Genomic DNA, 48378 nt, shown 5'->3' with positions numbered 1-48378 from the left:
CTGCCAAAGGGCTTCAGCTGTCTCCACTCCATATTGTTTAGCAATTGGGCAAGCAGCTAAAATGATACCGCTACGCCTCTCAGGATCGCCGGCTACCACAACTGGTTGGTGTTGCAACTTAGGATCAGCTGACTTTTCGATTGATGCATAAAATGACTGCATATCCACTAAAAAATGATTTTTTCCATAGTATCCCTCTTTTTTAAATAAACAGAACTTTTGTTCGTGTTTATATTATATGCGAACGCATGTTCTTTTATCAATAGAAATTCATGACAAAAGACTCATAAACGACATAAAAAAGCCCTAAAGTCTATTGCCTGAGGACTTTAGAGCTAAACGTTTCTAACTAACATTATTGACGATGCTGCTTATAAACATTGGCTTTAGTGATTTGTTTTAACTTTTTAATCAGATCTTCTGAAAGCTGTGCTGCCTCATAAGCACGAACATTATCTAATACTTGCTCAGGCCTACTTGCACCGAGTGCTAAGCTGCTAACAGCTGGGTGATTAAGAACATAACCAATGGCTAAAGATTGAGGTGATAGATGCGCCTCATTGGCAAGATCTTGTAATGATGTCACAACAGATTTTAACTGATCTGCATCATAATCAAGGAATCCATCTTGACCTTTTTTCTGCCACTGACTCTGTCCTTTATTGGTGAGCATTCCTTTACCAAGTGCACCGCGAACTACAACACCAATATTATGGTCATTGAGATGGTCTAGTAATTCTTCTTCGGGGCGGCGGTCTAATAAGCTATATTGCATCATCACACTTACCATATCAGACCGTTCAACAAATCGGTTAATAACATTTGGACGGATGGAGGAGATACCATAATAACGAATTAACCCTTCTTGCTTGAGTTCTTCAAATGCTTCAATCACTTCATCAGTTGGATCTTCAATTGTTCCTCCGTGAAGCTGATAAAGGTCAAGATCATCTAAACCAAGACGAAGTAGGCTGTTTTTAATAGCTTCTTTTAAATAAGCTTTCGAAGGGTCCCAGTACCAACCATCCTTACCTGGTTCAAAATGATTACCACCTTTAGTCGCGATAATCAATTGGTCACGTTTACCTTTGATCGCTTGTCCAACAATTTTTCGTTTTGTCCGAAGTCATATAAATCAGCCGTATCTAAATAATTAATTCCTTGATCGAGAGCTGTGTGGATGACGTGGGAAGCTTGGGTAACATTCGTACCTAAATTCATACATCCTAAAGCAATCTCAGAGACATATAAATCTGTGTTTCCTAACTGACGCTTTTTAACCATTTTGAATCACTCCTTCTTTTTCTATTTTAAAAACAAGATCCTATTAAAAACAACTTATAAAATGGTTTATGCTAAAATAAATGGCAGAAAGGGGATTGTTATGGTAAAGAAATTTGAAGAAAAGACATTATCGAGTGAATCCATTTATAAGGGGAAAATTATTGATGTAAAAATAGATGAAGTTAAGCTGCCTGATGGTAAACGTCGAAGAGGGAATTAATTGATCATCCAGGAGCAGTTGCAATTATTGCCTTAACTGATGAAGGTAAACTGGTGATGGTTGAACAATATCGAAAGCGTTAGAGAAAAGTATTATTGAAATTCCTGCAGGAAAACTAGAAGCTGGTGAAAAGCCTGACATGACTGCTAAAAGAGAGCTTGAGGAAGAAACGGGTTACCGAGCAGAACAATTAGATTTTATTGTTTCTTATTATACGTCACCAGGTTTTGCGAATGAGATTATTTATGTTTACAAAGCAAGTGGACTTAAAGTGGTTGAAGATCAATTGCAGGGCGATGATGATGAGTTTGTTGAATTAATTGAAGTAACTTTAGATGAAGCGGTAAAACTAATTGAAGAACAACGAATTCATGATGCAAAAACAATTCATGCCGTTCACTATCTTATGCTACAAAATAAAGGATGAAATAAATGAGTTTAAATAGTTATTACGCCGACCTGCATGTACATGTTGGAAGAACGATTCATAATAATCCTGTTAAAATATCTGCATCTAATAATTTAACCATTTCAAATATATTTGAGTATGTTCGGGAGAAGAAAGGGTTAGATCTTGTTGGTGTTATTGATGCTCATGTACCTGAAGTAATTGAAGAAGTTGAAGATTTACTAAAAAATGATTGTTATGAGCTGGACGGTGGTGGTATTTCAAACGGAGCTGTCACAATGTTATTAGGGTCAGAAATTGAACTGTATGACGAGAATTGTGCAGGCCCTATTCATGTATTATGTTTTTACCAACGCTCGAAAAAATGAAGCGCTTCTCAAACTGGTATCAACAATTTGTTAAAAACCCTACATTAAGTTCACAGCGTATGTATATACAAGCTCAAGAACTTCAAAAACAAGTGAAAGCATTTGAGGGACTATTTATTCCAGCACATGTTTTTACTCCATTTAAAAGTTTATACGGCAAAGGGGTTAAGACGAGTCTTTTGGAAGTATTTAATCCTGATTTAATTGATGGAGTGGAACTTGGGTTAAGCTCTGATACGTCGATGGCAGATACAATCCATGAATTACAACCCTATACATTTCTAACTAACTCAGATGCTCATTCATTAGAAAAAATCGGTCGTGAATATCAAAAATTGCGTTTAGAAGCACCAACCTTTCATGAATTAAAACTCGCATTAAATGAATTTAAAGGAAGAGAGGTTATCGCAAACTATGGTATGAACCCGCTCCTAGGTAAGTACTATACAACGATTTGCCGAGGGTGTCATCAACGAATTGAGTATACTAAGATCTGTCCGAATTGCGGATCGAAAAAGGTCATTAAGGGGGTAAGTGAACGAATCAAAGAAATCAGTGCAACTCAAGGTGCTAGTAACCGAAAAAGACCTCCTTATGTTCACCAAGTTCCTTTAGAATATATTCCAGGACTTGGACCTAAAACACTAGAGAAATTAAGGGATGTTTTACACCATGATATGTATATCATTCACAAAGCAACATATGAAGAAATCAAGTCGCATAGCCAAAAGCAATTAGCAGAACGAATCCTGCAGTTAAGACGAGGAGAGCTTCATATTAATCCAGGTGGTGGCGGGACTTATGGCAGCGTTATCGTGCAGAAGAACAAAAAATAAATTCAAATAATCTACTTGGTTCTATATTTGTTTCTACTTTCATAGGATTTTACTAGAGCTAGAAACGAATGGAGGAACCATAATGAAACGTTGGTTAAAGGGGTCGTCCTATACATTAGAACCTTATATGAGTTTATACATCTTTCTATTTGTCCTATTTGTAATCGGAGTGATCTTTGGAGCTAGCATGGTCGGTAGTTTTAAGCTTTTTGCAAAACAAGATTTATTGTTTTTGTTGAGCAATATTTTCAGTCCATTACAGAGTCATCTAGATTATTAACGATTGGAGAACTATTTAGTGCATTTTGGACGCACGGAAAGTATGTGACGTTTTTATTCTTGTTCGGGTTATCATTTATTGGGTTACCTATTGTTTGGTTTTATTATTCTTAAAAGGGATTGTTATTGGGTTTACAGTAGGATTCCTAGTCAATCAATTATCTTGGAAAGGGTTTCTATTATCTATAACATCAGTTGCGCCTCAAAATTTATTAATTGTTCCAGCATATCTATTAATTGTAGCTAGTAGTATGATTTTTGTATTCATGTGATGAAGATGCTGTTTTCAAAAGGAAAAAGTCATTATACAATCGGCCAGGCTACGATGCTTTATTTTAAAAGTTATTTAATTGCATTATTAATTATTCTTGGCGGTTCCATTTTAGAGGCATTTGTCTCCACACAATTATGCACATCATTTTAAAATAATTATAAACAAATAACTGTTATCAAATTATAAATTAAAATTATTATAATTTGACACTATCCTTCCTCTTCCATATAATTAATTATGTAAAGTAAGAGGGGGGGATTCTTCATGGAAAACCGCATTGAAAAAATAAAGAAACAATTACATTCTCAAAGTTATAAATTAACCCCACAAAGAGAAGCAACTGTTAGGGTATTACTAGAACATGAGGAAGATCATTTAAGTGCGGAAGATGTCTACCTCCTCGTGAAAGAAAAGTCACCTGAAATTGGTTTAGCAACTGTTTATAGAACACTAGAATTATTGTCTGAACTAAAAGTAGTCGATAAAATTAACTTCGGTGACGGAGTGTCGAGGTACGACTTAAGAAAAGAAGGTGCTGAACACTTTCATCATCATTTGGTTTGCGTAGAATGCGGTTCTGTTAAAGAAATTGAAGAAGATTTATTAGGTGATGTTGAAAAATTAATAGAATCACAGTGGGAATTTAAGGTTAAAGATCACCGGTTAACCTTTCATGGTATTTGTAAAGACTGTCAATCAAAACAACAAGATGATAAATAGGTTACATAGACTACCTTTTTTCAAATAGAGAAAAAGGTTTTTTGTTTTAAACAGAGAAGCCAGATTATTAAATTGTTAGTATATTTGTAAATTAAAGAATATTAATCTTGAGAGCCGCTTGTTTTGAAATGGCTTTATGTAAGTCTTAAAATAGAGGAGGCATCGGGATGGAAGATGCAATAAAGATTACATTCACTTTCTGCAAATTGAAAAAGGACTTGCTGATAATTCTATTGCTTCATATAGAAGGGACCTTAACCAGTACATTAAATTTCTAGAAAAGGTTGAAGGGCTAAAAGAAGTTGGTCAAATTGAAAGGCATCATATAAGAGAGTTTTTAAAGCACTTAAATGAAGCTGGTAAGTCAAGCTCAAGCATAGCAAGAATGATTTCAACGATTCGTTCTTTTCATAAATTTATTATACAGGAGTTTGGCGTTAAACATGATGCATCACTACATATACAAAACGCCAAAAAAGGAACGTACCTTACCAAAAGTATTATCTAATCAAGAAGTGGAAGCGTTATTAGACTTTGATGGTACGGATTCTCTTGATTTAAGAAATAAAGCCATGCTTGAGACGCTTTACGCTACAGGATTACGTATAACAGAATTGTTATCATTAAAAGTGAATGATTTGCATTTATTAATGGGCTTTGTACGTATTATTGGTAAGGGTGGTAAGGAGCGAATTGTTCCTTTAGGTCAGCATGCAAAAAATTCAATCGAAGAATACGTTGAACATGCAAGACCTGAGCTCATTAAGCAGAACAACACCGATGCACTCTTTCTTAACCACCGAGGAAAACCGATGACGAGACAAGGATTTTGGAAGATCCTTAAAATCATTGCTAGAGAAAGAGGAATTAAGGCAGAACTAACACCGCATACCTTACGTCATTCATTTGCGTCCCACTTACTTGAGAATGGGGCGGATTTAAGAGCTGTACAAGAAATGTTGGGACATGCTGATATTTCAACAACACAAATCTATACCCACGTTTCTAAAACTAGGATGAAGGATATTTACCAAAATTACCATCCTAGAGCATGACCTATGTTATAGTTTTTAGTTGTGGGTAAAATGTTAGAGACATCAAAATTGGAGGTAATCAACCATGGAACAACCGTTTAATCGTGTATTTTTAATTGTAATGGATTCTGTTGGAATAGGAGAGGCGCCAGATGCTAAAGAATTTAACGATGAAGGTGCCGACACTCTAGGACATATTGCTGAACATATGAATGGGCTTACAATGCCAAACATTGGTAAGCTTGGCTTAAGTAATATAAGAGAAATCAAAGGAATTGATCCTGCCAGTAAACCGATGGCGCATTACACTAAAATGGAAGAAGCATCAGTTGGTAAAGATACGATGACTGGCCATTGGGAGATTATGGGGCTTAGAATGGATCAGCCATTCCGTACGTTCCCTGAGGGATTCCCGGATGATCTAGTACAGAAAATTGAGGAGAAAACAGGACGTAAAGTAATTGGTAATAAACCAGCTTCAGGAACTAAAATTATAGAAGAACTTGGTAAAGAACATATGGATACTGGAGCACTCATTGTTTATACTTCAGCAGACCCTGTATTACAAATCGCTGCTCATGAAGAAATTGTACCATTAGAAGAATTATATGAGATTTGTGAAACAGTTCGTGAAATGACTAAAGAGGATCCATACATGATTGGAAGGATCATCGCGCGTCCATTTGTCGGAGAGCCTGGTAACTTTGAGCGTACATCCAATCGTCATGACTATGCCCTCAAACCATTCGGACGTACAGTCATGAATGAACTGCAAGATGCTAATTATGATGTCATTGCTTTAGGTAAAATCAGTGATATTTATGATGGCGAAGGTGTAACTGAAGCATTACGCACCGATGATAATAATGATGGAATGGATAAATTGTTACAAAGCATAGAACAATCCTTTAATGGTTTAAGCTTCTTGAACTTGGTAGATTTTGATGCTAAGTTTGGGCATCGCCGTGACCCTCAAGGATACGGTGAAGCGCTAGAAGAGTTTGATCGCCGTTTACCAGAAGTTTTAGAGAAATTAAATGAAGATGATCTCCTAATTATTACAGCTGACCATGGTAACGACCCTATTCATCATGGTACAGACCACACTCGTGAATATGTACCTTTATTGGCATACCACAAAGAAATTAAAGAAGCTAAACAATTACCGCTTCGCGAAACGTTTGCTGATGTCGGTGCAACTATTGCTGATAATTTCAACGTTAAAGCACCTGAATATGGCAAAAGTTTTCTAAATGATCTTAAGTAAAGGAGTCGCAATAATGATTGAACAAATTAATGAGTCTAAAGCATTTATTGATCAACATCTAGAAGGGAAACAACCTCATATTGGATTAATTCTTGGTTCTGGGTTAGGAATACTAGCGGATGAAATTGAGAATCCAATCATTATACCTTATAAAGAAATTCCAAACTTCCCGACTTCAACTGTAGCAGGGCATAAAGGGCAATTAGTCATAGGTGAGTTACAAGGTAAAAATGTCATTGCCATGCAAGGTCGATTCCACTATTACGAAGGATATTCGATGCAGCAGGTGACTTTCCCGGTACGTGTCATGAAAGCATTAGGTGTTGAGAAACTAGTGGTAACAAATGCTGCTGGAGGGATTAATGAATCATTCGATCCAGGGAATTTAATGTTAATTAAAGATCATATTAATATGATGGGCGATAATCCATTAATTGGTCCGAATGAAGATGAATTAGGCGCAAGATTTCCTGATATGTCCCAAGCGTACGACCGCGAATTAATGGAAGTAGCTAAAAAATTGCGCTTCAGATTTAAACTTGACTCTTCAAGAAGGCGTATATGTTGGAAATACTGGACCAGTATATGAAACAGGTGCGGAAGTTAAGATGTTACGTACATTAGGTGGAGATGCTGTTGGAATGTCGACTGTTCCAGAAGTTATTGTTGCGAGTCATGCAGGTATCGATGTGCTTGGCATCTCGTGCATCTCAAATATGGCAGCAGGGATATTAGATCAGCCTCTATCACATGATGAAGTCATTGAAACAACTGAAAAAGTACGTGAAGATTTTATTCAACTAGTGAAAAAAGTCATCGGAAAGATGTAATTTATAGCAGGAGTGTATAAAAATGAGAATGTACGATGTAATCGCTAAAAAGCGAGACGGTAAACATTTAACAGAGGAAGAAATTCAGTTTTTTATAGAAGGTTATACTGATGGTTCAGTACCTGATTATCAAGCCAGTGCTTTAGCTATGGCAATTTATTTTCAGGATATGAATGATGACGAACGTGCGGCATTGACTATGGCAATGGTTCATTCAGGAGATACGATTGATTTATCGGACATTGATGGAATTAAAGTTGATAAGCATTCAACAGGAGGAGTTGGCGATACAACGACACTTTGCTTAGCGCCATTAGTAGCGTCAGTTGATGTCCCAGTAGCCAAAATGAGCGGACGCGGATTAGGTCACACGGGTGGCACGATTGACAAACTTGAATCAGTACCAGGATTTCATGTTGAGATTAGTAGTGATGAGTTTGTTAATTTAGTTAATAAAAACAAGTTAGCCGTTATTGGTCAAACAGGAAACCTAACTCCAGCTGATAAAAAGCTATACGGTCTAAGAGACGTAACAGCAACCGTTAATTCGATTCCTTTAATTGCAAGCTCAATAATGAGTAAAAAAATAGCTTCAGGCGCAGATGCCATCGTATTAGATGTGAAAACAGGTGCTGGAGCATTCATGAAATCAAAAGAAGAAGCTGAAGAATTAGCTAAAGCTATGGTTTCAATTGGAAATAATGTCGGACGTCAAACAATGGCGGTCATTAGTGATATGAGCCAACCTTTAGGGCGCGCGATTGGTAATGCGTTAGAAGTTAGGGAAGCTATTGATACCTTAAATGGTCGTGGCCCTGAGGACTTAACAGAGTTAACCTTAACTCTTGGCAGTCAAATGGTCGTTTAGGTGGTAAAGCTGAAACGCTTGATGAAGCTAGAAACATGTTAGAAGAAAATATACAAAATGGTAACGCCATTAAAAAGTTAAAAGAATTTTTATCTGCACAAGGCGGTGATGCATCAGTAGTTGATCAACCTGATGCTCTACCACAAGCGGCACATAAGTTCGAACTTGAAGCAAAAGAATCAGGTTATGTAGAGAACATGGTAGCGGATGAAATTGGCCATGCCGCTATGATGCTTGGAGCAGGCAGACAAACAAAAGAGTCAGAAATTGACTTAGCAGTAGGAATTGTACTAAATAAAAAAGTAGGCGATTACGTGGAAAAAGGTGAATCTATTTTAACCATCCATGCTAATCAAACGGATGTAGATGAAATAAAAGAAAAGTTATACAATAATATTTCCATTAATTCGTCAGAAGTACAAGCGCCGCAGCTCGTTCACCAGTTAATCAGTCAATAATTTTATTGTAGTTGCTAAGACAAATCGAAAAAGATGATCTCGAAACTGATTCGGGATCATCTTTTTTTGTTTTTATAGAAACAAATTGAAGGTAATTTTTTCTCGAATTATAACTCCCTCTTTTACAGCACACGAACCCTCAATATTTTTGAAAAACTTGTAATAAAAAATAAGACCATGGAAAAAATATGAAACATGAAATGGAGGGAGTATCATGCGAAAAATAATAACATGTCTTATTGTATTATCGTTATTTGTACCAAGCTCAAGTATGTTTGCTCAGGAAGCAGCTGAAGTAAACAATTTAATTGAATCATCGAAGTCTGCAATCTTAATGGAAGCGGACACAGGTGAGATTATGTTCAAGGAAAATGAATCAAAGAAGCTACCACCAGCAAGTATGACGAAGGTTATGACGATGCTTCTCATCATGGAAGCTCTCAATAACGGCACGATTTCTTTAGATGAAAAAGTCAGAATTAGTGAACACGCTGCTTCTATGGGAGGAACGCAAATTTATTTAGAGCCTTTTGAAGAAATGACAGTAAAAGATCTGTTAAAGGGAATTGCCGTTGCTTCTGCCAATGATGCATCGGTAGCCATGGCAGAGAAAATTGCTGTTACTGAAGAGGCTTTTGTTGAAAAAATGAACCAAAAAGCAAAGGACCTCGGATTAAAAGATACGAATTTTAAAAACTCTACTGGCTTACCAGAAAAAGATCATTATTCTACAGCTCATGATATGGCTGTCATGGCCAAAGCTTTATTGGAATATGAAAAAATTACAGATTATACAAGTATTTATGAAGATTACCTTCGTAAAGGAACTGAAGATGAATTTTGGCTAGTGAATACGAACAAACTCGTTAAGTTTTATCAAGGTGTTGACGGACTTAAAACAGGATACACTTCTGAAGCTAAGTTTTGTCTAACGGCTACGGCTAAAAGGAATGATATGCGAGTCATTGCAGTAGTGATGGGAGCGGATACGGCAAAAGATCGCAATAGAGATATATCGAACTTATTAGATTATGCATTTGGTCACTATGACCTTAAGCGTCTTTACTCAAAAGGTGATTCAGTCTATGAATGGGAGCCATTACGTTCCAATCAAAAGATTAGTGCTACTCCAAAATCGAATATTTCATTGCTACTTAAAAAGGGCGAATCTATACAAGATTATAAAACTGAAATTATTAAAGGTTCTATTAACAAATGGCCCGTTAAAAAAGGTGATGAAGTAGGAAAAATTCGAGTTTTAAAAGGTGAACAAAAAGTAGGGGAATATCCTTTAGTTGTTGCTCAAGAAGTTAAAGATGCGAATATTTGGACTTTATGGAAGCGAGCACTAAGATCAATTCACCAAGGTAAATAACGTCGAATTAACACTTCTTTTGTCATGTGGCAGGAATTAGACGAATTTAAAAAGAAAGACTCAATAGCTTATTTTTAAGAAGGAGGAAAAAGCGTTGAGTCTTATTTCACATTTTGAAAAACGAGAAGATGTTTTACTGGTAAGACTAGTTGGTGAACTCGACCATCATGAAGCTGAACAACTAAAGGAGAAGTGGAAAGAACAATTAGCTGATACAAGTATTAAGCATGTAGTAGTGAACTTAGAAAAATTAGCATTTATGGACTCTTCTGGATTAGGTGTGTTTCTAGGGCGTTATAAAGAAGTAAAGCAATTAATGGTGAAATGGTCATTTGTTCATATAATCAATCTGTTAAGCGTCTGTTTGAACTATCAGGATTATTTAAATTAGTCCGCACGGCTGATAATGAAGAGGCTGCCCTAGACGTTGGGGGTGGCATCATGAATAATTACATGAAAGTCGATTTTGCAGCAAAAAGCGAAAATGAATCTTTCGCTAGAGTAACAGTTGCTTCTTTTATTGCACAACTTGATCCAACCGTTGATGAACTAACTGAGATTAAAACGGTAGTTTCTGAAGCTGTTACTAATGCGATTATTCATGGTTATGAAGAAAATGAAGAAGGTATTGTGACACTTGAATGCTTTATCCGAGAAGGTGAAGTTGAATTAAGTATCATAGATCATGGCCGTGGTATCGAGAATGTAGATGAAGCCACTCAACCAATGTTTACGTCAAAACCTGAACTAGAGCGATCAGGTATGGGTTTTACCATTATGGAGAATTTATGGATAATATTACGGTAGATTCACAAATGGGTTTTGGTACAACGGTCACAATGAAAAAGAAGTTCAATCAAAATGAAGCCGCCTCACATAGGTGATGGTATGAATGGTAACGGTAAAACTAAAGAAGAGAAGCAATTAACCGCAGATGAAGTAAGAAAATTGATTGAACGCAGTCAGGCGGGTGACGAATCAGCGAGAGATGAACTTGTTCAGAAAAATACTCGTCTAGTGTGGTCTGTTGTCCAACGCTTTTTAAACCGAGGCTATGAGGCTGATGATTTGTTTCAAATTGGCTGTATTGGCCTAATAAAATCCATTGACAAATTTGATCTATCGTACGATGTGAAGTTTTCGACGTATGCAGTTCCAATGATTATTGGTGAAATCCAACGCTTTATTAGAGATGATGGGTCAATTAAAGTAAGTAGGTCGCTAAAAGAACTTAATCATAAGATCAAAGCAAAGATGGATGAGATGTCAAAGTCAAATGGGCGATCTCCATCAATTGTTGAATTAAGTGTAGCCTTAGATATACCTAAAGAGGATATTATCTTAGCTCTAGAGGCCAATCAAAATCCACATTCTATTCATGAGACAGTATTTGAGAATGAGGGAGACCCAATTACATTAATGGATCAAATAGCTGAGAAAGACTCGAGCTGGTTTGATCATATTGCACTTAAGGAGGCAATAAGACAACTAGACTCACGGGAAAGGTTAATTATTTATTTGAGATATTTTAAAGATCAGACGCAATCTGAAGTGGCTAAACGATTAAACATATCTCAAGTGCAAGTTTCTCGTTTAGAGAAGAACATATTAGAACAATGGGTTACTTATTAAATAAGCAATGAATGAAGCTCTTACCAATTTGGTAAGGGCTTTTCTAATTTTGTACATGTAAAAAACACTAATGTACATAATAAATTTATAGAACCATACTGAGTCGAAATTTTGGAAACTGGAGCTGATTGTTAATGGCGCAGGTCATTTACTTGAGGTTAAAGCCTAAACAAGTCGTAAATATTGACCAGCAAATTTACTTAAAAGATTTGGCATGGATCAGTACCAATGATGACGAAGTTAAGAAAAAACTGTCAACATTATACTTGCATACCGTTTCGAAGAATGATCAAACCTATAAAGTGTTTGACTTATTTACCATTATTGAAAAAGTTCACACCCTTTATCCAGAATATGAAATTGAGTCAGTTGGAGCAACACAAGCCATTTTAGTCATTTATCAGCCAAAACCTAAAATATTTCCATTGTATGTTCTTTTTATATGGCTACTACTATTTGTAGGTGCTGCCATGGCTATTATGAATTTTCACTTTGATGTCAGTATGGAAGAGGTTCAATCGACATTACATGAAATGATTTCATCCGATCAAGAGAACAGAAGTGTCCTTTGGCTTCAAATCCCTTACTCAATTGGTTTAGGTCTTGGTATGATCCTATTTTTTAACCACTTTTTTTAAGAAACGTCTTAATGAAGAACCTAGTCCACTTGAAGTCGAAATGTTTAATTATGACCAAGATCTTCACCATTATGTTTCTTTTAATGAGAATGAGTTGAATAAAAGCGATGATGATTAGTTATCTCATTGAGGTTTTTATAGGTCTTGCTGGTGGTTTAGCAGTTGGTTCAGGGTTTGTAGCGTTTATATCTGTTTTGGGTATTATCCCAAGGCTAGTTCAACTAAGTAAATCAAAAACCTATTTAGAGTTCTACGAGTGGGCAGTCGTATTAGGAGCACTGTTTGGTATATTTATTTCTTTTACACATATTGATATTCCTGTTCCTATTATTATTGAGATGTTTTGGGGCTTACTACATGGTGTCTTTATCGGAATGTTAGCTGCTGCTTTAACAGAAGTGTTAAATGTTTTCCCTATTTTAGCTAAGCGGATTAGACTAGATCAAAAAAATTGAGTTACTTATGTTAGCGATAGTATTTGGCAAGATTGTTGGATCATTATTTCAGTGGATTATTTATGTAAGGTGAAAGGTGATTAACTATGATAACTAAAGACAATTATGCGAATGACATTAAACCTTATCAACCTAAGCCAAAACTTCTCAAAAACTGTTTGAAAGCATTTGTAGTTGGCGGAATTATTTGTGCTATTGGTCAAGGGCTGACTATTTTTTATATTGAAGTTTTTGGTTTTACTGAAAAAACAGCAGGGAACCCTGTTGTGACCACTTTAATTTTATTGCAGCATTACTTACTGGCTTTGGTGTTTATGATAAAATTGGTCAATTTGCAGGGGCAGGTTCGGCTGTACCTGTTACAGGATTTGCAAACTCGATTACGAGTGCTGCATTGGAACATAAAAGTGAGGGAATCGTACTGGGTGTTGCAACTAATATGTTTAAGTTAGCAGGAAGTGTAATCGTGTTTGGTACTGTATCTGCTTATATAGTTGGTGTTATACGTTATTTAGTTGAGCAGTTTTTGTAAAGGTGGTTAAGTTATGAAGTTAGGTAAACAGTCATGGCAATTTAGTCAAGGTGTTTATATACAGTCCTCTGGGGCAGTGACAGGACCTAAGGAAAATCAAGGACCGTTAAGTGATTACTTTGATTATTCATTTGATAATCTTCATTGTGATGAAAAAAAAAAATTGGGAAAGTGCAGAACGAGCATTACTTAAAAAGTCTATAGATATATGTTTAGGAAAAACAAGCATTAGAGAAGATGCGATTGACCTGTTTATTAGTGGTGATTTGCTAAATCAAAATGTGTCGTCGAACTACATGGCGAGAGAAATGTCATCCTCGTTCTTATGTGTATTTGGGGCGTGTTCGACTTCAATGGAGACGGTCGCGATCGGTTCTTCTTTAATCGATAGTGGTAATTGCAAAAATGTTTTAGCGAGTACATCAAGCCATTATTCAACAGCAGAAAGACAATTTCGTTACCCAACTGAATACGGTGGACAGAAACCGGACACTGCAACTATAACTGTAACTGGAGCGGGTACGATTTTACTAAATAATGAGCCTTCTGATGTAAAAGTTGAAGGTGCTACCATTGGAAAGGTTATAGATTATGGTGTTAGTGATCCACTTGATTTAGGTTCTGCTATGGCACCAGCAGCTGCTGACACCATCGTTCAACACATGAAAGATTTCGGCAGAAAACCAGAAGATTATGATTTAATACTTACGGGAGATTTATCAAGTGTTGGAACTCCTATTGTTAAAAAATGACTGAGCAATCAGGTTATGATATTGAAGGGGTTCATAGAGACTGCGGTCTAATGATCTATAACCCTAATCAACAGATTTTCGCAGGTGGAAGTGGTTGTGCATGTTCTGCAGTTGTGACTTACGGGTATATATTGCAACAACTTAAGGAAAATAAGCTGAAGAGAGTTCTTATAGTAGCTACTGGAGCATTATTAAGTCCAACTTTAGTTCAGCAAAAAGAAACAATTCCATGTATTGCTCATGGTGTTGTCTTGCAAAGGGCGGATGTATAAGATGTTTATGGATTTCTTCTGGGCATTTGTAGTAGGTGGCGCAATATGTGTTGTTGGACAGCTATTACTTGATATCTTCAAATTAACTCCCGCACACGTCATGTCGTCCTTCGTTGTTGCGGGTGCCGTATTAGATGGGTTTAATCTTTATGATAATTTAATAAAATTTGCAGGAGCTGGTGCTACTGTTCCTATTACAAGCTTTGGTCATTCACTATTACATGGTGCCATGACTCAAGCAGAAGAACATGGATTTATTGGAGTAGCTGTTGGGATTTTTCAGTTAACTTCGGCCGGAATTGCTTCTGCCATATTGTTTGGATTTATTGTAGCGTTAATTTTTAAACCTAAAGGGTGATGTTCATGAAACCGGATCAAGAACGGAAGATTACAAAGTCAATTGTTCAAAATAGAAAATTTCTAAAAGACTTAATCGGTATTGGTGTATCGTTTGATGCTGATGTTAGAACCATAAACGTACTTGGAACAGAAGTTGATATTTATTTCGTAACAGGACTCAACGACAAAGATCATATCAACATCGTGATGAAGGAATTATTAGAGTTAAATGATGTTGAGCCCCGTCCAAAACATCTTCATGAATTAATAGAAAATCGATTAGTCAATAGTCAAGTTGAGAAGATTGATGTTACCTATGACGCTGTAACTGAAATTTTGTCTGGTTTAATCGTTATTTTGTTGATGGCTATGACCAAGCATTTGCGGTTGATACTCGGAGTTATCCAGGGCGCTCTCCTTCAGAGCCTGACACAGAAAAAGTAGTTAGAGGATCACGCGATGGTTTTACGGAGAATATTATCGTTAATACGGGGTTAACCCGTAGAAGAGTTCGTGACGATAACCTGCGTTTTGAAATTTTAAGAATTGGAGCTCGATCTAGAACAGATGTTGTCATTGCGTATTTAAGAGATGTTGCAGACCCGGGTTTAGTACAGCGGATTAGATCGAGTTTGGAAAAAGTAGATATTGATGGGCTCGCGATGGCAGAGAAAAGCCTTGAAGAATTTATTGTTGATCAGAAAGTAAATCCATTTCCATTAGTGCGATTCACGGAAAGACCAGACGTCGCTTCAGCTCATTTGTTTGAAGGCCATGTTCTAATTATGGTGGATACATCACCAAGCGTCATTATCACACCGACGACTTTCTTTCATCATGTGCAACATGCTGAAGAGTATAGGCAATCTCCTGTTGTGGGTACATTCGTTAGATGGGTTCGTTTTTTGCTATCTTTTTCTCTATTTTCTTATTGCCCTTGTGGCTGTTGTTTGTTATGGAACCACAACTATTACCGGAGTGGTTATCCTACATTGGTCCTAAGGAGGAAGGTAATATACCGATATTAGTTCAAATTTAATGGCTGATATTGGTGTAGAATTCTTGAGGATCGCTGCTATACACACGCCTACCGCAGTATCTACTGCAATGGGCTTGATTGCAGCTATTTTGATAGGTGAAATAGCTATTGAAGTAGGGTTATTTACACCGGAAATTATATTATATGTAGCAATCAGTGCAATGGGTGCTTATGCAACACCGAGTTATGAATTAAGTGTTGCAAACAAGTTGGCAAGGTTATCTTTAGTATTATTAACAGCGGCTTTAGGCGTTAAAGGATTAGTCATTGGTTTTACGTTATATATTCTCATGTTAACTAAAACAATGTCTTTAAATACACCTTATTTCTGGCCAGTGATTCCATTTAATGCTAGGGCCTTATACCACGTGCTATTCCGTGTGCCTATTCCGCTAGATAAAGTGCGACCAAGCATTGTTCACCCTCAGAATGAAAATAGACGTGAAGGTAATATATAATTGATTACACCTTCGTTCATATGGTAAAGTTTAAGAGATAATTTTAAAATCAATCGATACTTACTACTAACTGGTAAGTATCGATTTAAATTTTGATACATATTGTGAGAAGGTGGTCAATTTGCAAAAGAATCATCTACAAATCGGTGGCGTAGATGCTGTTTATCTTGCCGAACAATACGGTACACCTTTGTTTGTATATGATGTAAATCAAATAAGAGAACGATCTCGGTCGTTTACGAGGACTTTTGAATCTTTAGGTGTAGATTATCAAGTGGCATATGCGAGTAAAGCTTTTTCATCGATTGCTATGCTGCAAGTGGCAAAACAAGAAAATTTAAGTCTTGATGTAGTATCTCAAGGTGAATTGTATACAGCTATAAAGGCAGGTTATCCTGCTGATAAAATTCATATGCATGGAAATAACAAAAGTAAAGAAGAGTTAGAAATGGCAGTGGAATATAATATTGGCTGCATTGTAGTGGATAACTTTTACGAAATAGAGTTGTTAAATGAAATATTGAATCAGCGTCAAACAAACATGAGAGTATTACTACGTGTAACACCAGGAATTGAAGCACATACACATGATTATATTTTAACAGGTCAAGAAGACTCAAAATTTGGTTTTGATTTAATAAGTCAGCAGGCAGACCTAGCAATGGAAATTCTGCTTAAATATGACCGGATAGATGTTCTTGGTGTCCATTGTCACATTGGGTCGCAAATTTTTGAAACGCAAGGATTTATCATGGCTATAAAAAAAATATATGAAAACTCTTGCAAGATGGAAGGAAAAGTATCACTATCAATCTCAAGTGATCAATCTTGGCGGTGGATTTGGGATAAGGTATACTAATGAAGATGAACCTTTACCATTAAATGAATATGTCGTGAAGTTAGTTGAAACGGTAAAGTATGAGACGGAGCAACGTGATTTAGATTTACCAGAAATATGGATTGAACCTGGTCGTTCAATAGTAGGTGAAGCTGGAACAACACTATATACAGTTGGATCGATTAAAAAGCTTCCAGGAGTTCGTAAATATGTTTCGGTTGACGGGGGGTATGACAGATAATATCAGGCCTGCACTCTATCAGGCTAAATATCATGCAGTCGTTGCAAATAAAATAAATGAAACTGTTGAAGAGACAGTTTCAATTGCTGGTAAATGTTGTGAGTCTGGAGATATGTTAATATGGGATTTAGATGTTCCGAATATTGAAAGTGGAGACATATTAGCAGTTGCATCAACTGGTGCATATGGTTATTCGATGGCAAATCATTATAATCGTTTCGCTAAGCCAGCAGTCGTTTTGTTGAAAATGGTCAAGATCGACTTGTTGTTAAACGTGAAACCTATCAAGATGTTGTTGCCAATGATTTATCATATGAATGAAATTAATTTAAAGGAGAAGAAAAGATATGAAACATGCAACGATTAAATTTGAAAATGGTGAACAAATCAAAATCGATTTATATGAAGAAGAAGCTCCAAATACTGTGAACAACTTTGTAAAATTAGCAGAAGAAGGTTTTTATGATGGATTAACATTCCACCGCGTTATCCCTAACTTTGTCATTCAAGGTGGTTGCCCTAGGGGTGATGGCACTGGAGGTCCAGGATACACCATTAAATGTGAAACAGAAGACAATCCTCATAAACATGAGAGAGGAAGTTTATCAATGGCGCATGCTGGTAAAGATACTGGAGGTAGCCAATTCTTTATTTGCCATTCAGCTCAACCACATCTTGATGGTGTTCATACGGTCTTTGGCAAAGTGACTGAAGGAGTCGATGTAGTAGACCGAGTACGTCCTGGTGATGTTATGGACAAAGTAATAGTCGATTAATCCATAGAAGCATATATGTTATAGTAGTTAGTACTTAAATTTGACAAATGTTATAAAATAATTAAAGTATATAATGTATAATATTTAAAAATTTATCTATAACTATATTAAACTATGAAAGACTTTAAGAGGGGTTTTTATGCTAATTAAATATAAAAAGAGCTTTGAAAAGATTGCAATGGGCTTACTTTCATTTATGCCGGATGAAAAAGAAGTTAAGAAATTGCAGTCAACCATTAAGGAGTATGAAGCAAATGATCATTGGCGTTTGTTTCTTTGGAAAGAAGAAGATATCCTTGGTTTAATAGGAGTTCGTATAGATGATGATCAAAAAATGATCGTTCAGCATATAAGTGTTACACCATCTCACCGAAACCAAGGTATTGGTAAAAAGATGGTTAAAGCACTTAATGATCAATTTTCTAATGAATACTTGATTTGTGCAAATGAAAAACCGAAAACTTTGTCAGTACATGTAAAGAAGAATAACTTTATTAATCCCGCTAGTATTAGCGGGATTTCTTATGCATTAATTTATATATAAAATTAATTAACTGTTTATTAGGTCTTATATTTCTTTTTAATTCATTATTTGATAAGATTTGAATGGGTATGCTCAACGCTTCTTTGAAAAGAGTGAAATTATGGAACAACAATCAATTTATCAAGTAAAGTTAGATACATTTGAAGGACCTTTAGATTTATTACTACATTTAATTAACCAATATGAAATTGATATTTATGACGTGCCTATGAGAGAAATAGCTGACCAGTATTTAAATTATATACACACACTACAGGAACTACACTTAGATGTAGCAAGTGAATACTTGGTCATGGCTGCAACTTTATTAGCTATCAAAAGTGACATGTTATTACCTAAACAGGAATTAGAGATTGAAGATGAGTATGAAGAAGACCCTAGAGAAGAACTAATTCAGAGGCTAATTGAATATAAGAAATATAAAGAGGCTTCGCATGTGTTAAAAGAAAGAGAGCATGATGCTAATCAAACATACACAAGACCGCCTATAGACCTTTCGAAATATGAGAATACAGTTAAAGTTACTAAAAGTGATGAAGTAACGATTGTTGATTTAGCGCAGGCTTTTCAAAAAGTACTTAGAAGAAAGCAGTTACTAGAGCCGATGGAGACAACGGTCCAAAGGCAGGAAGTATCAATTGAGAAAAGGATGGACGAGGTTGTAGAACGTCTACAAATTAACAGTGGCAAGCAATCATTTGAAAACCTATTTCCTTATCATGAAAAGTTTGAAATTGTCGCTACTTTTCTAGCTATCCTAGAACTTATGAAAGCTGTAAGAATTTCCTGTTACCAGACTAAAAACTTTGATGATATTATGGTAGAGCTAGCGGAGGTTTAATAATGGAATTAAAGCAATTGAAAGGCATATTAGAAGGGCTCTTGTTTGTATCTGGTGATGAAGGGTTATCAATCAAACAAATTAAAGAAGTATTATCTGTAGACATCGACACCGTTCCTGTGTTGATTGAAGAATTGAAGTATGATTATGAACATAATCAAAGAGGATTATCTATATTAGAACAAAAGGAGGTATATTATCTAACGACTAAACCAGAACATGCACTGTATTATGAAAAGATGAAGGAATCAACCATTTCCTCTAGATTATCTCAAGCTGCATTAGAAACACTGGCCATCATTGCTTATAGGCAACCTATTACAAAAGTGGAAATTGAAGAAATTAGAGGTGTTAAGAGTGACGGACCAGTTCAAACATTAGTATCTAGATTTTTAATAGAAGAGTGCGGGAGGAAAGAAACAAGCGGTAGACCTATTCTTTATCAAACAACAAAAGAGTTTTTAACATTTTTTGGTTTAACTTCGTTAGAAGAGTTACCACCTTTACCAGATGAAGATTTTAATGAAGCGATGCAAGAAGCAGATTTATTTTTAGTGAACAATAATAAATGTTGTAGAGTTTTTTAACATTAAGGAGGAACTGACAACCGTAATGGATACGCACCTTCTTTCTCAAGCGGAGTCAATTAATGAACATTTAACGTTTATCGAATACGAGTTGCACGAATTTTTGGATTTTACAAGTATTGATAAACTTCTTGATTCTGAAAAGAGTTTAAATATTGAGTACCTTCAATCAATTTTTAAAGAATTTAGATATTTGGCTATCTTCTGTGGTGAAGGACGTCAGGCAATTACAAAACTTTTAAAAACAAATAGTATTGAACAAGAGTATTTTGATCGAGTTTATAAAGGGATCTATTATAAGTGTATTATTGAATATTTTTCTCCAAGGGATGAAATATGGTTTGAAGATAGCCGAGCATCTTATCGAAATAAATGCTCAATTGATTTTCAGGAACATCCAGGTCGTTTAATTGTTGAAACCATTAAAAAGATCGAACCATCATTTTTACAGCTTAGAGAACATTTAGATTATCTTGAGCTTTAAAGAGGCAGGTTATAACCTGCCTCTTTTTTTATTCATACATATTGGACAAGAACATATATTGATTATGAGTAGTTTAAGTCCATCAAGTGAGGAGTTCGTCAATGAAAAAGCTCTATTTATTAACCGTTGTTGCCTTATTAGTTTCTGTATTTAGTACAAGCATTGGTTTTAAAGCTGAAGCATCACCAAATGTGTCCGCAAGAAATGCTATTGTGCTAGATATAGATTCAAATGAAATCCTTTATGAAAAGCAGCCCCAAGAAAAACGTAATATCGCAAGTATCACTAAAATCATGACTGCTATAGTTGCGGTTGAAAATGGAGATCTTGATGATCAAGTTACCATTAGTTCTAATGCAGTGAACAAAGAGGGGTCATCAATTTATACAAAGCCAGGGGATCGTTATTCACTTAGAGATTTGGTATATGGTTTAATGCTTAGATCCGGGAATGATGCTGCAACTGCTATTGCAGAACATGTTGGTGGCAGTGAGAAAGGGTTTGCCTTCTTAATGAATGAAAAGCGCAGGTGGATTGGAATGAAAAATAGTTCATTCAAAAATCCTCATGGTTTAGATGAAGAGGATCATTATTCAACTGCATATGATATGGCATTGCTAACTAGTTACGCAATGAAGAATGATGAATTTAGAAAGATCTTTGGCACAAAGAAATATCTTTCTGAGAATATAGATTACTATTGGTTTAATAAAAATAAGTTGCTGATGACAAATGATTACTGCACAGGTGGAAAAACAGGGTTTACCAAAAGTGCAGGACGAACATTAGTCACCACAGCAGAACGAGATGGAAAAGAGATCGTAGTGGTCACCTTAAATGCTTCTAATGACTGGAGTGACCATAGAGTATTATATGATTATGCTTTTGAAAAACTTGAAAAGCGATCAGATGGAATTGATGAGGAAATGTTAGATTTCCCAACATTCATTAAATCATATTTTGATGTTCTAGATCGAATGCATGGGGTAAAAGAATGGTCAACATAATTTGGGTAGCTCTAGCAGTTGTGGGGATTATTTATGCTATTTTTAACGGGACTATTGAAGAAGTTAATAAAGTCATATTTGAAAGTGCAAACGAGTCGGTCTATCTCATTATAAGTTTAGTTAGTATATTAGTTTTTGGTTAGGTCTGATGAAAATAGCTGAGGAAGCGGGTTTGTTGGTAAAATTGGCTAATTTATTTAAGCCTTTATTTACAAGGTTGTTTCCTGATATTCCTCATGATCATCCTGCCATGGGGTATATCTTATCAAACTTCTCTGCAAATGTTTTTGGGCTAGGTAATGCAGCAACACCGCTTGGGATTAAAGCCATGAAAGAAATGAAAAATTAATGATGATCAAGAGGACGCATCACGTTCAATGATCACCTTCTTAGCTCTTAACACTTCTAGTGTGACGATTATTCCTACCACTATTATCGCTATTAGAATGCAATATGATTCAAGCGCACCTACAGAAATTGTAACCTCTACGATCCTAGCAACATTAATATCTACTACAGGAGCTATATTAGTCGATCGTTATTTTTATTATCGTAGACAAGGGAGACTTGGGTATGATCATTCAAATAAGTAATTACATTATTCCCTTCATCATTTATTTGTTTTACTATATGGTACTTATAAACGAGTCCCAACTTATGAAAAATTTGTTGAAGGAGGTAAGGAAGGAGTATCACTCGCTATTTCCTTGCTTCCTTTTTTATTAGGTATGATTGTTTCCATTAGTATATTTAGAGCATCAGGTGCCATGGATGCATTTGTTTCATTAATTGCTCCGGTTCTATCATTTTTAAACGTACCGCCTGATATCGTACCATTAGCTTTAACGAGACCTATTTCGGGGACTGCATCCTTAGGGGTTGCAACTGATATAATTAAAACAGAAGGACCCGATTCGTTTATTGGGAAATTAGCCTCTACCATGCAAGGGAGTACGGATACGACATTATATATTTTGACGGTCTATTTTGGCGCGGTTGGAATTAAGAAAATGGGAGATGCGCTTAAGGTTGGACTGATTGCTGATTTTATTGGTATAATAGCATCGTTAGTTATTTGCTACATGTTATTCGGATAATATATAGAAAAAGGGGGAGCGTTAACTTCTGGTTAACGCTCTTATCTTTGTATATAGAAAGGTGATTTTATGGATCGTCAAGAGCGTTTACAAAAAGCAATTGCTAAAAGCGGATTTACATCAAGACGAAAAGCAGAAAAACTCATTACAGATGGGCGGGTAAAAGTTAATAACGAAAAAGTAACCGAACTTGGAACCAAAGTGGGGCCAAATGATCAAATTGAAGTAGATGGAATTCCATTAGAGAAAGAAGAGCCAGTTTATTTTCTTTTATATAAACCACGGGGTGTGATCTCAAGCGTTAGCGACGACCGTGGCCGAAAGGTTGTTGGTGATTTAATTAGTGATGAGATTGATCAGAGACTATTCCCTGTAGGTCGCTTAGACTATGATACTTCTGGTTTAATATTATTAACAAATGATGGTGAATTCTCTCAAAAACTCATTCACCCGAGCTATAAAATTAATAAAGTATATGTGGCTAAAATTAAAGGAATCCCTTCAAAGGAAGAAATCAATCTGCTGAAAAAAGGCGTAGAGCACGATGGGGAATATTTGAAATGCGTTAGTAGTCGTATTTTAAAAACGGACTTTAAAAAGCAAAAAAGCATTATTGAACTGACGCTTCAGGAAGGTAAAAATAGACAAGTTCGCCGAATGTTAGAATCGTTAGGCTATCAAGTGGAGAAACTTAAACGTGAACGATTCGGACCGTTAAATTTAGGAAACTTAAATCCTGGTGAGTATCGTGAATTGACGCCACATGAAGTAAAGCAATTTTCAGATTTAGCAAAAAAAAAAATGTTAAATAATGTTCAAACATGATTTTCTTGCGTTTTAACCACAGTGTTATAATGGCGATAAGGAGGTCGGATGATGTTCAAAAACAAGAAAACAAGACTGGTCTTTCGTAGTGTTGTATTGTCAATTTTAGTTATTACAACGATATTAGTTTTATATATAAACAGCCTTCAAGATAATCCGATATTAGCTGAAGGTGACCCTGCAGAAGACTTTGTATTAGAACGCTTGGATAACGGAGAAGAGATTCAGCTTTCTGAATTAGAAGGCAAGGGTGTTATGATTAACTTTTGGGCAACCTATTGCGGACCATGTAAAAAAGAGATGCCGTACATGGAAGAACTGTATCAAAAATATCAAGATCAAGGTATCGAGATTATCGCCGTAAGTGTTGATAAAAATAGAATGGTCATTGAAAACTTTTATAACAGATACAATTTATCATTCCCATTAGTACACGACAAAAATGGTACAATTATGGAACTTTACAATGTACAACCTCTACCAACATCTTATTTTATAAACCCGGATGGAACTATAGAGCGTGTTGTAAAAGGACCATTGACTTTAGATCGTTTAGAGACTTATTTCAAAGAGATTTTACCTAAAGAATAGCAAACATAATTGTTTGACCGTGAGGGATAGATATGAATAAGATCAAATGTGAATGCGGACACATTAATCATGAAGGTACAGTACTTTGTGAAGCATGTGGTAAACCAATAAAAGAAAACCAACATATAGATGGTAACGACCAGCAAAAGGTACTTGAGATGCGTTATGAAGGAAGTGCACGCAGATCCAAAACGTACAAACGAACGTTTATTGATAAAACTTGGGCATTTTTCTCATCAGTTAAAGTGGGAGTTTGGTTAATAGTCGCAGCATTGATCGCAGCTGCTATAGGTACATTGTACCCACAAGAAGAATTTAAAAATTCAGTACTTCCTTCTAGTCAATTCTATGAAGAACAATATGGGTTAACAGGTAAAATATTTTACCAATTAGGGTTTCACAACTTGTATAGCTCATGGTGGTTTATAACGCTAATTGCACTTATTGGTATCTCATTAGTCATCTGTTCTATTGACAGGTTTGTCCCATTACATAGAGCGCTTAAGAATCAAAAAGCAAAAAGGCATGAAGTTTTCGTAAGAAGGCAACGCTTTTTTAGTGAATCAGAGAATGTAACAGAAGATGAGAAAAACAAATTAATTGAACGTTTAAAAAAGAAGCGGTACAAAATCACTGAAGACGATGGACATATTTTAGCTGAAAAAAACCGTTTCTCACGTTGGGGGCCCTATGTCAATCACATTGGACTCATTATAATTTTAATCGCAGGTATCCTTAGAATGTTTGATTTCATGCATACAGAAGGTTATATATGGGTGCGAGAAGGGGAAACAAAGGTCCTTCCAACGACAGAACAACAATATTACATCAAAAATGATAAATTCATTTATGAAACATATGACCGTAACGATGAACGATTTCAGGAAGCACTAAAGAATGAAGAATTTGACGTTCCGAGTAATTTCCAAACAAATGCAACTGTCTATAAAGTTAAAGGCGATATTATTCCAGGTCAAGAGCCTGAACTTGAGAAAGTCACAAGTGGTTCAATTAGACTTAATGAGCCAGTTACATTTGATGGGTATGGCATTTATCAGTCAGGTACTCAGTTGAAAAGTGAATATAAGACTATTTCTTTTAATGCTGAAACGAACAATGGTAACGGATTAGGTGGATTTAAGTTTGATACGAATAAAGACAAACGAATATTTAAACTTGACCAAGGTTACCAAGTTGAAATTAAAGATTATTACCCACAATTTGAAATTACAGAAGAAGGACCTTCATCTTTTTCAAAATATCCACGGAACCCTGGTATTATTTTTGAAGTTACTGGACCTGATATTGAAAAAGAGAGATTCTTTTACATTGACGAATCTGTTATTGCCTTGAATGACAATCACACCATAAACTTATCAGTAGAAGATACAGAATTAATCACTGCTTCTGGGTTAATCGTTAAGAAGGATTACTCACTTCCTTTCTTTTTAATTGGAGCTGTTATATTTATGATTGGTGTTGCACAAGGTTTATACTGGCATCACAGAAGGGTTTGGATTCATCCGAAAGGTGAACAGTTCTTAATAGCTGGCCACACTAATAAAAAACTGGTTTGGTCTTAAAAATGAAATCGAAGCATCTATAGAGGGCACATCAATCAATATGGTCAATGACCAACAGGAGAAGATCTAAAAGGAGGGTCTATTATGGATTTATATGCGCTAAGTAGTAATTTCTTATATGCCGCATTTATTTTGTATTTAATTGCAACCTTGTTTTTTGGTGCAACCATCGGTAATAAACGTGAAGCAAACACAAAATCAAAAGCTTCTAAAATTGCTATTACGGTTACGATTTTAGGTTTTATTACCCAACTGACTTATTTCTTTATAAGATGGTCTGCAGCAGGTCATGCCCCAGTCAGTAATATGTTTGAGTTTATCGCGTTTTTTCGGTATGATGCTTGTATTTGCGTTTATTATCATTTACTTCATCTATCGAGAAACAATCCTAGGGTTATTTGCTCTACCAACCGCTATCTTAATTATCGGATACGGTTCGATGTTTCCAACTGAAATATCTCCATTAGTTCCGTCGCTACAGTCTCATTGGCTATATATTCACGTAACGACTGCAGCAACCGGTGAAGCTATACTAGCTATTAGTTTTGTTGCAGGATTAGTCTATTTAATTGCAAAAATTGACCAGACTAAAAGATCATCTCAAACCACTTGGCTAGAATTTGTGTTATTTTTTGTATTTGCAACAGCGGCGTTTATTATTATTACGTCTAGTTTTGAAGCAGCGGGTTACCAAGCGGAATTCAACCAAACAATTGATGGTGCTGAACAATCTGTAGAATATCATTTACCACCTTTAATTGAACCTAATAATTCAGAGCTAACCTCAAATGGATTTACATCAGGTATTGAAGCGCCGGCCTGGATGCATGGTTCAAACGCAGGATCAAAATTCAATACATTGGTTTGGTCAATCTTAGGTGGTTTAATTCTTTATGGGTTAGCAAGATTAATACTAAGGAATAGAGTTGCAGCAGCCATACAGCCTAAGCTATCTAGAGTAAATATAGACAAGGTAGATGAAATCATTTACCGATCCGTCGCAATTGGTTTTCCAGTCTTCACATTAGGAGCTTTAATATTTGCGGCTATATGGGCTCAGGATGCCTGGGGTCGCTTTTGGGGATGGGATCCTAAAGAAGTATGGGCACTCGTTACTTGGCTATTCTATGCAGCGTTTTTTACATTTACGTTTAGGTGCTGGGTGGCATGGTGAGAAATCCGCCTGGTTAGCAGTTGTCGGTTTTACTATTATAATGATGAATTTAATATTTGTTAACTTAGTTATTGCAGGTTTACACTCATATGCTTAAAAAATAATTAAAGGAGTTGTCTTACATGTCTGAACAAGCGAAAATCTTGGTAGTTGATGATGAAGAGCGAATCCGACGTTTACTAAAACTTTATTTAGAACGTGAGGAATATGTCATAGAAGAGGCTGAAAACGGTGAAGAAGCTTTAAGAAAAGCTTTAGAAATTGATTTTGATTTAATATTACTAGATTTAATGCTTCCAGAAATGGATGGCGTAGAAGTATGTACTAAACTCCGTGAACGTAAGGCAACACCTGTGATTATGTTAACAGCTAAAGGAGAAGAGTCGAACCGCGTTCAAGGCTTTGAAGTCGGAGCAGACGATTATATAGTTAAACCATTTAGCCCTCGTGAAGTCGTTTTGAGAGTTAAGGCTTTATTACGTCGTTCATCATCAACAAAATATTTAAAAACGGATACTGATTCCCATGATGTGATTGTTTATCCTCATTTAACCATCGATAAAGATGCACATCGGGTAATTGCTGATGGGGTTCAAGTTAATTTAACACCAAAAGAATATGAATTACTCTATTATTTAGCAAAGACACCTGATAAAGTGTTTGACCGCGAAGAGTTACTGAAAGAAGTGTGGGAGTATGAATTTTTGGTGATTTAAGGACAGTTGATACTCACGTAAAAACGACTAAGAGAAAAATTAAGCAAAGTTTCAGAAGATGCTGCAAAAATGATTGTGACGGTGTGGGGAATCGGGTACAAGTTTGAGGTAATCGATTCATAATGCTTTGGAGAAGTGTTGTTTTTAAACTATGGTTTACGATTATTTTATTAGTTGCTTTCGTCTTAATGATCTTAACTGTATTTTTACTTGAGTTTTTTGAGGATTTCTATGTTCAAGATGCTGAAGAAAATCTGATGAACCAGGCTGAAAATGTTGCAGTAGTCATAGACCAACATAAAGAAACATCTCTAACTTTAGATACAATTGATCAATTATTAGCACCTCAAACCAGTGTTACGGTCTTTTTTACCGAACATGATTTTTGGCAAAATAAAATGGACGCGAATAAACCTTCTATTGAACCTAGTTGGTTTGTAAGTAATGATGAAATAAGTGGGGTATTTAATTCGAACGAATCGGTTCGAAAAATTACGACACTACCAAATAGTAACGCGGAAATTATAATAGTTGGAATGCCAACAGTAGACAACAACGGAGCAATCTATGTTTATCAGTCACTTGAAGTAGTTGAAGAAACTACTACTAAAGCTACAAAAATCATTTTATTAGCGGCAACTATTGCCATCGTACTTACAACTATTTTTGCATTCTTCTTATCGAGTCGTATAACAGCACCTCTGATCAAAATGAGAAGAGTAGCGGGAGAATTATCCCGTGGTGAATTTAATACGAAAGTTCCAGTATTAACTCATGATGAAATTGGTGAATTAGCTATTTCATTTAACCGAATGAGAAGACAGTTAAATTACCATATAACAGCTTTAAACCAAGAAAAATCGCAATTATCGAGTATCTTAAAATCGATGGCAGACGGTGTTATTACAGTAAATAAACAACTGGGTGTTATGCTGATTAATCCACCTGCTGAACAGTTTTTATCGCAGGTTAATTTTCAAGGAGACAATGAGGATTATACATTGCCACAAGAATTAAGGAAGACATTGCAGAATGTGATTGAGGAAGAGCAGGAATATGCAAAAGAAATTGTAGCTCAAGGACGTAATTTTGTATTAGTCATGACCCCATTATATATTGAAGGTGAGGCCAGGGGAGCTGTAGCAATTATTCGTGATATGACAGAGGAACGACAGTTAGATAAATTGCGTAAAGATTTCCTTGCTAACGTCTCACATGAATTAAGAACGCCAATCTCGATGATGCAAGGTTATTCAGAAGCGATTGTTGATGATATTGCAGAAACTAAAGAGGAAAAGCAAGAATTAGCTCAAATTATTTACGATGAATCATTAAGGATGAACCGTTTAGTTAATGAACTTCTTGACTTAGCGCGTATGGAAGCAGGACATATACAAATTAGTAAAGAAAATGTAGAGGTAAAACCTTTTGTTAAGCGGATTGTTAAGAAATTCCACTCAATCGCTGATGAACAACAAATAGAGTTAGTAGAACATGTTCCAGTTGACTTAACATATTCTTTTGACCCGGACCGAGTTGAACAAGTGTTGACTAACTTAATCGATAATGCCATGAGACACACACCTAATAGCGGTAAAATTGAAGTTAAAGTTGATGAAAGCAATAATGAACTTACGTTTTATATTAATGATAATGGCTCTGGCATACCGGAAGAAGACTTACCATTCATTTTTGAACGTTTCTATAAAAGTGATAAAGCAAGAACTAGAAATGGGCAAAAGAAAGGAACTGGCTTAGGACTGTCGATTGCTAAACATATTGTTGAGGCACATGGTGTTCAATTTACGCTAAAAGTCAATTGGGTGAGGGGACTACATTTATATTTTCAATACCTCAATAATCGTATACGACAATGAAAAGTAAGCCCAGACTAATGATTTAAATATAATCTTAGTTTGGGTTTTATTCATGCATTCATAGAACAACAATTGCAATATTAATTTGAGATGTTGTTTTATATGATAAAATATTGGGTGTTGTAACTTTTATACATATATTTCGACTATATATTTGAGAACGGAGGCTCTACGAATGAAAGCTGTCTTTCAAGAGCTGTATGAAAAATATCACCAAGATTTATTTTCTTTTATTTATTATATGGTAAAGGATCAAACAACAACAGAGGATTTAGTTCAAGAGGTTTACATAAGAGTTCTAAAATCTTATGACACATTCAAAGGCGAAAGTAGTGAAAAAACGTGGCTATTCTCAGTAGCTAGACACGTTACGATTGATCACTTCAGAAAATACGGTAAACAGAAAAAACACACTGCAAATCAATTTGATGTTAACGAACATTCAAATTTATTAAAAGATCAATCCCCGACACCACAAGAAATAGCAGAAAAAAGCGAAGAAATTCAAGATATGTATAAGTGTTTAGATGAATGCACGGAAGACCAACGCATGGTCATTATCTTAAGGTATATTCAACAACTATCCATTAAAGAAACCGCAGACGTACTTAATTGGACAACAAGCAAAGTTAAAACGACACAACATAGAGCGATTAGCGTTTTAAAAGAACTTATGTTACAGCGCGAAGGAGGGCATACAGAATGAGTAAACAACATAATGATGATTCAATTGAAAAACTATTGTCTGAGATGCCCAATATTAATGACAAAAAGACGTTTGATGATTATTACGAAAAGGTATTAGAAGAGATTAATATTGAAGATGAGCCTAAAAAGAAAAAATTACTTGGTTATTGCCAGCAATATCAACTGCCGCTGCACTTTGTTTAGCGATCATAGTCGGCTATCAGTTCGTTGGTTCTAACGAAACTGCTGATCAAATAGGTGTACAGAACAATGAATCAAGTTCGTATGATACAGATAGTAATCAACAAGAAAGTGTTGAAAAAGCAGAAGAGGCTGAAGGGGAAGAATCCAAACCATTTTCAGAACAACCTCAGGCTGAATCAAATATAATCGAGTCATCTGGACCCAGACTGTTAAGTGAAGAACAAGTAGTTTCCGATAGCATACACAAGGCAACTTTAATCATTCCAGGTCCTGCCGCTCAATATTTTGTGCCTTTGACTTATTTTATCCCTGAAAATAATGATCCTTATACTTTCTTTAATCAACAGGATGAGGTCGTACAACAAGAAGAATTAAAAACCAATTTAAATCATTACGCCCAATTCGTGGGAACTAATAATAAGTCTGTCCCTATTGTTCAGGTTGATGAAACTCAATTGCAAGGTTCAGCTAGTGAATTGGCACTTTCTGAGTCGCTAAGTTATTTTCAATCATTAGGGCATGAGCAAATACAATTACAAGATTCAGAGGGTAAATCTTTAGACCTTCCTCATTCTGGAACGATCGATCAATACACTTTTGACGAACAAAAATATGCTTATAAATTATTTGAAACTAAAAATAGGTATTTTTGGGTAAGAAAGAGATTAAATCAAAGCATGTCTATGGAAGAGGCAATTGATGAACTAAAGATAAATGAAAAGAATTTAAATGTTATTGCACCTATTCCTAAGGATTTAGAAGTAAATTTTTCTGAGGATAGCGCGGTTTTAGAAATTAATATTCATTCAAAATTATCACCAAGTAATCAGGAGTCCGTGCAAAGATTGATAGAAGCTATGTTATTAACAGCTGGTTCATTCGGTTATAATCAAATTCAATTTACTAATTTAAATATGAATCAAGTAGGACCATATGACTTAACTGAGCCTATTCATGTTCCTGAATATATCAATGTTCAATAGACCTTTTAAGCTTAATTAAAGTATATTAAAAAATCCGAACTGAGTAGAGTCATGAACTCTAATTTAGTTCGGATTCTTCTTAATTATTTTTATTAATTTTGATCTTGATAACGTTTAACACATTCATCAATTAACTTGCTTGCAGCTTCTGGACCTTCCCAATCACCAATTTCAGTCTTTTTGCCTTGCAAATCTTTGTATGTTTGGAAGAAATGAGAAATCTCATCTAATTTGTGTTGAGGTACATCCTCTAATGAATAAACATCTTTGAAACGAGGGTCTTCAACTGGTACTGTAAGTAATTTTTGGTCTTCTTCACCACTATCAATCATGTTTAGGAAACCAATAACACGTGCATCAATGACGCATCCAGGGAAAGTAGGGTTAGTGACTAGTACAAGTGCATCTAATGGGTCATCATCTAATGCAAGTGTTTCATCTAGATATCCGTATTCTGCTGGATAGAATTGTGGTGAGAATAGAACACGATCAAGTTTAAAAACACCTTTTTCTTTATCAAATTCATACTTATTCTGGCTACCTGTAGGAATTTCTACAAATACTTCTACAATTTTATTTTCTGCCATAGTTAGTCCTCCTTATGCTTATTTCGATTACTTATTATACCAATCTTTATATAGTAAGAAAAGCAAGATTCATGGTAAAATGATATAAAATGACAAAATGTATGTGAGGGAATGCGATGAATGAACAAGAATTAGTGAAAGTCCTTTCATCTAAGATTAAACTAGTCAGAAGCGAATTTAAATATAATCAAGATGAAATGGCATCTATTCTTGGCATTTCAAAGAAGACAATTGTGCAAATTGAAAAAGACAGGCAACTAGCAAGCTGGCCTGTCATCGTAACCTTTGCAAGTATCTTTAGAGATAGTTCTATTATACAGCAGGAATTCGGAGAAGAGGATATTGTTCATCTATTACAAACCATTGCACGAAAAATATTCACTTACATCAATCTCAAAAATGGATGAACCATACATTTTGGAAAGTCATAGACGAACAAAACGGTCTAATACTGCAAAGACATGTAATGACACATTATTATAGAATAGTTGATCAATTAGGTGAAAGGTTGTTTAGTAGTTTTTATAAAAAAAGTGCTGTCAAACACTTCAAAGAAATGACTGCCTATTATCATAAATAAGTTTATAAGTAACTTTTGGATTTAATGGGAAAATCCAAAAGCTGAATAGATTCTGTTGGACAACCTTCATAAGCATCCTCAAGATCTTCTAATAATTCATCTGGAACTTTTATTGTGCCAGTATTCTGATCAATTAAATTAAAGGCTACACCGGTTTCATCGTAATCAAACAGATCGGGAGCTGTTGCGCCACAAGCGCCACAAGCTATACAAGTGTCTTGATTCACGTAAGTATATTTAGACATATTTAATCCTCCAACATTTCTGAGGTGTGACATGATTAATTTCAAAGAAACATTACTATATATTTTATCACGATTAAACGGTCAACGTACAGCATACGCAGCTTACCATATCCTACAAGGTAAAAAATCAGCTCAAACCATTCAGGACATACACCTTTTTCAATTAAGAAATGCCTATGGTATACTTCCTCATTTAAGAAAAGAAGTTTATTCTAACTGGCTGGATGAATGTATTAAAGATGGATATATCAAGATAGATCCTGTTTCGTTTTCTTTAACTGAAAAAGGCAAGACGTTCATTGATTTTGACGTATTAGATCCATTAATATATTTTAATGGTTTCAAATACCATCGCATAGATCAAAAATGGTTTAGCACATTACAATTGTTGATGCAGTCATTGTCAAATTTATCATATAAGAATAAACGCTTTATTCCTATAACGGATGATTTTGATGTTCAGAATCAGGTTAAACGGTTACTAACTATACATGACCATAGCTTATTAGCAGGATTATTAAAGCATGAATTAGAGCTACTATTAAATCAATGTGAAGAAGTAAATGCCAATATATTTACAATTCAATTATCTGGGTATAAACGGATAGGATTAAACCAGAAGCAAGTGTCAGATTTATTTCAGTTAAATGTAGAAGATGTTCAATTAATTACGAAAGCTGTCATTCACGATCTATTAGGAAAAATCACTCGAGAACGAGAGCAATATCCAATTTTGAGTGATTTAATTATAGATGACCGTCATACCTCATTAACAAGTTCTGCACAGCAAACCTATAATCTATTAAAAGAGGGAAGGAATATAAAAGAGGTTGAACAAATTCGTCATTTAAAAGAAAGCACCATTCAAGATCATATTATAGAAATAGCCACACAAGTTGATGATTTCGATATTGCTCCATATATTGATTTAGAAACAATTAAACGGATTATTCAAGTCGTGAACCAAACCAACACAAAAAGATTAAAGAGTTTAATGGAGAAATTGGATCACTCAGTGACATATTTTGAACTTAGACTAGTTCTGGCTAAATATCATACATATAAAGAGAGTGTCGTTTATGATTAAACAAGGTGATCGAAGTTTAGAACAGGCATTATATCATTATTTTGGGTTCTCCTCGTTTAGAGAAGGGCAAAAAGAAATTATAGAATCGGTACAATTAAATCAACATACACTTGCAACTTTGCCAACTGGGAGTGGAAAGTCTATTTGTTATCAATTGCCTGCGAAACTTTCAAAAGGGACAACGCTTGTCGTATCACCATTAATTTCATTAATGATTGACCAAGTAAAATTGTTGAAATCTCAAGGGTTTAAACAAGTAACATCTATAAATAGTATGTTGGATCAACGGCAAAAACGAAACGTGCTTAATCATTTACATCAATACCAGCTAGTTTATTGCTCACCTGAAATGCTTCAGCACCCGTTGGTTATGAATCGATTGAAACAAGTGGGTGTTTCGCTGTTTGTAATTGATGAAGCACATTGCATTTCACAGTGGGGTCATGAATTTAGACCAGATTATTTGAGGTTAAAAGATGTAATAAAAGAATTAAATGAACCAACTGTACTTGCTTTAAGCGCGACAGCAACACCTAAAATTCAAAATGATATTATTCATTATCTTGATTTGGAAATGAAGAAGATTATTTATCCTATGGATCGAACAAATATATCTTACAATGTACTAAAATCTAATCATGTTACCGAAAAGCAAGAGCAACTCTTAGATGTGATTGAACGAGTCAATGCTCCAACTATGATTTATTTTTCTAGCAGACAAGTAACAGAACAAATTTGCTCTCAGTTACAGAGAAACTTTCCAGAACGATCCATTGCTTTTTACCACGGTGGAATGGAGCAACATGATCGTTTATTAATACAGCAACAATTTATGCTAGGTCAGCTAGATATAATATGTTGTACAAGTGCATTCGGAATGGGAATAAATAAAGATGACGTCAGGTTAATTATTCATTACCATTTGCCAAGTAATATTGAATCTTTTATCCAAGAAACAGGTAGAGCAGGTCGTGACGGTGAACATAGTGTAAGTGTGTTATTATACACAGATGGTGATGAGGCATTGCCTTTTCAGCTCATTGACTCAGAGTTGCCTGAAGATCAAGAAATAGCTTTATATGTAAACCATGATATAAAAGATTCGTTAACAGAAGTAAAAGAGAGATTTCTTAAACTTCAAATAGATCAACTTAATGAAAGTTCTAATGAATACATTATTAAAGAGATAATTAACATCCGTAATAAACGAAAAGAAATTAAGCTTAAAAGTGTTTTAGAGCTATTAAAATGGGTTAATGTTGAACAATGTAGACGACAAGCGCTATTTGAATCTTATCAATCCGTTGTTAGGAGTTCAGATTATGAGTGTTGTGATCATTGCGGATTTGTTTTAACTTCGTGGAAGGTCACGCAAACAGACCGAAGATCTAATTTAAATGAGTGGAGAAGAATACTTAATGAATTGTTACCTAATGAGAAGGTGACTCAATGAAGAAGCAAACTGAAATCATAATGCAACTAACTAAACGAGAATTAATTTTAAACTTATATTTTTCACAAATTATTTTTATAGTAATTGCATTCTTATTATCTTATATTTTATTAAATGATATAACATCACTTATTCATATGTTTAATTGGGAAATTAGAGAGCTTTTTATATATGGCTTCCTTCCCGGTTTGCTTATAGTTATAATAGATCTTCTGTTAATTAAACTTTTATCTGAAAAACATTATGATGATGGTGGAATTAACAAAAGAATATTTACATCATTATCGATTCCTCAAATATTTTTATTAGCATTAGTTGTTAGTTTTTCTGAAGAACTGTTATTTAGAGGAGTTTTACAAACGAGTTTTGGGTTTATAATAGCTAGTATTTTATTTGCATTAGTTCATTTCCGTTATTTAAATAAACCAGTATTATTGGTTTCTGTTTTAATTCTATCTTTTTTAATAGGTTATTTGTTTTTATTAACTAACAACTTGTTAGTTACCATAACAACTCATTTTACGATTGATTTTCTTTTAGGAATGTATTACCGAGTATACTATTCAGAGGTGAAGCCAGCATGGGAGAGCAGGTAAATAAGGTAGAAAAAGATTTAAATGAATACAATTTACCATCTAGAAAGGAAAGGCATAGAAGAAAAAGTCGTTCAAAGAAGAATATAAATTTTGACGTCAATCAAATGAAACTAAGTCAATACATTTTAAAAACATTATTATTTTTATTCGTGATCTTAATTATTACTATTCCCTTTGCCTATATTTATTGGTTACAATGATAATAGTTTATTATAATCGTCGAGATTTTAATAAAACTATACTACTCTTGCTTATATCTAGTGGCAGGAATAAATATATTTTCAGTAGAATTAAATCCATTAAACAATTCGAATTAATTTGAATAATACAGGCAATTTTATGTTAGCCCTAAACATAAGATAATAGTGAGACGGTGGAGGTGGTTACGTGAGATTAGAGCGTTTAAGCGTTAACCAGTTTAAGATTTTCTTAACATATGATGATCTTCAAGAAAGAGGGTATTCCAAAGAAGATTTATGGGATAATTTGCCTAGAGCTAATCAATTATTCCAAGATATGTTATATGAAGCTTGTGAAGAGCTAAATATGGACTTAGATGGTATGTTAGTCGTTAAAGTTCATATGTTACAAGCGCAAGGTATGATTATTATCGTGACTCAGAATGAATATGATGAGAGTGAAAATGACGAGTATATCGAATTAAAAGTGACAATGGATGAGAGTAAAGAGATGATATTTATATTTAATGATTTGGAAGATGTTATACAGGCAGCGAAAAGGGTACAGTACAAATATGATTTGACGAGTAGTCTCTATTCATATGATGATTCGTATTATCTTCACATTAATGAGACATCTTTGACCGAAAAAATAAGGCAAGACTTAATCTCAGTTATTTCAGAGTATGCTTCCCCAAGTACGTTAACATCTCACATTCTTAGCGAACATGGGATTCCAATTGCAAAAGAAAACGCACTACAAATCTTTGTGAAGTATTTTTAAACTATGAGGTGAACATTAAATGAACATAGCGGTCTTATACGGTGGAACATCTAAAGAAAGAGAAGTATCTTTATCAACTGGAAAAGGAATTATTCAGGCACTTAAGCAACTTGGTCATGATGTAATAGGAATAGATTTTAATCCTAAACATTTAGATTCTATAATGGGCAAGGTCAAGGATTGTGATTTAGTTTTTATTGGTTTACATGGTAAACAAGGTGAAGATGGTACCGTTCAAGGTTTGCTTGATTTAATGGATATTCCATATGTAGGCTCAGGTGTATTAGCTTCTTCACTTGCGATGGATAAATCAAAAGCGAAACAAATTTTTGCTAGTCATAACATCCCAGTTGCAAAGGGATAACATTGGTAATCATCAAAATGTTAATTCTGTTGAAGAAAAGATCCAAGAGCAATTTAAATTACCTATTGTCGTTAAGCCTAATCAAGAAGGATCAACATTGGGTTTGACAATTGTTAATCAAGAAAGCCAAATCAAAGAGGCCATAGATTTGGCTTTCACTCATGACTTTGAAATATTAGTTGAAGAATTCATCGAAGGCAGGGAACTAACTTGTGCTGTTCTGGGCAGTAAAGGTGAAGAGGAGGCCTTGCCAATAATTGAAATTATTCCTAATAGTGAATATTATGATTATGAATCAAAGTATTCTGAGGGAGGTAGTGAACACATTTGCCCTGCAGAAGTTGATGAAAAATTAACTGAACAAATTAAACAATATGCGGTTCTTGCTCATCGATCATTAGGATGTGAAACTTATTCAAGAGTAGACTTTATCTTAAATAATCAGAATGAACCAATCATATTAGAGGTCAATACTCTTCCAGGAATGACTCCGACTAGTTTATATCCTGATGCTGCTAAAGCGATAAATATGAGTTATGAAGACATGTTAAAGGAGTTTATTTCTTTAACTAAAGTGGAATAATATATACGAAATTTAACGAAGTAATTGATTTAATATTTTTACGCTTCTAATAAAGCAATAAACAAGGGAAAATTATGGCTTATTTTTGTTGCATATTCGGTATGACAATGTATACTAGTCATTGAAAGCACTTATCATTATTTTTCTCGTTTTTATTATAGGAGGTAAACACATGGTAGCCGATAAGCAAGCAGATTCTCATGAATCCAATGATATTCTAGTTTCAACTCAAGAAGTTATTAAAAATGCTCTTAACAAATTAGGTTATCCAGATGAAGCCTATGAATTGATGAAAGAACCAGTCCGCATGATGATCGTTAGAATTCCGGTCAGAATGGATGATGGTAAAATTAAAATATTCACAGGTTATCGTGCTCAACATAATGATGCAGTAGGACCGACAAAAGGCGGGGTTCGTTTCCACCCTAACGTTACTGAAAATGAAGTACGTGCCTTATCCATTTGGATGAGCCTTAAAGCTGGTATCGTTGACTTACCGTACGGTGGTGGTAAAGGCGGTATCATTTGCGACCCTAGAAAAATGTCATTTAGGGAATTGGAAGCTTTAAGCCGTGGTTATGTTAGAGCTATTTCTCAAATTGTAGGTCCAACAAAAGATATTCCTGCGCCAGATGTCTTTACTAACTCTCAAATTATGGCGTGGATGATGGATGAATACAGTCGTATTGACGAATTTAATAATCCAGGATTCATTACAGGTAAACCTATTGTGTTAGGGGGATCTCACGGAAGAGAATCTGCAACAGCTAAAGGTGTAACGATTTGTATTGAAGAAGCATGTAAAAAGCGTGGAATTGATATTAAAGGAGCTCGTGTAATTGTACAAGGCTTCGGTAATGCCGGAAGCTTTTTAGCAAAATTCATGTATGACATGGGTGCTAAAGTTATAGCAATCTCAGATGCAGAAGGCGCCTTACACGACCCTGATGGTTTAGATATTGACTATTTACTGGATCGTCGTGATAGTTTCGGTACAGTAACTAATTTATTTGAAGACACTATTACTAATGAAGAAATGTTAGAGCTAGATACAGATATTTTAGTACCAGCTGCAATTGAAAACCAAATTACAAAAAATAATGCTCATAACATTAAAGCAAGTATTGTGGTTGAAGCAGCAAATGGCCCAACGACGTTAGAAGCTACTAAGATTCTAACTGAGCGTGATGTACTTATTGTACCGGATGTATTAGCTTCATCTGGTGGTGTGACTGTTTCATATTTTGAATGGGTCCAAAATAACCAAGGCTATTATTGGAAAGAAGAAGAAGTACAAGAAAAATTACGCGAAGTATTAGTTAAAGCGTTTAATAATGTCTATACAACAAGTCAAAATAGACAAATTGACATGCGTTTAGCTGCTTATATGGTTGGTGTACGTAAAATGACTGAAGCCGCTCGCTTCCGTGGATGGATTTAGTCAGAAGTTACAATTTGATTATTTAAGGTCAATCTCCTATCATAGTTTTGGTAGGAGATTTGTATGTTTAGGAGTGGAGTTAGATGCAAAAAGAAGAAGTCATCATAATTGGTGCAGGACCCTGTGGTCTTTCAGCTGCCCTTGAGTTAAAACGAAAAGGTATTGAACCATTGTTAATTGAAAAAGGAAATGTAGCAAATGCTATATATCATTATCCAACACACCAAACATTTTTTCAGTTCGAAGTGAAAAATTAGAATTGGTAATATGCCTTTTATCTCTGAACGTCAAAAACCAGTCCGAAATGAAGCGTTAACCTATTATCGAATGGTTGCTCAAAGAAGTGATTTGAGAATAAATAATTTTGAACGTGTCGATCAAATCAGACAGTCACATAATATGTTTCAATTAAAAACGACAACGGACAAAGGTGATGAAATTTATTACCAAGCAGACTATATTGTCGTTGCAACAGGTTATTATGATCATCCTAATAAATTAAATATTCCTGGTGAAGATTTACCCCATGTTTCACATTATTTCAAAGAAGCACATCCATTTTTCGATAAAAATGTGGTCGTAATTGGTGGAAAGAACTCTGCAGTAGACGCAACATTGGAATTAGAGAAAGCTGGTGCTAACGTCACGGTACTATATAGAGGAGCTGATTACTCCCCAAGCGTTAAACCCTGGATTTTGCCATTGTTTGAATCACTAGTTAAACATAGAAAAATTAACATGCACTTTAATTCCAATATTAAAGAAATACAGACAAAACATGTAAAGGCAGTTATAGATGGTAAAGAGCAATTGATCGATGCTGATTTTGTATTCGCTATGACAGGTTATCATCCAGATCATTCGTTTTTAAAACATATAGGTATTGAAATAAACGATGAAACCGGCCGTCCATTATTTGATCGTCATACAATGGAGACTAATGTTCAAAATATTTATATAGCAGGAGTTATAGCTGCAGGTTATAATAATAATGAAATCTTTATTGAAAATGGTAGACACCACGGTAAACTGATAGCTGATCATATTCAAAATAAAAAGAATCACGGTGATTAAATGAAAAAGTAGTCTTAATTACAACAGGTGGAACGATCGCTAGTAAACCTAATGAAAATAGTGGCAAATTAACTTCTGGCGCAATGACGGGTGAAGAACTAGCCTCTTTGTGTGAGTTGCCAGATGAAATACAAGTGGAAGTAGATTCCGCTTTTCAAAAACCAAGCGTACACCTAACGGCAAATGATTGGGTGTTATTAAAAAATAAAATCGAATTTTATTTTGAGAATCCTGAAGTTGATGGTGTTGTCATTACCCATGGTACAGATACGTTAGAAGAAACAGCATACTTTTTAGATTTAACGATTAATGATCCTAGACCAATTGTCGTTACTGGTTCACAACGTTCGATTTCTGATTTAGGTAGCGATGTTTATATTAATTTAAGGCATGCCATTTATTCTGCTTGTAGCGAAGATTTGCATAATGCTGGTACCGTCGTAGTTTTTAATGAACGTATTTTTTCAGCGAAATATGTGAAGAAGGAACATGCCAGTAACATTCAAGGATTTAATGCTTTTGGCTTTGGTTATCTAGGAATCATTGATAATGATGAAGTTCAAGTTTTCCAAAAACCCATAAAACGTGAGTATTATTCAATTAAGGGGAGCTTACCTAGAGTTGATATCGTTAAATGTTACACTGATGCAGATGGATCTATATTAGATGCCTTAAGAATAGCAAACGCTAAAGGAATTGTCATAGAAGGTGTAGGAAGAGGTCAGGTTCCTCCCAAAATGATGCCAGCTATAAAGAAATGTTTAGAAAATGGAATTTTTATCGTTATTACTACTGCTTCAGAAGAAGGAGCCGTTTACCCTACGTACGATTACGAAGGTAGCGCCTATGATTTAATCAATAAAGGTGTCCTATTAGGAAGTGACTCAGATAGTAAGAAAGCAAGGGTGAAACTTGCGGTCATGATCGCTTCAGGTAAAAAAGAATATTCATTCTAAGATTATAAAGTCTGCAGATATCTGCAGGCTTTTTTATTTGTAAGAATATTAACCAAAAATCACAAAAGATAATAAAGCACAGATTGTTTGTATGAGGAGGAATGAATACATTGTCCAAACTAAAAATTTTGATTCTGATCAGTTTAGCAATTGCATTGACTATAGGTACATCAAGTGAAGTACCAGAAACTAAAGCGTTTACTCAACAAGTTATTCAAAAAGGAGCAGTCGGAGATGATGTCATAGAATTACAGTCAAGACTTCAATATATCGGTTTTTATAATGGTAAAATTGATGGAGTTTTGGATGGGGAACTTACTGGGCTGTACGTAATTTTCAGAATGAATTTGGAATGAAAGTAGATGGTCTTGTTGGTCAAAAACTAAGGATATGCTAGTTAAAGCATCTGAATACGATGAACAATGGGTGAAGGAACAAATAAGACAAGGTAAAGAGTTCACTCACTACGGTGGTCAGAAACGTCCATGGTCTGAAGCTCAAAAGTCTAATCAAAATCAACAAGGAAACCAAGGTAAACAGGGTGGCCAAGGGCAGCAAGGTCAAGCTAATCAAAACAATCAGCAAGAACAACCAGAGCAACCTACTGCTACAAATGTACCAAAAGGTTTTTCACAAAATGACATACAATTACTAGCTCAGGCAGTCTACTCTGAAGCTAGAGGTGAGCCTTACGTAGGGCAAGTAGCTGTAGCAGCAGTTATATTGAATAGGTTAGAAGACTCAACATTTCCTGATTCCATTTCGGGAATCATTTTTGAACCACTTGCGTTTACCGCAGTAGCAGATGGACAGTTTTACATGGAACCTGATGAACAATCTAGAGAAGCTGTTATGGATGCCATAAATGGTTGGGATCCTTCTGGAGGTGCTATTTATTACTTCAACCCTGATACAGCAACTTCTGATTGGATATGGCAAAGACCTCAAATTAAACGAATTGGAAAACACATTTTCTGTAAATAGAAAGGAGGACTTCTGATATGTTTCGTTGGATATTATATATTGTTCTATTGATCGGTTTCATAGGTGCTATCGTATATGGTTATCAGGAGCACCAAGAAAAGAATGCTATTTTAATACAAGCAGAAAACAATTATCAGCGTGCTTTCCATGATTTAACCTATCGCATGGATTTACTTAATGACAAAATTGGAACTGTATTAGCTATGAATACACCAGAAAATTTGTCTCCTCAACTAGCTGAAATCTGGAAAATATCATCAGATGCTCAAGCGGATGTTGGTCAATTACCGTTAACTTTATTACCGTTTAACAAAACAGAGGAGTTCCTTAATAATATTGGAGAGTTCTCATATCGGGTCGCCGTAAGAGGCTTAAGTGAAAATCCTTTAACGGATGAAGAGCTTAAAACATTAAATCAATTACACGAAAATTCTAATAAAATTAAAAAAGAATTAAGAACGGTTCAACATGAAGTACTTGATCAAGGTTTACGATGGATGGACGTAGAAGTAGCATTAGCTACGAATGAACCTTCTGATAATACAATCTTAGATGGTTTAAAAACGATTGAAGATAGTTCTGATCAATTTAACAGTTCAGACAATGAAGGTGTCTTTAATTTAAATACCAAGTCTGAAGGGGAACAAATTAATTTCGAAGGCAAATCCTATAAAGAAGAAGAAGTCAGAAAATTTATCTCAAAACAATTTGAACTGAATGAAAATGTCGATATGAAGGTTTCTAAAACTGGTAAAGGTTCAAATATTCCGATGTATAACGTTTCGTTTGATACAGGAGATTTACATGGTTATGCTGAAGTAACCCAGCAAGGGGCAAATATGATATCATACATGCTGACAAGAGACATTGGTGAAGCTAAAATAAGTCTTAACAAGGCCATGAATCAAGCTAAAGAACTTTTAAATGGAATCGGTTATGAAAATATAGAAATGGTCGAAAGTTCACAATATGAAAAGGTTGGAGTGTTCAGGTTTGTAAGAGTTGAGGATGGTGTTTATTACTACCCTGACAGCCTTCAAGTAAAAGTTGCCCTTGATAATGGTGACATTGTTGGACTAAGTGCAAGAGATTACATCGTTAACACAACTAGAAGAGGTGAAGTTGATTTTAATAAAAAATTAACTGAAGAAGAAGCTAGAGATGTCGTTAATCCAAATATTGATATTAAGGAAACACGTCAAGCAGTCATAGAAAATGATATTGGTGATCTCGTGCTTTGTTATGAGATGGTAGGTGTCATTGATCAACAAACATATAGAGTGTATATAAACGCTAATGATGGCTTTGAAGAAAAAGTTGAGATTTTACAGCAGTCAGAACAATTATACGGTATTAATTAATCTGGAAAAGGAAAGACAATTAAGTCTTTTTCCTTTTTCATTTTTTTTTGCCATAATAAGAGTATCTGAAAACGGGAAGGGGAATAACCATGTTTAAAGTAGGAATGAAATTAAACCATTGAAACATTTAAAGATGGTGAATTAGAAAATCGTTTTCAGTGCAGAATTGTTGAGACTACTGAACATTATCTCTGTATTGATTATCCTATAAATGAAAAGACAGGTCGTACTACATTATTATTAGACGGCTCAGAATTTAACGTATCTTTTATAGGTAGTGACGGCAATGTACATCAATTCACTTCAGAAGTAAAGGGAAGAAAAAAACTTAAGATTCCAGTATTACTGATTCTAAAACCTTCACATCAAGAAATGAAGAAGATTCAAAGAAGGGAGTACGTAAGAGTAGACGTTTCCCTAGATATAGCGATCAAGCCCCTAAATGATAATAGCCCATCGTTAATTACTAGAACATTAGATATAAGTGGTGGTGGGTTAGCAGTTGTAGATGATGGCACTTCTAAGTGGTACAAGCGGGGAGACGTAATGGAAGCAACTATTGTACTTCCATACGATGCCATTCATTATAGTTATTTTATTGCAGAAGTTGAATTAATTAGAGCCATAGAGGGACGATCTGACTCCCCATCTAAAATTACTTTTCAATTTAATAATTTAAATGAAAAACAGAGAGATCAAATCATCAAGTATTGTTTTGAAAAACAACTTGAAGTACGCAAAAAAATAAATGGTTAACATCGAGGTAACGGAGGAATAGAAAAATGAGAATTGCAATTGATGGACCTGCAGCAGCTGGAAAAAGTACAGTAGCAAAAATTATCGCCAAAAAATTAGAGTATGTTTATATCGATACTGGAGCAATGTATCGAGCTTTAACTTGGATGGCTTTAAACACTAACACCGATGTTCATGATGAAAATCGTTTAAGTGACTTAGCTGATCGATGTAACATTATGTTTAAAAATCGTTCAAGCGGGCAAGAAGTCTATATAAATGACCAAAATATTACGAACGAAATTCGTGACCATGATGTAACTAATCATGTTTCTTACGTAGCTCAACACGGTAAGGTTCGTGAAAAATTGGTTGAAATGCAACAACAACTTGCTGAAGAAGGAAATGTTGTTATGGATGGAAGGGATATTGGAACATTCGTGCTTCCAAATGCCGAAATTAAAATCTTTTTAATCGCTTCAGTTGAGGAACGTGCAGAACGTAGGCACAAAGAAAACATAGAAAAAGGTTTTGACTCTGACTTAGAGCAATTAAAAGAAGAAATCAGACGACGTGATGAAATCGATTCTCAAAGAGAGGTCGCACCACTGGTCAAAGCAGATGACGCCATTGAAATTGATACAACTAATAAGTCTATTGATGAAGTAGCAGATCAAATATTATCGCTTGTTCATTCAAAAGAATAAAGGGGTTTAAACCATGTTCTATAAATTTGCTAAAACCGTCGTTAAGATTATTTTTAGTTTAATATTTAAAATAAAGGTTATTGGAAAAGAGAACATACCTAAAAATGGTCCAGTTATTATTTGTTCAAACCATATTTCCAATTTTGATCCGCCAGTTGTCGGGATTACTAGTCCTAGAGATATTCATTTCATGGCAAAGGAAGAGCTTTTTGAGAAAAGTTGGTTAAATAAGATCTTAACTAATGTAGGCGCTTTTCCTGTAAAAGAGGGATGAGAGATCGAAATGCGTTAAGAAATGGTCTGAAATTACTAGAAGAAGGCCATACTCTAGGTCTTTTTCCTGAAGGAACCCGAAGTAAAGATGGAGAAGTAAAGAGAGGATTGGCTGGTGCAGGATTTTTGCCATGCGTTCTAATGCAACAGTCATACCTTGTGCTATAATTGGTACATACAAAAAATTCAGTCCAATAAAAGTAGTTTATGGACAACCTATAGAATTTAAATCCATGCAAACAGAAAAGCCAAATGCTCAAGAAGTGACGGATGAAATTATGGACCATATTAAGCGATTATTAGATGAAAATAGATCATCCATGTTAAGATGAAATTATTAACTATAGAAATGTGGTAGTTTGAAAGCTTAAGGAGGAAGAGAAATGAGCGAAAATCAAGAAAATCAAATGGAACAAACTTTAGAGGTAGGAACCGAAGTAATAGGGAAAGTAATCAAACTTGAGGATAAGCAGGTTATTGTTGATATTGGAGCTAAATTTGATGGCATTATTCCGATATCTGAACTATCACACATTCATGTAGAACATCCGAATGAAGTACTATCTGAGAGCGAAGAAGTTCAGCTACTCGTTACGAAATTAGAAGACGAAGCGATTGTTTTATCTCGTAAACAATTAACTCAAAACAAGCATGGGAAAACTTACAGGAAAAGCTTGATTCCGATAAAGTTTTTGAAGCAACAGTTATGGATGTTGTTAATGGAGGTTTAGTGATGGATGCTGGTTTGAGAGCATTTATGCCTGCATCACACGTTGAAGCCTATTACGTCGAAGACTTTGAGCCCTATAAAGGACAAACACTAGAAGTTAAAGTTATTGAAATGGATGCTACAAAACAGCGAGTTATTCTTTCTCATCGTGCTGTAGTTGAAGAAGCAGAAAAGGCTAAAAAGCAAGAGGTATTAAATAATATTGATGCTGATTCAATTGTTGAGGGTACAGTTCAACGCATAACTAACTTCGGAGCTTTTGTAGACTTAGGTGGAGTAGACGGATTAATTCATATTTCCCAACTATCCCATGATCATGTTGACAAGGCTGAGGATGTTGTAACTGAGGGAGAAACAGTAAAAGTAAAGGTTTTATCTGTCGATCGCGATAATGAACGAATCGCTTTATCACTAAAAGATACAAAACCAGGCCCATGGGATGGGATTGAAAATGAATTCAAACCAGGTGATGTCGTCGAAGGTGAGGTAAAGCGTCTCGTTAATTTGGTGCATTTGTAGAAATAAAATCAGGTGTTGAAGGCTTAGTCCATATCTCACAAATCGCAAAAGAGCATATCGGTAATCCGCAAGAAGTGTTACAAGAAGGTCAAAAAGTTAAAGTGAAAGTACTTGATATTAGTAAAACGAATAAAAGAGTTTCTCTAAGCATAAAGGAAGCTCAAGAAGAACAAGATAATGTTGAGTTGAAGAAATATCAAAAAGACGATGACGATCAAGGTTTTCAATTAGGCGATTTAATCGGCGACCGATTAAAAGACTTAAAAAAGTAAACTTTAATATTTAGCAGGACTGAGAGCGCCAATTTAACTAGTCAAATATGTTACGGAACAGCCATAGATTATTTTTAAATTGAGCCGCTCTGTTCCGCCTTAAAAAAAAAAAGTGGCGCAAATGCCACTTTTTTATTTGTCATTTTAAAGAAGTTTACATTAAAGGATGAATATATATGAGAAAATCTGTTGTTGCAATTGTGGGAAGACCTAATGTAGGTAAATCAACTATATTTAATCGCCTTGTAGGTGAGAGAATATCGATTGTAGAAGATACACCTGGTGTAACCAGAGACCGAATTTATTCAGAGGCTGAATGGCTTCATTCAACTTTTAATGTCATCGATACAGGTGGCATTGATATTAGTGACGAGCCTTTAATCGTGCAAGTTCGTGAACAAGCTCAAATTGCGATAGAAGAAGCTGACGTCATTATATTCTTGGTCAATGGTAGAGAAGGAATTACAGCAGCTGATGAAGAGGTAGCTAAAATTCTATATAAATCGAATAAGCCTGTTGTACTTGGAGTTAATAAAATTGATAATTACGAAATGCAGGAACTCCTATATGAGTTTTACGCATTAGGGTTTGGGCAACCATATCCCATTTCAGGTACTCATGGTTTAGGACTTGGCGATTTATTAGATGAAGTTATTAAGCACTTTCCAGAGGACCTTGATGATGATGAAGATGAAGATCGTATTAACTTCTCATTAATCGGTAGGCCTAACGTTGGTAAGTCTTCATTAGTAAATGCGATTTTAGGCGAAGAGCGTGTCATTGTTAGCAATATAGCAGGCACCACAAAAGATGCTGTAGATACTGAATTCTCTAAAGATAACAGAAAATTTAAAATAATTGATACAGCTGGCATGAGAAAACGAGGTAAAGTATACGAATCAACAGAAAAGTATAGTGTTTTACGTGCTCTAAAAGCGATAGAACGCAGTGATGTCGTATTAGTTGTCATTGATGCTGATACAGGAATCATTGAACAAGATAAAAGAATTGCTGGATATGCTCATGAGGCAGGTAAAGCAATTGTTATTGTGGTTAACAAATGGGATGCAGTTGATAAAGAGCAGGATACGATGAAAAAATTTGAAGACGACATACGGAAACAATTTCAATTTCTTTCTTATGCCCCGGTCGTATTTTTATCAGCATTAACTACTAAGAGAATTCACACACTTCTACCAATGGTTATTGAAGTTAGTGAGAATCATTCAAAGCGAGTGAGGACCAATTTATTAAATGAAGTCATCGAAGATGCACTCGCTATGAATCCAGCACCATCAATCAAAGGACAGAAACTTAAGATTCTATATACAACTCAAGTGTCAACAAAGCCTCCAACTTTTGTTGTGTTTGTAAATGACCCTGAGCTTATGCACTTTACGTATGAACGCTTTTTAGAAAACCGTATACGTGACGCTTTTGGTTTTGTTGGTACACCTATTAAAATTTACGCTAG

Annotated in this window: 38 protein-coding genes and 23 pseudogenes (1 of these 61 cut by a window edge); 57 read left to right on the top strand and 4 right to left on the bottom strand. The window is 35.1% G+C overall.

Annotated elements, in window-relative coordinates; translation table 11 throughout:
- Nucleotides 1-162 (bottom strand): Y-family DNA polymerase (locus tag JCM13188_RS18440; RefSeq protein ID WP_500796494.1); only part of this gene is annotated, 162 nt, incomplete at its 3' end.
- A 193-nt stretch (nucleotides 163-355) separates the two neighbouring features.
- A pseudogene (locus JCM13188_RS07615) lies at nucleotides 356-1284 on the bottom strand (aldo/keto reductase).
- A 100-nt stretch (nucleotides 1285-1384) separates the two neighbouring features.
- On the opposite strand from JCM13188_RS07615, the pseudogene JCM13188_RS07610 reads away from it, so the two are divergent.
- The 38 genes and pseudogenes from JCM13188_RS07610 to JCM13188_RS07430 all read left to right on the top strand — a co-directional run bounded on the left by JCM13188_RS07610 (nucleotide 1385) and on the right by JCM13188_RS07430 (nucleotide 31394).
- Nucleotides 1385-1931 (top strand): annotated as a pseudogene (locus JCM13188_RS07610) (NUDIX domain-containing protein).
- Between the two features lie 5 nt (nucleotides 1932-1936).
- Nucleotides 1937-3117, top strand: a pseudogene (locus JCM13188_RS07605) (endonuclease Q family protein).
- A gap of 82 nt (nucleotides 3118-3199) precedes the next feature.
- Entirely contained in the window at nucleotides 3200-3397 is a 198-nt protein-coding gene (locus JCM13188_RS07600) for a hypothetical protein (RefSeq protein WP_054753232.1), read from the top strand.
- A gap of 94 nt (nucleotides 3398-3491) precedes the next feature.
- A complete protein-coding gene (locus JCM13188_RS07595; RefSeq protein ID WP_279401536.1) occupies nucleotides 3492-3668 on the top strand; it encodes a stage II sporulation protein M in 177 nt (58 codons plus the stop codon).
- Nucleotides 3669-3934: 266 nt separating this feature from the next.
- The gene (fur, locus tag JCM13188_RS07590) at nucleotides 3935-4390 is read left to right on the top strand and encodes a ferric iron uptake transcriptional regulator (RefSeq protein WP_054753228.1); all 456 of its coding nucleotides are present in this window, start codon (nucleotides 3935-3937) and stop codon (nucleotides 4388-4390) included.
- Between the two features lie 190 nt (nucleotides 4391-4580).
- Nucleotides 4581-5445 (top strand): annotated as a pseudogene (xerD, locus tag JCM13188_RS07585) (site-specific tyrosine recombinase XerD).
- 64 nt (nucleotides 5446-5509) lie between these two features.
- On the top strand, nucleotides 5510-6691 hold the full coding sequence (gene deoB, locus JCM13188_RS07580) for a phosphopentomutase (protein ID WP_054753226.1): 1182 nt from the start codon (nucleotides 5510-5512) through the stop codon (nucleotides 6689-6691).
- Nucleotides 6692-6704: 13 nt separating this feature from the next.
- Nucleotides 6705-7521 (top strand): annotated as a pseudogene (locus tag JCM13188_RS07575) (purine-nucleoside phosphorylase).
- Between the two features lie 22 nt (nucleotides 7522-7543).
- Nucleotides 7544-8847 (top strand): annotated as a pseudogene (locus JCM13188_RS07570) (pyrimidine-nucleoside phosphorylase).
- A 214-nt stretch (nucleotides 8848-9061) separates the two neighbouring features.
- A complete protein-coding gene (locus JCM13188_RS07565; RefSeq protein ID WP_054753225.1) occupies nucleotides 9062-10222 on the top strand; it encodes a D-alanyl-D-alanine carboxypeptidase family protein in 1161 nt (386 codons plus the stop codon).
- Between the two features lie 94 nt (nucleotides 10223-10316).
- Nucleotides 10317-10667 (top strand): annotated as a pseudogene (spoIIAA, locus tag JCM13188_RS07560) (anti-sigma F factor antagonist).
- Nucleotides 10664-11106, top strand: a pseudogene (gene spoIIAB, locus JCM13188_RS07555) (anti-sigma F factor). The pseudogenes spoIIAA and spoIIAB overlap by 4 nt, the downstream one beginning before the upstream one ends.
- A gap of 4 nt (nucleotides 11107-11110) precedes the next feature.
- On the top strand, nucleotides 11111-11854 hold the full coding sequence (gene sigF, locus JCM13188_RS07550; RefSeq protein ID WP_054753238.1) for an RNA polymerase sporulation sigma factor SigF: 744 nt from the start codon (nucleotides 11111-11113) through the stop codon (nucleotides 11852-11854).
- Between the two features lie 134 nt (nucleotides 11855-11988).
- A complete protein-coding gene (locus tag JCM13188_RS07545; RefSeq protein ID WP_279401535.1) occupies nucleotides 11989-12492 on the top strand; it encodes a stage V sporulation protein AA in 504 nt (167 codons plus the stop codon).
- A gap of 107 nt (nucleotides 12493-12599) precedes the next feature.
- Nucleotides 12600-13020 (top strand): annotated as a pseudogene (locus tag JCM13188_RS07540) (stage V sporulation protein AB).
- 13 nt (nucleotides 13021-13033) lie between these two features.
- A pseudogene (spoVAC, locus tag JCM13188_RS07535) lies at nucleotides 13034-13479 on the top strand (stage V sporulation protein AC).
- Nucleotides 13480-13492: 13 nt separating this feature from the next.
- A pseudogene (gene spoVAD, locus JCM13188_RS07530) lies at nucleotides 13493-14503 on the top strand (stage V sporulation protein AD).
- 7 nt (nucleotides 14504-14510) lie between these two features.
- Nucleotides 14511-14861, top strand: a complete 351-nt coding sequence (gene spoVAE / locus JCM13188_RS07525; RefSeq protein WP_054753236.1) for a stage V sporulation protein AE — start codon at nucleotides 14511-14513, stop codon at nucleotides 14859-14861.
- Nucleotides 14861-15870 (top strand): annotated as a pseudogene (locus JCM13188_RS20675) (spore germination protein). Before spoVAE ends, JCM13188_RS20675 begins: the two are co-directional and overlap by 1 nt.
- 10 nt (nucleotides 15871-15880) lie before the next feature.
- Nucleotides 15881-16339 (top strand): spore germination protein, encoded by a 459-nt coding sequence (locus JCM13188_RS18420; RefSeq protein ID WP_279401533.1) that lies wholly within the window; start codon nucleotides 15881-15883, stop codon nucleotides 16337-16339.
- Nucleotides 16340-16451: 112 nt separating this feature from the next.
- Nucleotides 16452-17739, top strand: a pseudogene (lysA, locus tag JCM13188_RS07515) (diaminopimelate decarboxylase).
- Nucleotides 17740-17765: 26 nt separating this feature from the next.
- Nucleotides 17766-18194: a peptidylprolyl isomerase gene (locus JCM13188_RS07510; protein ID WP_054753223.1), complete on the top strand. Its 429-nt coding sequence runs from the start codon at nucleotides 17766-17768 to the stop codon at nucleotides 18192-18194.
- Nucleotides 18195-18333: 139 nt separating this feature from the next.
- On the top strand, nucleotides 18334-18738 hold the full coding sequence (locus JCM13188_RS07505; RefSeq protein ID WP_054753221.1) for a GNAT family N-acetyltransferase: 405 nt from the start codon (nucleotides 18334-18336) through the stop codon (nucleotides 18736-18738).
- Nucleotides 18739-18838: 100 nt separating this feature from the next.
- On the top strand, nucleotides 18839-19579 hold the full coding sequence (locus JCM13188_RS07500) for a segregation/condensation protein A (protein ID WP_054753219.1): 741 nt from the start codon (nucleotides 18839-18841) through the stop codon (nucleotides 19577-19579).
- A 2-nt stretch (nucleotides 19580-19581) separates the two neighbouring features.
- A complete protein-coding gene (gene scpB / locus JCM13188_RS07495) occupies nucleotides 19582-20166 on the top strand; it encodes an SMC-Scp complex subunit ScpB (RefSeq protein ID WP_054753217.1) in 585 nt (194 codons plus the stop codon).
- Between the two features lie 25 nt (nucleotides 20167-20191).
- On the top strand, nucleotides 20192-20650 hold the full coding sequence (locus JCM13188_RS07490; protein WP_054753215.1) for a DUF3907 family protein: 459 nt from the start codon (nucleotides 20192-20194) through the stop codon (nucleotides 20648-20650).
- 101 nt (nucleotides 20651-20751) lie between these two features.
- A complete protein-coding gene (locus JCM13188_RS07485) occupies nucleotides 20752-21657 on the top strand; it encodes a D-alanyl-D-alanine carboxypeptidase family protein (protein ID WP_054753213.1) in 906 nt (301 codons plus the stop codon).
- Nucleotides 21645-22250, top strand: a pseudogene (locus tag JCM13188_RS07480) (nucleoside recognition domain-containing protein). The gene JCM13188_RS07485 and the pseudogene JCM13188_RS07480 overlap by 13 nt, the downstream one beginning before the upstream one ends.
- A pseudogene (locus JCM13188_RS07475) lies at nucleotides 22225-22754 on the top strand (spore maturation protein). Before JCM13188_RS07480 ends, JCM13188_RS07475 begins: the two co-directional pseudogenes overlap by 26 nt.
- 69 nt (nucleotides 22755-22823) lie before the next feature.
- Entirely contained in the window at nucleotides 22824-23579 is a 756-nt protein-coding gene (locus JCM13188_RS07470; RefSeq protein ID WP_054753211.1) for a pseudouridine synthase, read from the top strand.
- Nucleotides 23580-23630: 51 nt separating this feature from the next.
- Nucleotides 23631-24170, top strand: coding sequence for a thiol-disulfide oxidoreductase ResA (gene resA, locus JCM13188_RS07465; protein WP_279401532.1), 540 nt, complete (start codon nucleotides 23631-23633; stop codon nucleotides 24168-24170).
- Between the two features lie 32 nt (nucleotides 24171-24202).
- Nucleotides 24203-25753 (top strand): cytochrome c biogenesis protein ResB, encoded by a 1551-nt coding sequence (gene resB, locus JCM13188_RS07460; protein WP_369404884.1) that lies wholly within the window; start codon nucleotides 24203-24205, stop codon nucleotides 25751-25753.
- 84 nt (nucleotides 25754-25837) lie between these two features.
- A pseudogene (ccsB, locus tag JCM13188_RS07455) lies at nucleotides 25838-27024 on the top strand (c-type cytochrome biogenesis protein CcsB).
- Between the two features lie 25 nt (nucleotides 27025-27049).
- Nucleotides 27050-27766, top strand: a pseudogene (locus JCM13188_RS07450) (response regulator transcription factor).
- A pseudogene (locus tag JCM13188_RS07445) lies at nucleotides 27766-29504 on the top strand (ATP-binding protein). The pseudogenes JCM13188_RS07450 and JCM13188_RS07445 overlap by 1 nt, the downstream one beginning before the upstream one ends.
- A 191-nt stretch (nucleotides 29505-29695) precedes the next feature.
- Nucleotides 29696-30226: an RNA polymerase sigma factor SigX gene (locus tag JCM13188_RS07440; RefSeq protein WP_054753207.1), complete on the top strand. Its 531-nt coding sequence runs from the start codon at nucleotides 29696-29698 to the stop codon at nucleotides 30224-30226.
- A complete protein-coding gene (locus JCM13188_RS07435) occupies nucleotides 30223-30411 on the top strand; it encodes a hypothetical protein (RefSeq protein ID WP_054753205.1) in 189 nt (62 codons plus the stop codon). The genes JCM13188_RS07440 and JCM13188_RS07435 overlap by 4 nt, the downstream gene beginning before the upstream one ends.
- Entirely contained in the window at nucleotides 30375-31394 is a 1020-nt protein-coding gene (locus JCM13188_RS07430) for a hypothetical protein (RefSeq protein WP_054753203.1), read from the top strand. The genes JCM13188_RS07435 and JCM13188_RS07430 overlap by 37 nt, the downstream gene beginning before the upstream one ends.
- A 92-nt stretch (nucleotides 31395-31486) precedes the next feature.
- On the opposite strand, the gene JCM13188_RS07425 is transcribed toward JCM13188_RS07430, so the two are convergent.
- Nucleotides 31487-31981, bottom strand: a complete 495-nt coding sequence (locus JCM13188_RS07425; RefSeq protein ID WP_054753200.1) for an inorganic diphosphatase — start codon at nucleotides 31979-31981, stop codon at nucleotides 31487-31489.
- Between the two features lie 116 nt (nucleotides 31982-32097).
- On the opposite strand from JCM13188_RS07425, the gene JCM13188_RS07420 reads away from it, so the two are divergent.
- Nucleotides 32098-32388 carry a helix-turn-helix transcriptional regulator gene (locus JCM13188_RS07420; RefSeq protein WP_054753199.1) on the top strand — a complete coding sequence of 97 codons (291 nt, stop codon included), beginning with the start codon at nucleotides 32098-32100 and terminating at the stop codon, nucleotides 32386-32388.
- Between the two features lie 175 nt (nucleotides 32389-32563).
- Here the strand turns inward: JCM13188_RS07420 and JCM13188_RS07415 are convergent, their stop codons facing one another.
- On the bottom strand, nucleotides 32564-32806 hold the full coding sequence (locus JCM13188_RS07415; protein WP_054753197.1) for a ferredoxin: 243 nt from the start codon (nucleotides 32804-32806) through the stop codon (nucleotides 32564-32566).
- Between the two features lie 31 nt (nucleotides 32807-32837).
- Between JCM13188_RS07415 and JCM13188_RS07410 the strand changes: the two genes are divergently transcribed.
- From JCM13188_RS07410 to der, 18 genes and pseudogenes are all read left to right on the top strand, one after another.
- On the top strand, nucleotides 32838-33893 hold the full coding sequence (locus tag JCM13188_RS07410; RefSeq protein WP_054753195.1) for a YpbB family protein: 1056 nt from the start codon (nucleotides 32838-32840) through the stop codon (nucleotides 33891-33893).
- Nucleotides 33886-35346: a RecQ family ATP-dependent DNA helicase gene (locus tag JCM13188_RS07405; RefSeq protein ID WP_054753193.1), complete on the top strand. Its 1461-nt coding sequence runs from the start codon at nucleotides 33886-33888 to the stop codon at nucleotides 35344-35346. Before JCM13188_RS07410 ends, JCM13188_RS07405 begins: the two co-directional genes overlap by 8 nt.
- Nucleotides 35343-35942: a CPBP family intramembrane glutamic endopeptidase gene (locus JCM13188_RS07400; RefSeq protein ID WP_054753191.1), complete on the top strand. Its 600-nt coding sequence runs from the start codon at nucleotides 35343-35345 to the stop codon at nucleotides 35940-35942. Before JCM13188_RS07405 ends, JCM13188_RS07400 begins: the two co-directional genes overlap by 4 nt.
- A complete protein-coding gene (locus tag JCM13188_RS07395) occupies nucleotides 35927-36142 on the top strand; it encodes a hypothetical protein (protein ID WP_054753188.1) in 216 nt (71 codons plus the stop codon). The genes JCM13188_RS07400 and JCM13188_RS07395 overlap by 16 nt, the downstream gene beginning before the upstream one ends.
- A gap of 187 nt (nucleotides 36143-36329) precedes the next feature.
- Nucleotides 36330-36905 carry an adaptor protein MecA gene (locus tag JCM13188_RS07390; protein ID WP_054753186.1) on the top strand — a complete coding sequence of 192 codons (576 nt, stop codon included), beginning with the start codon at nucleotides 36330-36332 and terminating at the stop codon, nucleotides 36903-36905.
- Between the two features lie 19 nt (nucleotides 36906-36924).
- The gene (locus JCM13188_RS20670; protein ID WP_369404883.1) at nucleotides 36925-37269 is read left to right on the top strand and encodes a D-alanine--D-alanine ligase family protein; all 345 of its coding nucleotides are present in this window, start codon (nucleotides 36925-36927) and stop codon (nucleotides 37267-37269) included.
- Entirely contained in the window at nucleotides 37202-37852 is a 651-nt protein-coding gene (locus tag JCM13188_RS07385) for a D-alanine--D-alanine ligase family protein (protein WP_369404882.1), read from the top strand. The genes JCM13188_RS20670 and JCM13188_RS07385 overlap by 68 nt, the downstream gene beginning before the upstream one ends.
- Nucleotides 37853-38024: 172 nt before the next feature.
- Nucleotides 38025-39293 (top strand): Glu/Leu/Phe/Val family dehydrogenase, encoded by a 1269-nt coding sequence (locus JCM13188_RS07380; RefSeq protein ID WP_054753184.1) that lies wholly within the window; start codon nucleotides 38025-38027, stop codon nucleotides 39291-39293.
- 83 nt (nucleotides 39294-39376) lie between these two features.
- Nucleotides 39377-40367, top strand: a pseudogene (locus JCM13188_RS07375) (YpdA family putative bacillithiol disulfide reductase).
- Nucleotides 40368-40384: 17 nt separating this feature from the next.
- Nucleotides 40385-41323 carry an asparaginase gene (locus tag JCM13188_RS07370; RefSeq protein WP_054753183.1) on the top strand — a complete coding sequence of 313 codons (939 nt, stop codon included), beginning with the start codon at nucleotides 40385-40387 and terminating at the stop codon, nucleotides 41321-41323.
- A 101-nt stretch (nucleotides 41324-41424) separates the two neighbouring features.
- Nucleotides 41425-42307, top strand: a pseudogene (gene sleB / locus JCM13188_RS07365) (spore cortex-lytic enzyme).
- A gap of 17 nt (nucleotides 42308-42324) precedes the next feature.
- Nucleotides 42325-43668, top strand: coding sequence for a germination protein YpeB (ypeB, locus tag JCM13188_RS07360; protein ID WP_054753180.1), 1344 nt, complete (start codon nucleotides 42325-42327; stop codon nucleotides 43666-43668).
- Nucleotides 43669-43785: 117 nt separating this feature from the next.
- Nucleotides 43786-44016, top strand: a pseudogene (locus JCM13188_RS20665) (flagellar brake protein); the annotation flags it as partial.
- Between the two features lie 24 nt (nucleotides 44017-44040).
- On the top strand, nucleotides 44041-44424 hold the full coding sequence (locus JCM13188_RS07355) for a flagellar brake protein (protein ID WP_054753178.1): 384 nt from the start codon (nucleotides 44041-44043) through the stop codon (nucleotides 44422-44424).
- A 26-nt stretch (nucleotides 44425-44450) separates the two neighbouring features.
- Nucleotides 44451-45110 carry a (d)CMP kinase gene (cmk, locus tag JCM13188_RS07350; protein WP_054753176.1) on the top strand — a complete coding sequence of 220 codons (660 nt, stop codon included), beginning with the start codon at nucleotides 44451-44453 and terminating at the stop codon, nucleotides 45108-45110.
- A gap of 13 nt (nucleotides 45111-45123) precedes the next feature.
- Nucleotides 45124-45715 (top strand): annotated as a pseudogene (locus JCM13188_RS07345) (lysophospholipid acyltransferase family protein).
- Nucleotides 45716-45766: 51 nt separating this feature from the next.
- A pseudogene (gene rpsA / locus JCM13188_RS07340) lies at nucleotides 45767-46904 on the top strand (30S ribosomal protein S1).
- Nucleotides 46905-47080: 176 nt separating this feature from the next.
- Nucleotides 47081-48378: the 5' portion of a ribosome biogenesis GTPase Der gene (gene der / locus JCM13188_RS07335; RefSeq protein ID WP_054753174.1), read on the top strand. Its footprint extends 13 nt past the window's final position; 1298 of the gene's 1311 nt are visible here — the first part of the coding sequence; it begins with the start codon at nucleotides 47081-47083; the stop codon falls past the right edge of the window.

Source organism: Piscibacillus salipiscarius JCM 13188 (assembly GCF_001311865.1).
Lineage (GTDB): Bacteria > Bacillota > Bacilli > Bacillales > Alkalibacillaceae > Piscibacillus > Piscibacillus salipiscarius.
Note: the sequence above shows the minus strand (reverse complement) of the source record. Positions and strands in the feature narration are given on the sequence as shown.

Excerpts from the sequence above, each read along its gene's own strand:
- JCM13188_RS07415 (WP_054753197.1), bottom strand. The coding sequence starts at position 32,806 with ATGTCTAAATATACTTACGTGAATCAAGACACTTGTATAGCTTGTGGC.
- JCM13188_RS20670 (WP_369404883.1), top strand. The coding sequence starts at position 36,925 with ATGAACATAGCGGTCTTATACGGTGGAACATCTAAAGAAAGAGAAGTA.
- deoB (WP_054753226.1), top strand. The coding sequence starts at position 5,510 with ATGGAACAACCGTTTAATCGTGTATTTTTAATTGTAATGGATTCTGTT.
- JCM13188_RS07435 (WP_054753205.1), top strand. The coding sequence starts at position 30,223 with ATGAGTAAACAACATAATGATGATTCAATTGAAAAACTATTGTCTGAG.
- JCM13188_RS07545 (WP_279401535.1), top strand. The coding sequence starts at position 11,989 with ATGGCGCAGGTCATTTACTTGAGGTTAAAGCCTAAACAAGTCGTAAAT.
- JCM13188_RS07485 (WP_054753213.1), top strand. The coding sequence starts at position 20,752 with ATGAAAAAGCTCTATTTATTAACCGTTGTTGCCTTATTAGTTTCTGTA.
- resA (WP_279401532.1), top strand. The coding sequence starts at position 23,631 with ATGTTCAAAAACAAGAAAACAAGACTGGTCTTTCGTAGTGTTGTATTG.
- cmk (WP_054753176.1), top strand. The coding sequence starts at position 44,451 with ATGAGAATTGCAATTGATGGACCTGCAGCAGCTGGAAAAAGTACAGTA.
- JCM13188_RS07425 (WP_054753200.1), bottom strand. The coding sequence starts at position 31,981 with ATGGCAGAAAATAAAATTGTAGAAGTATTTGTAGAAATTCCTACAGGT.
- sigF (WP_054753238.1), top strand. The coding sequence starts at position 11,111 with ATGAATGGTAACGGTAAAACTAAAGAAGAGAAGCAATTAACCGCAGAT.
- JCM13188_RS07500 (WP_054753219.1), top strand. The coding sequence starts at position 18,839 with ATGGAACAACAATCAATTTATCAAGTAAAGTTAGATACATTTGAAGGA.
- JCM13188_RS07355 (WP_054753178.1), top strand. The coding sequence starts at position 44,041 with ATGAAGAAGATTCAAAGAAGGGAGTACGTAAGAGTAGACGTTTCCCTA.
- JCM13188_RS07420 (WP_054753199.1), top strand. The coding sequence starts at position 32,098 with ATGAATGAACAAGAATTAGTGAAAGTCCTTTCATCTAAGATTAAACTA.
- JCM13188_RS07565 (WP_054753225.1), top strand. The coding sequence starts at position 9,062 with ATGCGAAAAATAATAACATGTCTTATTGTATTATCGTTATTTGTACCA.
- JCM13188_RS07380 (WP_054753184.1), top strand. The coding sequence starts at position 38,025 with ATGGTAGCCGATAAGCAAGCAGATTCTCATGAATCCAATGATATTCTA.
- JCM13188_RS07490 (WP_054753215.1), top strand. The coding sequence starts at position 20,192 with ATGGATACGCACCTTCTTTCTCAAGCGGAGTCAATTAATGAACATTTA.
- JCM13188_RS07600 (WP_054753232.1), top strand. The coding sequence starts at position 3,200 with ATGAAACGTTGGTTAAAGGGGTCGTCCTATACATTAGAACCTTATATG.
- JCM13188_RS07470 (WP_054753211.1), top strand. The coding sequence starts at position 22,824 with ATGGATCGTCAAGAGCGTTTACAAAAAGCAATTGCTAAAAGCGGATTT.
- JCM13188_RS07395 (WP_054753188.1), top strand. The coding sequence starts at position 35,927 with ATGGGAGAGCAGGTAAATAAGGTAGAAAAAGATTTAAATGAATACAAT.
- JCM13188_RS07505 (WP_054753221.1), top strand. The coding sequence starts at position 18,334 with ATGCTAATTAAATATAAAAAGAGCTTTGAAAAGATTGCAATGGGCTTA.
- spoVAE (WP_054753236.1), top strand. The coding sequence starts at position 14,511 with ATGGATTTCTTCTGGGCATTTGTAGTAGGTGGCGCAATATGTGTTGTT.
- resB (WP_369404884.1), top strand. The coding sequence starts at position 24,203 with ATGAATAAGATCAAATGTGAATGCGGACACATTAATCATGAAGGTACA.
- ypeB (WP_054753180.1), top strand. The coding sequence starts at position 42,325 with ATGTTTCGTTGGATATTATATATTGTTCTATTGATCGGTTTCATAGGT.
- JCM13188_RS18420 (WP_279401533.1), top strand. The coding sequence starts at position 15,881 with ATGGCTGATATTGGTGTAGAATTCTTGAGGATCGCTGCTATACACACG.
- JCM13188_RS07410 (WP_054753195.1), top strand. The coding sequence starts at position 32,838 with ATGATTAATTTCAAAGAAACATTACTATATATTTTATCACGATTAAAC.
- JCM13188_RS07400 (WP_054753191.1), top strand. The coding sequence starts at position 35,343 with ATGAAGAAGCAAACTGAAATCATAATGCAACTAACTAAACGAGAATTA.
- JCM13188_RS07440 (WP_054753207.1), top strand. The coding sequence starts at position 29,696 with ATGAAAGCTGTCTTTCAAGAGCTGTATGAAAAATATCACCAAGATTTA.
- scpB (WP_054753217.1), top strand. The coding sequence starts at position 19,582 with ATGGAATTAAAGCAATTGAAAGGCATATTAGAAGGGCTCTTGTTTGTA.
- JCM13188_RS07510 (WP_054753223.1), top strand. The coding sequence starts at position 17,766 with ATGAAACATGCAACGATTAAATTTGAAAATGGTGAACAAATCAAAATC.
- fur (WP_054753228.1), top strand. The coding sequence starts at position 3,935 with ATGGAAAACCGCATTGAAAAAATAAAGAAACAATTACATTCTCAAAGT.
- JCM13188_RS07405 (WP_054753193.1), top strand. The coding sequence starts at position 33,886 with ATGATTAAACAAGGTGATCGAAGTTTAGAACAGGCATTATATCATTAT.